This is a genomic window from Microbacterium zouquanmingi, from assembly GCF_052266695.1.
In the GTDB taxonomy this organism is placed as follows: domain Bacteria; phylum Actinomycetota; class Actinomycetes; order Actinomycetales; family Microbacteriaceae; genus Microbacterium.
Genome location: NZ_JBQPQZ010000002.1, coordinates 340161 through 395454, shown reverse-complemented (window position 1 = coordinate 395454; position 55294 = coordinate 340161). Strand labels below are relative to the sequence as shown.

The following is a 55294-nucleotide window of genomic DNA, read 5'->3' as shown; positions in this document are numbered from 1 at the left end:
CGCTCCCACCCAGGAGGGCGGGATCTATTACACCGGGCCAACCGATGATTTCTCCCGTCCAGGTCGGATGTGGTGGTCGGTACCAGAAGGCGTCACCGAGTTCGACACGTGGCGCGAGCTGACGACGGTCTATCACGAAGGTGTCCCTGGACATCATCTGCAGATCGCGCAAGCGGTCTACAACCGCTCGGAGCTGAACTCCTGGCGGCGTCTGCTCGCAGGCACGTCAGGACATGCCGAAGGCTGGGCGCTCTACGCCGAACGGCTCATGCAGCAACTCGGCTACCTCGATGACCCCGCCGATCGCTTGGGCATGCTCGACGGTCAGCGCATGCGCGCCGCCCGTGTCGTGCTCGACATCGGCGTGCATCTCGGCAAGGGCCGTCTGGACGGCACCGGAGTATGGGACGCCGACTATGCGCTGGACTTCATGCGCCAGAACGTCAATATGTCGGACGAGTTCGTGCAGTTCGAGGTCAATCGCTACCTCGGGTGGCCGGGGCAGGCGCCTTCGTACAAGGTGGGTCAACGGATTTGGCAAAACATAAGGGATGATTACGCCGCTCGGCAGGGTGCTGCGTTCTCTGAGAAGGCCTTCCACAAGAAGGCTTTGGACCTCGGAGGCGTCGGGCTGGACACGCTCCAGACCGCCATGCTTGGGACCGCCTAGGACGAAAGCGGAGACTCGCTCGCCGGTGGCCAAGCGCATCCCGTGTGCGGTCGTGTAATCGCAAGAAGGCCCCTGCTTCTCGTCGTCACGATGAGGGGGCGGGGCCTTGGTTTGCTGTTTGAGGTCAGGGGGTGGCAGCGGCCAGCCCGTCGGCGAGGCCCGCGGCGTATGCAGCGCGGGCTGCGGCGTTGGTGTCAGTGCCGTCGGCGGTGAGGGCGGCGGGATATCGTCGGAGCGCCGCCAGCTCGGGGTAATCGACGGTCTCGGATGCGAAGGTGAAAGCGTCGGGCTTCGTGGTCATGATGGTCTCCTTGGCCGGTCGGGGAACCTTGCAGGCTACCGCAGTCGGAGGCGGCGCGGTCAAGCTCGCGTAAATGAGCCGTGAGCTTGTCCGCTAGCATCGCGATTGTGACGACACCTCCTCCTCCCGGTTGGTATCAAGACCCCGAGACCCCTGGCCGCGAACGGTGGTGGACTGGGGTGGCCTGGGGTCCGCAACGTGACGTGACGCCGAACGTCGCGCCAGCAGTCGCGAGCGCCCCGGTGTACCTGGGCGAGCCGTTCACCGGAGCCGCTCCCGCACCACAGAAGAAGCGCGGGTGGTGCGTCGTCGTCGGCATCGTCGTCGTCGTCGTCATCGTGTGGGCCATCGTCGCGGGGGCGAACGCGAGCCGTTCTGAGGCGGAGAAGACTAGCGCCGCGTGTAGGACTGCGGTAGTGACTGCGCTCCAAGAGGAGCGGGCGCTGTATGCGAACCATCCGTTGCACAACACGGAGATACCGGGGCTTGATGCCAGCGCCGATGAGCGGGCGAACTACGATGCCCTGCAAGCTGACGAGGAGGCGCAGTGGACGGCGATTTACGCGCCGATTTACTCGACCTGCGAGAGCCCTGCGGATTGGTGGGCTGCCGCGAAGGAGTACCCCGGCATTGCTGGGGTGACTGACGCGGACGCTCTCACGCCGGAGAGTCTAAAGAACTGGTGCACGGGGAGCGAGACTCAGCCCGCTTGCATCGGGATTGACGAGTGGCTCGCGACCGATCCGAAATAGCCTCACGCGCGCGAGACTTGATCAAGGGCTAGGCCCTAGATCGGTGACGCCGCGGGCGGGTCCGCCTCGGCGGGATTACCCTCATCGAGGTACGCGAGGAACGCGCGGCCTCGGGTCGAGACGCGGCTCTGAAACATCGCGTCCGCGGTGACTGTCGGGCGGAGCACGCGAGGTGAGACATTTGCGAGGTCGAGACGTTCTAAGTCCGAAAGCGCGGCCTCGACGGACCCCGAGAGCGGGATACCCAAACTGCTGAGTGCGTGCTTGAGTGGGCCGTCGGCATTGCCTGAGGCGACGTTCTTATACGTGCTGAGAAGGCCGTGATGATCGAGCCATGCGCGCGGATCGGCGAAGTATGCCAGGAGCCAGATGTGGAGGTCGTCTAGTTCAGTGATTAGGCGGAGGTTGCTTTCGCGCTCGGCGCGAGAGGGGGCATTGGGATCGAGTGCGGATACGGCGGCGCGGGCGAGGCGCTGCCGTTTGGACGTACTGGCGGTTTCGGCGGCCGCGCGACGTGTGCGGGCGAGCGTGGCCAGGAACTCGTCAGAGTTGACCACGTCGGCGACGGTGAGGGTTTCGTCGGCGCGTTGGGCGAGGCGCTGGAGCGCGCCAACGATGGCCGTGTCGAACTCGTTGCGGCGCTCGCGCTCGCGCGTGGCGAGGGCGAGGTCAAGTACGCGTCCGGCAACCGGTCCGATGAGGGGGATGGCGTCCAGTGCCATGCCCCCGACGGTGGCGAGGGTGTCCTCGGCTGGTTCGTGAGGCGGGATGAGCGCGGACAAGTCGGGCATGACCTGAGCGTATCGGGAGGCGGCGCGTCGGACAGTCGCCATCACTCGATAGCATCGGCTCATGTCAAAGGTGCAGGTGCTGTTTGATCCCTGGCAAGGCTCGGGCGACCGCCCCGACGTTGTCCCCGTCGAGGTCACAGGGACGGATGGCGAGGGCTTTCTGGGTGCGCTTCGACGATCGGTCGACGTGCCGTCGGACGGCGCGTTGCTCGTGGTTCTGAACGAGTCAGAACCGGAGCCGGAGTATGAGTGGCGCTCCTTCGCGCTTATCGGCGAGGAGGTGACGCTCGGCGACGTGCGCAAGTTCGCCGCGGGTGAGACCGTGAACATCTCCGTTCGGGCCATCGGCGGCAGCTTCATCATGACCCTGCTGGAGTGGGTTGGTGCCGGTTTGACTGCGAAGGAGGTCCTCGTATGGTCGTTAGACGCGATCAAAGCTCGCGTCTATAGGCGACAGCGAGCAGCGGCTCAGGAGTGGCTCCTCACGGGAAGTGCGGCAAGGCCGCCGATGGAACTCATGCAGGCCGTGAAGACTAATCGGGAGTGGGACCTCACCGAGGCGCGGGCAGTATTTGGCCTAGATGACGGCGACCTCGGGAGACTGTTCCGTTCAGCCGACTACAGCTACACTCCGGGCACCGGATGGGTCGAACAAGCGCACGAGTAACCCGTCAGGCGGGGTCGGCGAGTGGGTAGTAACTCTCAGCGAGCTCTCGGTGTTTAAACCCTGGGACTCGCGCGCACTGTCAGACGCTATGCCCCTCCGGGCGGGGAGACGACGGGGGCGGGGGAGTCACCCCCCAGGGCGGCGAGCGGTCGAGTGTCCGCGCATCCCGCTAACTTTGGGACATGGGTAACGGGTGGTGGAACGTGGAAGGGTGGCCGACGGCGAGCGAGTGGTCAGCGCTGTGGGGTTTGGCTGCTGTAGTTCTTGCTGGACTTGCGGGCTGGGTTGCCGTGAGCCAGCTCGGTGTCGTCGTCGCGGAACGTGAAGAGCGTGACCGCCCGCATCTGGCGATCGACTTTGAGTTTCGAAGCGTGCTGGTCTTGATCGCTCTCCGCAATCTCTCCGGGAAACTCGCGACCAACGTGAGGATGACGGCGTCGCCGCCCATCGTGTCGTCTCACAGCGAGAACTTCACTGGCAAGCTCGGAGCGGTGTTCGGCGGTCAGGAGAAGATTGCGCAGCTCGCGCCTGGTCGCAAGATGGCGTGGTTCTTCGATCGTGCGCCGGATCGACTCAACTCATCGTCGTTGCCGAAGCGGTATGAAATCACCCTGACTTATGACGACCCTTCTGCTCGTGAGTCCGGTTGGTTTGGACTGCTGCGGCTCAAGCCTGTACCGAAGACGTATACGGAGGTGTTCGTCCTCGACCTATCGCAATATGGCGAAGCGGCGGCGGAGCAGGACTACGACAACAAGATGTGGAACGCGGCGACTCGCAATGAGCGCAGGCTTGAGTCGATGAAAGGTTCGTCAGCGACGCTGGCTGGCGGGGTCAGCGAAATCGCCAGTATCTTGCAGACCGCGTTGAGTGGTTCGCAGCCTCTGGGGTCGAACGTCACTGAGGAAACCCCTGTTTTAATGCCGCTCGACGAAAGCGAGGCTGACGACGAGGCCGTTCTTGCTCGTGACGCTGGTATGCGGCGTATGGGCGCGCCGCGGTTGCGCCGGAGTAAGGCGGTTGGTTCGCGTCAGCGATGACGGACAGGGGCTAAGGCCGCCGCCCGTCCAAGGAGACAGAGGCGGGCGGCGGCAGCGAGAGCGTCGTCGCCCTCGGTGTGCACCATGCCGATAAGCCGGTCGGCTGCGCACTCACTCGCGTCGGGACCCAAACCCGGCCAGTGCACTCGCGGAGGTGAAAGGACACAGAAAGCCCTACCGCGAGCTGCTCTGCGTCACTCGGTGGCGTTGTCCGCGAACTGAACGTGTCGCGCGAGGGCGGTCAGCGGGAAGTAGACGGCCATGCCCGCCTCGGCGAGAAGCGCGACGCCAGCGGCGGGGATGTCGTGCGACGCGGCGACCTCGGTGACCCCAGCGAGGTTCCCCAGAACGGCCTCGGCGGCCATGGCGTGCGCGAGAGGGGCGAGGATCGTCGGGTCGGCTGCGGCGAAGAAGCCCAGCGCGTCGGTGTCGTGGATCAGTGTAAGGACGCGCTCAGCGCGCGGGTCAGAGTTGCTCATGGTGGGGCCTTTCGGGCAAGAAATGAAGGGGCCGCTCGGCTGTGTAAACGGGCAGAGCGGTAACGATGGTGAGGGCGGCCCCGGCGTGTAAACGCCAGGGCCGCCCGTTGGGGTGGGGGCTACGCTGCGTCGGCAACGATGCGGACCGCGCCGCCGTGCTCCAGGAGAGTCACGGTGCCGTCCTCGTTGTCCACGGGCAGCGGCATGGCGGCCACGGCGGCGAAGGTGGACACGAGCGAGCGGTCAGCAGCCACGCTGCTGTCGTAGTCGTTGATGACACGGGCAGCGAAGCCAAGGCCGCGCTCGTTCTTGTCGTCCACGGGGGTCACGATGGAAGCGCCGTAGGCAGCGCCCTGGGGGACCATCGGGGCGCGGGCCACGAGCGTGAAGGCGGTCGGGATGAAGCAGACGGCGTCCGTCGCGGCCAGGCGCGTGGACTCGATCACCTCGAAGCCCTTTACCTTGCCGTCGGTGTCGAAGCCCTTGGCCTCGGCGTCCAGGAGGTCGGCGTAGATGTCTGCGCCGACGGCAGCCCGAAGCGGGACCGAGTCGGGAACGCCGTTGAGGCGGAGCTGGCGGCGTGCTGCGGTGAAGGCCTTGGCCGGGGCTGCCGGGTCGTAGGTGATTGACGCGGCGGCGGGTGTCGCGGTCAGGGCAGCGGCAGTCAGCGCCTCCACCTTGGCGGCGATGGCGCGGGCCTGAGGTGCGAGCACGTTCTGGGTGTACTCGCTCAGGTTCAGGCTCAGGTCGCCCTCGCTCAGGATGGCGAGGTTGTACAGGTGGTCCTTGAGCTGAACGTTGATGCTCTGCTCGGTGAGGGTGTCGGACACGAGCGCCGTGGTCGTGTCGTGGATGCCCTTGGTGCGGGTCGCGATTGCCGCGGGGACACGGACGCGGATGGTGTCGCCCGTACCCGGCGCGAAGTCGGCAGCCACGTCCGAGCTGATGAGGCTGGCGAGGTTGAAGTCACGGCCCGCGAGCTTGGCGGCGAGCTTGGCGACATCGGTCATGTCGTGGAGGAAGGCGTTAGCCATGAGTTAGCTCCTATGGAGTTCGGGGTGCGCCCGAAGTCGGCGCGAACGATGGAGGGATGACCGGCGTAGGGCTTTGCCCATGTCGTCGGGGGTGACCACGGTCGGGGCCTTGCCCAGGTGGTCGGCGGAAGCTGTCGGCGCGTCATGGACGCCCTCTGGAGGGCGACGACGGGGCCGCGAGGAGTGGGACATCGGAGGCCCGGAGGACGCCGCGTGGGGTGCGTGCCTTGCACACGACTCAGACGGCGGCGCGGATGCCGGAGCGGTCCGCGGAGGTGTTGCTGGAGAGGGTGACCGTTAGACGGTCGTTGACGCTCGGGAGCGTTAGGGACCCCGGCATGGCTGCCGAGGCCCCTACATATGGAGTAGCTGCCCGAAACGGCTACAAGGCGGCGAGGATGGCCTCGGCGCGTGCCTCGGCGGCCCGCTCCGCGGCGAGGAAGTCGGCGTCCTCCAGGACGAAGACGCCGCGAGCGCGAGCCGAGATGCGGGCTGCGCGCACGGCCTCCTCAAGGCAACCGCGCCGGATGTCGGCGGCCTCGCGCTCGGCCTGGCGGCTGCGGCTTGCGCGGCTGCCGTCGGACTCCCAGACGGTCGCGCGACCGTGGGAGCCATGGGACGGTCCGACCCGAGTCAGGCCGAGGTCGCCAAGGGTGGGCGGGGCTGCGTCGTCGGTCTCCGAGGGGTAGAAGTCGGCGACCGTGGCGAGGCTGCTCTCCAGGTCGGTTCTTCGTGCGGCGCGCTCGGCGTCCCGCCCGCGGAGTCGCTGGCGAGTGCGAGCCGCGTCGGCGGCCAGCTCATCGGCTGCGGTGTGGCGCTCGCCCCCGGTCGGTTGGGGTGTCGCCGGGGTCTCTGCTGCATGTCGGCGAGCGCGGGCGGCTGCTGCTCGGTCGGCGCGTCGGCACGTCGGCGAGCATGTCGCCGGGTGCCGTCCTGGACCGGTGCGTGGGACGGGACTCCCGCATGAGCGACATCTAGCGGGGAAGACAGTGGTGGAGGGCATAGCGAACCTTTCGAGTGTCGGGATGGGAGACCGTCTGAGACGTTGAGTTGCTCAGGCGAGGCGACTAGGAGTGCGCCTGGAGCGCCAGACCTGATCAGGGACGCCGGGGTGCGCTGGACACGGACGCGTCGGAGACACCGAGGGTCGCTGCGGAGACATCGGGCGAGCGGCAGGTGCTGGCCAGCCTGATCGGAGAGGCCAGTCGGGGCCGGATGCCGGGATCATGACGAAGTGACGGAAGTTTCGTCATTTCTATATCCGCTTTAGAGGAGAGAGAGCGCTCGAAGGTGGATAGGGAAATGACGATTTGAGCGTCATATCGTCATGGGGCCGTCCCCGGCGTCACCTCCACCGAGGCGGAGTACGTCGGGCACGAAAAAGGCCCCCAGTGGTGTGCTGAGGGCCAGGCAGGGGATGGCGCTATCGGATCTCGCTCCTGGCGAGAGCGGCCTCCAGGGCGACCACGCCAGCCTCGTCCCCGGCGTCGATCAGGGCTACAGCGGCGGTGATGTCGGCGAGTTGCGCCGGGGTGGTGGCCGGGTTCTCCTCGGCGTAGTGGGCGGAGTCCAGGAGGCCACGGACGTACATGGAGAGGGAGACCACCTCGCCGCGTTCGGTGACGATGTGTCGGAACGCTGCGAGGTCGGTGAGGGCTGTCTCCAGGGCCGCGACCTCCGCGGCCTCGTCGCGCCGGAGGAGGACGACGGCAGCGCGGAGAGCGTCGGCAAGGTGGGAGGGCGTGGAGTGGCGTACTGCGGCGTCCTCGGCGCGGGTGATGAGGGCGGCGGTGGTCATGCGCTCGGTAGTCATGCTGCTGCCTCCTCTGCGTCGGGGATGAGGTCGGGGTTCAGGTGCGTGGCTACCAGGTGCCAGACCTTGATGCGATCAGCGCCGCGTCCGGGCTGGACTTGGACCGCGAGGAGTTGCTGGAGGGCATCCCGCTGCCGGTCGATGTCCATGGCCTCGATGGCCTCCACGACGCGGGGGAGGACCTCGTGGATGACGTGCTTGGGACCCATCGGGACGCCGGAGGACAGGATCAGCTCGCGGGCCATCTCGGCCAGGGCGACGGAGGAGGTCCTGGCCGCCCTGGCAGCGTCCAGGGCGGCCTCAACCTCCATACGCTCGTCACGGAGCGTCAGGAGCCGCGCGCGGGCTGCCTGGGGGCTTACCAGGCCGTCGTCGCGGTCGGCCATGGTGGCAGCCACGGCGGTCTCCAGCTTGTCTAGCTGGGCGATCAGCGGGGCCACGCTCGGGGCGTCGTCGCCGCGGAGCGCTGCGGGGGTCGTCGTGAGGAGCGCCAGGGCCATCTCCTTGCGTAGGCGGTCGTTCAGGATGGAGGCCTTGATGCTGGCGTGAGGCGTGCCGGAGGTGTCGATGAAGCGGCTGTGGTTGTTCAGGGTCTTGACCTGGCAGGTGAAGTATCCGGCGTGGTTGCGGAGGGTGTTGGGGCAGTCCTCCACGCCACAGGCCACGAAGCCGCTGGCCAGGTGCTTGCGCCCGGGGCCGGGGGAGGTGCGGCGCTTCTCGTCCATGAGGATGGCGCGGACCTCGTCGTATAGCTCGCGGGAGACTATGGGGGTGACCTTGTCGGAGGGCAGCGCCTCCTCGCCGACGTGGACGTATCCGGCGTAGGAGGGGTTCAGGAGCATGTAGCGGAGGCGGGAGTTACCCCAGCCCGCGCCAGTGCCCCCCGGGACCTTCTCGCGCTGGAGGTCGGCGACGATGGAGCGGATGGATGCGCCGGAGGCGACGGCCTCGAAGCATCGGCGGACGGTGGCGGCCTCGTCGGGGCGGGGGACCAGGCCTCCCGGCTCGTAGCCGTAGCGGCGGCGTCCGCCGTGAGGTACACCCTCCTCAGCGCGCTGCGCATTGGCTCGGCGGTGACGTGCCCCCTTGCGCTCGATTTCGGAGCGGGCGACCGCGGCCTTAACGCGCGCGAACATCCGCCCGCCGTCGGTCGTCAGGTCGGCCTCGCCGTTGGTGGTGACGATGGCCAGGCCGGTCTCCTGGGCGGCGTCGATCCAGTCCTCTAGCTGCCGGGGCTGGCGCGTGAGGCGGTCCAGGTCGTAACACACGATGGCGTCGAAGTGGCGCGCCTGGTAGTCGGCCACCATGCGGTCGTAAGCTGGACGCCGAACGTTGCGCTTGGAGGCACTGATGGAGTTGTCCTGGTACGGGTCACCCGCTTGGACCCAGCCCCGCTCTCGGATGACGGCGAGGGCGTCCTGGAGCTGGCGGTCCACGCCCTTCTCCTCGCCGGTCTTGTCCTCTGAGATGCGAAGGTAGATAGCGGCCCGTGTTGTCATTTATCTATCGTAAGTTCCGTCAGCGGATCTGGGAGCAGGTCCGCGATGCCTGCCGTGCAGAGCAGGGCGAGGCCTTCGACATCAAGGAGTTCCATAAGCGCGCGCTGGACCTTGGCGGGGTCGGCCTCGACACCCTCCGCTCTGCCCTGGTGAAGTAGGGCGCCATGAATCTTGAATTCGGTCTCGACACCTTCGGCGACATCACCCGCGGCGCCGATGGGGAGCTTCTGACAGCTGCCCAGACGATCCGCAACATCGTCGCGCAAGCAGAACTCGCGGACAGCGTCGGCGTCGATTTCTTCGGCGTGGGGGAGCATCATCGCGTCGAGTTCGCGGTGTCAGCTCCTGAGATGGTGTTGGCCGCGATCGCCGCGCGTACCGAGCGCATCCGCCTCGGCACCGCCGTGACGGTGCTCTCGTCGGATGATCCGGTTCGAGTGTTCGAGCGCTTCTCGACCCTCGATGCGCTCTCATCGGGGCGCGCAGAAGTTGTGCTCGGCCGGGGTTCGTTCACGGAGTCCTTCCCGCTGTTCGGATTCGAGCTGCGTGACTATGAAGCGCTCTTCGAGGAGAAGCTCGAACTCTTCGTCGAGCTCTTGAAGGAGCAGCCGGTGACCTGGTCTGGAACGATGCGGGCAGACCTGGAGAATGCAGACGTCTTCCCCAAGACCGAGGCGGGGCTGCGCACCTGGGTGGGCGTCGGCGGCAGCCCGGAGTCCGTCGTGCGCGTGGCGCGCCACGGTCTGGGTCTGATGCTGGCGATCATCGGCGGACCTGCCGAGCGTTTTGTGCCGCTCGTCGAGCTGTATCACCGTGCGACTTCGACGTTCGGGACACCGCAGCATCAGATCGCCGTTCACTCGCCCGGCCACATCGCACGCACCGACGAAGAGGCGTGGGATGCCGCGTACAGCGGGTTCGAAGCGATGAACAACACCATCGGAAGAGAGCGCGGCTGGCCGACCTACAGCCGCGCACGATTCCAGAACGACGTCGGCCCCGCCGGCGCGATCTACTCCGGCGCTCCCGAACGGGTGGCGAACAAGATCGCCGACACCATCCGCACACTCGGCATCAGCCGATTTGATCTGAAGTACGCCACGGGCACACTCGGTCATGATCAGATGATGCAGAGCATCGAGCTCTACGGCACCGAGGTCATCCCGCGTGTTCGTGCGCTGCTGTCATGACCGGCCCGTTGCCCAGCAGAGCGAATCTCGCTGCTCGCCTCGATGATCTGCCGTTCACTCGGCGGCACGCGCGCCTGCTGACGGGGTCAGGGCTCGGGTGGGCACTGGATGCGATGGATGTCGGTCTCATCTCGTTCATCCTCGCCGCGCTCACCCAGCAGTGGGATATCAGCAAGGCAGAGAGCGGGTGGATCGCGTCCGTGGGATTCATCGGGATGGCGCTCGGCGCCAGTCTCGGCGGCCTGCTCGCGGACCGGTTCGGGCGGCGTCAGGTCTTCGCCATCACCCTTCTGATCTACGGCGCGGCCACCGGCGCAAGTGCCCTGGTCGGCGGGGTGGCGATTCTGCTGGTGCTGAGGTTCTTCGTCGGTCTCGGGCTCGGCGCCGAGCTCCCGGTGGCATCGACGTACGTGAGCGAGTTCGCACCGGCGCGGATCCGCGGACGGCTGATCGTGATCCTTGAGGCCTTCTGGGCAGTCGGCTGGACGGCAGCAGCGCTGATCGGCTACTTCGTCATCCCTCTCTCTGACGACGGGTGGCGCTGGGCGTTCGCGCTCGGCGCGATACCCGCGGTGTACGCTCTCGTGGTTCGCTGGGGTCTGCCGGAGTCGCCGCGTTGGCTCGCATCACGGGGACGGATGGGTGAAGCCGAGCGCATCATCGAGAAGTTCGAAGCGGATGCCGGGGTTGTGACGCCACCCACCAAGATCCCCGACTCGCCGGGGCGGATGCTCGCCATCACGGCGAGTGCTCGGTTGCAAAAGCTCTGGTCGGCTGAGTTCCGCACGCGAACCCTGTGCCTGTGGCTGGTGTGGTTCTGCGTCAACTTCGCCTATTACGGGGCGTTCATCTGGATCCCCAGCATTCTCGTGGATGCGGGGTACGATCTTGTCCGATCCTTCGGCTTCACGTTGGTGATCACGCTCGCTCAGCTGCCAGGCTACGCGGTGGCCGCCTGGCTCATCGAAGTGTGGGGGCGCCGGGCCACGCTCTCGGTCTTCCTCGTCGGCTCCGCTGTCTCGGCGGTGTTCTTCGGCACAGCGAGCGGGGATGCGGCGATCATCGGATCCGGCATGGCGCTGTCCTTCTTCAACCTCGGCGCATGGGGTGCGCTCTACGCGGTCACACCGGAGATCTATCCGACCTCGATGCGCGGCACGGGATCGGGGTGGGCGGCCGGTGTCGGACGGATCGCATCGATCATCGCGCCGTTGCTCGTTCCCGTCGTTCTCGGGCTCGGCGGAGCCCCGATGCTCTTCGTGGTCTTCGCACTCTTCTTCATCGTCGCGGCCGTGGCCGCGTGGGGCCTGGTCGATCGACGCGGCCAGTCTCTCGATGACCGATGACGTGACAGGCCGCACGACGGCAATAGGCTGAGTGAGTGGCTGATGTGAGGTTCGTAGCGATCGGGGACTCGTTCACCGAAGGGGTGGGCGATGAGCTGCCCGATGGACGAGTGCGCGGCTGGGCAGATATCGCAGCGCAGGGCTGGGCGGACGCCGCAGGCCATCCCATCCAGTATGCGAACTTCGCAATCCGCGGCAAGCTCGCCTGGCCCATCATCGAAGAGCAGCTGGAGCCGGCACTCGCACTGAGACCGACACACTTGTCGTTCAACGGCGGCGGCAATGACATGCTCCGCCCACGTACGAACGTGGAGCACATCGCCGATACCTTTTCACGAGTGATGCGGCGCTGTGATGAGCAGGGCGTCCGCGTGATTCTGCTCTCCGGTGCGAACCCCGCGGGCCAGCTTCCGATGGGGTCGCTGATTCAGCGTCGCGGTGACGAGCTCTCGGCCGCAGTGCTGCGCCGAATCGCGGACCGTGATGACGTGGTCCGCGCATTGAACTGGCCCGACCGCGAGCTGTCTGCCGGCGCCTATTGGTCTGAAGACCGGCTGCACATGAACACGAACGGACACCACCGCGTGGCAGCGCGGGTGCTGCATGCGCTGGGCTACGAGCCACCAGCCGAGTGGTGGGCGCCGAGTTCTGCTTCGAATGGCCCAGCGGGTCTCGCGTACTACCGTCAACATGTTGGTCCGTGGATGAGGCGGCGCATCACTCGCACATCGTCGGGAGATGGGCGTGCCGCGAAGTATCCGACGTGGGTGGAACGGGCGCCTCAGTGAGCTCCGTGCGCGGTCGGCGGCTTCCACGCCGGATCGTGCAGCTGCTGATCGGCCTGTTCCTGTACGGGATCGGCATCGCCTTCATGGTGCGCGGTGAGATCGGTGCTGCGCCATGGGATGTGCTTTCCCAGGGGATCGCGTTGCACGTGCCGCTGTCATTCGGCGTCATCACCATTCTGACGAGCGTGGTGGTGCTCATCCTGTGGTTGCCACTGCGTCAGAGATACGGCGTGGGTACGATTCTGAATGCTCTGCTGGTTGGCCCTTCTGCCGACGTCGGGCTCCTGCTCATCCCTGTCAATCAGCCGCTGTGGCTGCGGATCGGGTTCTTCGTCATCGGACTCTTCGTCTTGGCTGCCGCGACGGGGCTGTACATCGGCGCGCGCTTCGGTCCCGGCCCGCGTGATGGACTGATGACAGGTCTCCATGCCCGCACTGGGCGGCCGATCTGGCTCGTACGCACCGGCCTTGAGATCATCGTGGTGGCAATCGGCTGGGCTCTGGGCGGCAACGTCGGGATCGGAACCCTCGCATTCGCGTTGCTCGTCGGTCCGCTCTGTCAGTTCTTCATGCGCATCTTCGACGTGAAACTGCCAGAGGGTGCGAAAGCGCAGGAGGAATGACCGATATCGAGATGGCCCGTCTCCCGGGCGGAAGCGTCACTCTCAGCGACGCACGTCGAAAGACGCGTCGGACTGTCGATCTCGAACCATTCGAGATCGGTGTGTATCCGGTCGCCGAGGAGCAGTTCTCGGAGATCCTCGGGGTCGCCGGCCAGCATCCTCGCAGGCCCGCGACGGGTCTCAGTTGGCTGCGTGCCATCCGTTTCTGCAACGCAGCATCCGAGTGGGAGGGTCTGGATTCGGCCTACTCGTTCGATGGAGAGCAGATCGCCTGGCGTGTCGACAGCGACGGCTATCGCCTGCCGACGGAAGCAGAGTGGGAGTACGCGTGTCGTGCAGGTTCTGTGGGACCCCACTATGGCCCGCTCACCGAAGTCGCGTGGACTGCGGCTGACGGGGTGACCTCCCCACAGAACATCGGAGGGAAGCTCCCGAATCTCCACGGGCTGTTCGACACGCTCGGCAACGTGTGGGAGTGGTGCTGGGATCTTCTGGATCCTGCCCGCTACGACGAGTACCGGGTCTTCCGGGGTGGGGGATACGCCGACGACGCCTGGAGCGTCCGTGCGTCTGTCCGACGCGGGGGAGCGCCCCGGATGCACCATGAGGATGTCGGGATGCGGCTGGCGCGAGGTGGCTTCGACAGCGTGGACGCTGCGCAGGGATGGTCGGCGGCAGCCGATCAAGAGCGAGCGTCGGGCAGCGGTCGGCTGCCGTCAGGGTGGACACCGCGCCGCTGACCGCACAGCAGTGCCGAGTGCCCTGTCATGTCAACCCGTTGCTGAGCATTCGAATTACTGCGATCATCGAGTTCTCGCAGGGTTGCGACCCTGGATGAGTGCCCACCTGCGGCACTGGAAGGGATGACGATGAGCATAGGTACCGGAATCGCCCTGTTCGTGATCGGCGCGATCCTTGCATTCGCAATCAACATCGAGGTGTCCTGGGCAAACCTGGACCTGATCGGATACATCCTGATGGGTGCAGGCGCCGTCGTCTTCATCATCGGTCTGATCCTCGTCGCTCGACGTCGGCAGACGAACTCCGTCACGCGTACCGCCGTCGGCCCCGGGGCTGGCACGCAGACGACTCGCCGGTCGACGAGCGCACCGGACGACACATCGCTCTAGGCGCTCATCTACGTGACCGTGAGCGGCGCACCGGTTCCGGGTCGAGCCCCATCCGGATTCTGGTGCGCTTGCGCTCAATGAGGATGAAGACGACGCCGAGCAGCCAGAGCGGCACCTGCGTGAGGAACGCAAGACGGAACGCCTCACGCGAGTAGGTGTCGGGGGTTCCTGCACCCTGCAGATCGAGCACAAGCCCGATCAGGAATACTGCGGTGAGGGCGGCGATGAAGCCGCCGGCATTCGTCAGCCCTGTTGCCGTGCTCAACCGGTGGGCCGGATTATGCGTGCGTGCGTGATCGAAGGCGATCATAGATGCCGGACCACCTGTGGCGAGAGCTATCGCGAGGACATACAGAAGCCACAGCGGTGCTGGGCCAGGGTAGACGATGACGGCAATCCACGCGAGCATCTGAACGCCGATCGTCGGCAGCACGAGTGCGACGGATCGTTGGTTCGGATTGCGGCGCGAGAGCTCGCCGAGGATGGGGCCGAGACACATTCCGACAGCGACATATACCGAGATCAGTGTTGCCGCCGCAGTGGGGGAGAGGCCCTCACCCGCCGTCAAGAACGGCATTCCCCAAAGGAGGACGAAGGCCGTACCCGCGAACGGTGTTGCGAAATGCGACCAGAACGCGAGGCGCGTGCCAGGGTGCGCCCACGCCGCACGGATGCCCACGCCGGTATCGATCGTCGACGTGACCACGTGCACGACGCCGGTGTCAGTGTTGACCGTCACGTCCTCGTCGATCTCAGGCGGTCGGTTGCGAATAAGGGCGAAGACGAGGATCGCGAACAGGATGCCGAGGCCGGCGATGCTGCCGAACGTGATGGTCCACGTCGTGGCGTGCAAGAGCGCCGCGACCGGGATCAGCGCGATCAGCTGACCGGCCTGACCGATCACCCCGGTCAGTTGCACCATCAGCGGGCCGCGCTGCGCAGGGAACCAGGTCGCGATCAAACGCAGCACCGCGGGAAAGACCATGGCGTCGCCCGCACCGAGCAGGACGCGCGCGAGGATCGCGATCCCGATGCTCGGGGAGATGGCCATGATCAGCTGTCCTGCGGCCATGAGCACCATCCCGAGGGTGATGATCGGTCGCGCACCGTACTTGTCGAGGAATACCCCGATCGGGATCTGCATTCCGCCGTACACCGCGAGCTGCACGACGGCGAAGAGGGAGAGCGTCGCGGCATCCGCATGGAATCTCTCTGCCGCATCCACGCCTACGGCGCCGAGAGAGGTGCGGTTGGCGACCGCGAGCATGTAGGCGGCGACGCCGACGATCCAAATCAGCCATGCCCTCGACCCGACTGTGGAACCAGGGGAGGAGGGAGTGGTGCGCACGCGCCTCAGTTTACGCGCGGGGTGTCGCCGCACCGCCTTGGGCCACGGCACTCACACGCCGCGGGCTGTGACGAGCAGATACTCCCACGCCATTGCACCGTCGTCGAGGTGCTGCTCGGCGAGAGCGCGCATCGCAGTGTCGAGCTCGGCAGTGCGCCCGTTCAGCGCTGCCGCGCGATACGCAGCAGCAGTCGGCCCATACAGATCACGGAAGAAGTCACGGAACTCATCGACTGTCGCGAATCGATCAACGCGCAGCTCACGTCTCTCGAGCGTGAGATCCGTCACCCGGTTCCCGAGCAGTTCGCGAACATAGCCTTCGTCGCCCCACAGCGGTGGCGGTTGCACGCCGGCAGGTGGGGCGGGCACGAAGGCCTTGAGTGTGCGGAACAGCTGACCGATGAATCCTTCCGGCGTCCAGTTGATCAATGCGAGACGCCCGCCCGGGCGCAGAACTCGCGTGAGTTCGCGCGCTGCCTGCGCATGGTGCGGAGCGAACATGACGCCCACGCAGGAGAGCACGACGTCGAAGGATGCGTCCGGGTAGGGGAGCGCCTCGGCATCCGCTCGCTCGAACACCAGCTCGATGCCTTCCGTCTCGGCCTCGCTTCGTCCGACTTCGAGCAGTTCCGGCGTCAAGTCACTTGCGACGACGGATGCGCCGACGCGAGCTGCTTTGAGTGCTGCGTTGCCTGTTCCCGCCGCGATATCGAGCACCTGATCCCCACGAGCGACCCCGGCGGATGCGACGAGCACGTGCCCGAGCTCGGGAATCACTTCTCTGGCGACGGCGGCGTAGTCGCCGAGCGCCCATACCGCCCTGTGCTTCGCTTTCAAGGCGAGGTTGGCGTCGGCTTGAGTCTCTGCGGTTGTGATCTCCATGATGTCCTCCTTGTTGTGATGCTCCTCACGCTACGAAGGCGGTCGTGACCGCTCTAGTATCAGATCTGTACCAGGTCTATCGTTTGTTGCGTGGGCGCGCCGTACTACCAGTTCTGCCCTGTCGCCAAGGCGATGGAGCTGCTGGACGAGCGCTGGACGATGCTGATGCTCCGCGAGTTCCTGCTCGGCGCGACGCATTTCAATGAACTGCGTCGTGGTCTTCCACGGATGTCGCCGACGCTGCTGTCGCACCGACTGGATCAGTTGCAGCACGCAGGTCTGATCGAGCGCGTGCGCGATGGCGCCGACGTGCGGTACGCGCTGACCCGGGCCGGCGAAGAGTTGCATCCCGTCGTCGAGCAGCTCTCCATGTGGGGCATCCGGTGGATCGGGGAGCTGGGCGACGCCGACCTCGACCCGAAGCTTCTCCTCTGGGACATGCACCGCAACCTGGATTGCGCGACCGCCCCTTTGACGCGCACCGTCATCGCACTCCAGTTTCCTGACGCTCGCCCTGGCCAGCGTCAATGGTGGCTGGTGATTCATAACGGAGTGGCGGACGTGTGCGATGCAGACCCCGGATACGAGATCGCGATCGATGTGCGCTGTTCGCTGCGTTCGTTGACGCGATATTGGCGCGGCGACGTCGAATGGACGGCTCTATTGGGCTCGGACGACGCGCGGATACTCGGACCGAGCGACCTGAGCGATGCGCTCCCGTCCTGGTTCATTCGACCAGGATATGCCGCGGTGCCACGCGTCGTCGGATCCGTCGGAGTGATCGGCTCGTGACGTCTGGACTCGAATCGCGGTAGTACCAAGACGAGGCGCATCGCCCGTGAAGGCCCACGCGGCGCCCCGCTGCCACTCGCGACGTCCTGCTGGGCTTCTGTCTGGGCTGATGTCAGTGATTGATGAACGTCGCTGAAGAAACCTGGGCGAGGGCGCCGTCACAGCTCCCGGGTGCGATAGAGCCGCGCGGAGACGATGATCGCGCAGATGATCCCGAGGATGCCGATCAGTGCACCGCCTCCGCCAATCGCCGCGACGGGGACTCGTTCGAAAGCCTCCTGAACGGGAGCGAGTGTGCCTGTCGTCTGCAGAAGCCAAGCGATGCCCGCCACGGCGAACGCCGGGGTGTAAGCCATCAGGCGACCCCGCGTGTAGCCGATACGAAAGAGGACGGGGAGCTGCAGTGCCATCGACAGCCCAACGAACGCCAGCGCGACGGTGTGGGCGATGAGCAGCACTTCAGTGTCGGTCTGCCCACCCCGTACCATCGCGCTTATGACGGTGACCGCTGTTGCCAGCGCTGCTGCCACGAGGTAATAGGCGATGATCGACACTGTGCGTCCGATCACAACGGTGCTGCGAGAAACCGGCAGCACTCCGTAGAGAGTGTCCAAGCGCCCCCGCTCATCGCCGAGGAACGGCGCCGACACCATCAATGATGTGACGAGAGCCGATGCGATGATCGCCATCCCTGGTACGGGAAGCAGCACGCCCACCGCGACGACGAAGAGCAAGGTGAGGGTCGTCTGCGTGCGGGGGAACCAGGAGGACAGGTCCAGTCGAGTGAATGCGGCGATCATGCGGCGACCTCCCGTCGCTGGGACGCGAGGTGGATAACGATGTCGTCGATGCTTGCCGAATCGATGATCACCTCCTGGCCGAATGCTGCAGAGTCAGACAGTCGGATCAGCGCGGACCATTGGTCGCCTGAGCGTTCCAGACTGATGAAGGGAGCCGTGGGCGCGGGGCCGGAACCCCGGGCCATCGCGAACTCCTCAACGGCGTCGAGGAGCGCGCCCTGATAGGCGATGCGACCATCGACGAGGACGACGAGCTCATCGGCGAGGCTGTCGAGCTCTGTCGTGATGTGGGTCGAGAACAACACGGTGTGGGACGGGTCGAGCATGAACTCACGGATGAGGTCCCCGATGATTCGGCGACTGGCTGGATCGAGGCCGCTGGACGGCTCGTCGAGGATCAGCAGCTCAGGCGACTGTGCGAGCGCCACGGCTAACGAGAACTTCACACCTTGCCCTCGCGACAGGTCGCCTACGCGTTGACCCGGAGGCACCGAGAGCCGGTCGAGCAACTGACTGAACCGTTCGCTGTTCCACCGTGGGTAGAACGGTGCGAGACGCCGCCCGAGTGAGTTCACGCGCCACTCCGGGGCAGCGGTCGGATGATCGAGGACGATGCCGGTGCGCTCGAGCGCATGCGGTGCGCCCGCAGGATGCCCGAAGACCTCGACCCCACCCGATTCGGGAATCAACAGGCCGAGCAGGGCGCGAATGACCGTGGTCTTCCCAGCCCCGTTGGGGCCAACGAGGCCGACGACGGTGCCGCGAGAAAGCGTGAGTGAGACGCCGTCGACTTCGAAGGTCGGCCGTCGTACGTGCAGGTCCGTGATCTTCGCCACGTAATCAGTCATCTTTCCTCCAGATCTCATCGAGATGGTTGTGGATGTCGGTCAGACTCAATCGGGCTTGTCGAGCGGCGATGACGATCTCGCGCAGCGTGTCATCCACCCGTGCGCGCAGCGCGGCAGATGCGATATCGGGCGCGACGTCCAAGACCACGAAGCCGCGACCGTGCTGACTGTGCACGAGGCCCTCCGCCACGAGGTCGTTGTATGCGCGGGTAACGGTGATGACGCTCACGCGGAGGTCTGCGGCGAGTTGCCGCAGCGACGGCAGGGTCTGCCCTGGGTGCACCTCGCCCGAAAGGATCGATGAGCGCACCTGCCTTCTGATCTGCTCGTAGATCGGCGTAGCCGAGGCCATCGACACCACAACTCGCATCGCACTCCCCACTGTTCTGGTGATTAAGAACAGTAGACCACCTTTGGCGAGGATGCGAATCATGATCTGCGGATCCCCGGGCACCGCTACGCGGCGTTAGCCGGTGAGCGCCCTGGCTATCCAGGCATTCCTGGGTACCCACTCGGGGTGACCCATACGTGAGCCGTCACGACCTTTCGTCCGCTTTCCTGCGCATTGCGCAGGGATGGGACGTTGTCGGGGTGGATGTGGCCCCACAGCAGATCATTAGGGTTCGCAGGAACCGCCCGGCACAGCCGTTGTAGCGCAGCGATCCCTATCCGCTGTCCACGATGTGCTGAGTCGATCGCGATCTCCTGCATGCAAAAACCAGTGAATCCGTAGGCATCTTCGCGTGCGGCGGCGACGATGCCCGCTGAGGTGCCGTCCACCAAGATGTCGAAGAGGAGACCTTCTTCAGCTGCATCCTCCAGCGCGTCGGCATCGGCTGGCGTGGCCCATTGATCGAGCTGAGGTCGCGACGGGGTGAGCTCTGCGTAGATTGCGGCGACACGTTGCGCTGCTCGTTCAGGGTCACACCTTTCGAGGGTGACATCGTCATGCCGGTGGGCGAGCGACTGAGCAAGCATCTCCACCACTGGTCGCGCGACGATCAGTAGATCCGGTGTCACGCGCCCCGCATCCACGACAGAATCTTCAAGCGCCAGAAATCGTTCGTCAAGGGAAGGCAGATTCACACGGAAGCACAGGGGCGAAAAATCATCGAAGTGCGGCATAACTGCACTGAGCGCCGCGATCCCTTCTGGATTCGGCACCAGAGATGTCGCAAGGACATCAACGAAGGGCTTTTCGATGTCTTGCCCACGGAACCGAATACCTACGATCGCCCAATGGCCATCCGCCAGCTCAACTCGCCTGTTCGCCCACGCCAGCGGATCCTGGATCGGAAGTTGAACCATGTCGCGGAATTGCCCGCCCCATTCGGCATCTCCCACGAGTGCGAGGCCTGGCTCCAACCACTCTGCCAAGTTCTCCCGCCACCTCGGCGACCAGTCCTTGATCTGTGAAGAGGTCCATCTTGCAGCGGCTTCGGTTGTGTCTACAGCAGGCGTCGTCATCGGGGGAGAGCCTATCAACGCCATGGAGCGATGCTCGGGGGCTGGCAGGGGGCGATCGGAGATTCATGTGCCCCTGGAGAACAACGCGCCAGGGCAGATTGGTCTTTACCCATCGACGCGACCGCTACTGACAAGTCGACGAGATGTGGACCACATTTCCGGAGGCTGACAAGACCGATGAGGTAGCTGACATGACTAATGAGACCGGCATCTATCCCTCAGGGAGAGTGGCTTCCAGCTTTAACCTGACATAATGTGCATTATCGGCTAACTCGTTTGTAGCGGTCGTACCAGCTCGAGTAGCTGTTTCTGCTGGTCATTGTGACCGTGCAGGAGATGCTCGGCGAGCTCCCCGCACTCGTGGAAGCGCTCAGCCGGTACCGCTCGCGCGGGTGGCTCCGGAATGGGACGCGACGTCCGCAGAGCGGATCGTGTTCGTCCCATAGAGCAGTCCCTCTCAGCGGCCCACATACTCCGCGAGGTACTCACCCGTCAGCGTCGACTTCGCCGCAACAAGATCGCCCGGAGTGCCTTCGAACACCACGCGACCGCCGTCGTGCCCGGCGCCGGGACCTACGTCGATGATCCAGTCGCCATGGGCCATAACCGCCTGATGGTGCTCGATGACGATGACCGTCTTCCCTGCGTCCACGAGCCGGTCGAGCAGGCCGAGGATCTTGTCGACGTCCGCCAGGTGCAGCCCCGAGGTCGGCTCATCCAGCACGTAGATATCGCCCTGACCCCCCATCTGAATCGCGAGCTTGACGCGCTGACGCTCGCCACCCGACAGGGTCGACAACGGCTGGCCGAGCGAAAGATAGCCGAGCCCGACGTCGTCGAGACGTTCCAGGATCGCGACCGCCGCAGGAATCTTCGAGTCGGGCTGTGCGAAGAACTCGCGGGCCTCGGAGACTGGAAGGTCGAGGACCTCCGTGATGTCCTTACCGCCGATCTTGTACTGGAGCACCGCCGCCTGGAACCGCTTGCCACCGCAGTCCTCGCAGGGCGTCTCAATCGTGTCCATGAACCCGAGTTCGGTGATGATGACGCCCGCTCCCTTGCACGATGGGCAGGCTCCCTCGGAATTCGCGCTGAACAGCGCCGGCTTCACGCCATTTGCCTTGGCAAACGCCTTGCGGATCGGTTCGAGCATTCCGGTGTATGTCGCCGGATTGCTGCGACGCGACCCCTTGATCGCGCTCTGGTCGATCGACACCACGCCCTCGCGCATCGACACCGACCCGTGGATCAGCGAACTCTTTCCTGACCCCGCAACGCCGGTCACAACTGTCAGGACTCCCTTGGGAATGTCGACGTCGACATTCTTGAGATTGTTCGTAGACGCCCCGTGGATCTCGATCGCTCCGTTGTGCGTTCTGAAGGATGCTTTCAGCGACGCCCGATCGTCGAGATGCCGCCCCGTTATCGAGCCACTGGCACGGAGCCCGTCGACCGTGCCTTCAAAGCAGATCTCCCCTCCCCCGCTTCCGGCTGCGGGACCGAGGTCGACCACATGATCGCCGATCTCGATCGTCTCGGGCTTGTGCTCGACCACGAGCACCGTGTTGCCCTTGTCGCGCAGTTTCAGAAGCAGCGAGTTCATCCGCTGGATATCGTGCGGGTGCAGGCCGATCGTCGGCTCGTCGAACACGTAGGTGACATCAGTCAGCGATGAACCGAGATGCCGCAGCATCTTGATCCGTTGCGCCTCTCCCCCGCTCAGGGTTCCTGACGGACGATCCAGACTCAGGTACCCGAGTCCCAACGTCACGAACGCGTCGAGATTGGCCTTGAGCGCGTCGAGGAGCGGCCCGGCCTGCGGGAGGCTGAGGGTGCCCGCCCACGTCGCGAGGTCCGTCACCTGCATCCGGCACGCATCGGCAATGCTGATTCCGTCGATCTTCGACGAGCGTGCGCCCTCTGTCAGCCGCGTTCCGTCGCACTCCGGGCAGGTGGTGAAGGATGCTACGCGCTCCACGAACGCACGGATGTGCGGCTGCAGCGCATCGAGGTCTTTGGACAGCATCGACTTGGTGATCTTAGGGATCAAGCCCTCATAGGTCATATTGATTCCGCTAATCTTGACCTTGGTGACCTCGCCATAGAGGAAGAGATGCCGCTGCTTCTCAGTGAAGTTCTCGATCGGCTTATCTGCAGGATAGAAACCAGACTCCGAGAATCCCTTCACCATCCACCCGTCAGCCGTGTATCCGGGCACCATGATCGCGCCCTCGTTGAGCGACTTCGTTTCGTCGACGACCTGCGCGAGGTCAAGATCCGACACCGTCCCCCGACCCTCGCAACGCGGACACATGCCACCGAGATAGATCGCATCTTTGACGATCTTCTTTTCCCCGCCAGGCCCGGTCATCACCCCGCTGGCCTTCTGCGTCGGGATGTTGAACGAGAACGCGGTGGGTCCACCGATGTAGGGAGTGCCGAGCTTCGAGAACAGAATGCGCAGCATCGCATTGGCATCCGTGACTGTCCCCACGGTCGATCGCGGATTCGCGCCGAGGCGTTCCTGGTCGACGATGATCGCCGTCGTCAACCCCTCGAGGACGTCGACATCAGGTCGCGGGACCGAAGGCATGAACCCTTGAACGAAGGCGCTGTAGGTCTCGTCGATCATGCGTCGCGACTCAGCGGCGATCGTATCGAACACGAGTGAGCTCTTGCCTGAGCCGGAGACCCCCGTGAACACGGTCAACCGCCGCTTGGGAATATCGACATCGACGTTCTTGAGATTGTTCTCTCTGGCTCCCCTCACCTGGATGAGATCGTGTGCATCAGCAGGACGACGCGATTCAGTCATGTGAAGAATCTTGTCACGGGCTTCCGACAACGAACACCCTCCGCGCGCTACTCTGGACTCACCTTTCACAGGCCCCTCACAGAGAGTTGCTTCCCATGCCTGAATCGATCACCGAGGTGAGATCCTTCTTCAAGTCGATCCGCGTCACTTTGGGAGTCTCCGGAGCGATCGCGCTGATCACCGGAATCGTGTTGCTGGTCTGGCCCCTGAAAACCGCAATCATCGTCACGGGCATCATCGCCGCGTACTTGATCATTGCCGGCCTTGTCTATGTCGGGCTCGGAATCTTCTCTGGCAGGAAGAGCGGCTGGGCGCGCGTCGGCTTCATTGCGCTCGGCGTGCTCTACATCGTTGCCGGTGTCGTGGCATTCCTGAATCTTGCTGCCGCCACCATCACCCTTGCGGTCGTCACGGCGATCTTCCTCGGTGTGAGCTGGATCGTCGATGGCATCGTCTCGCTCACCCTCCTGAACAAAGACGGTTCGAAGGCGTGGACGATCATCTACGCGATCCTCAGCATCGCCGCCGGCGTCATCGTGCTGTTCTCGCCGCTGCTCGCCGCCGTCGCTCTGTGGTGGGTCCTCGGCATCACTCTCGTGGTGCTCGGAATCATTCAGATCATCCGTGCAATCACGCTCGGGCGCGATGAGAAGCAGGCCGCGGGCCTCCTCGCTGAAAAGGTCTGACCACCCCACACAAGTGACAGATGCCCCGCCGACCGGCGGGGCATCTGTCATATCCGCTGGTTACTCGGCGACGAATCCGCTCGTGTCGCCGATCAGGCGCGTGTTGTCTTCGGGAACCGGATCGACAGCAGCCTGAGCCACCTCCGCGGCGAACTCCGAAACGTTGTAGAGACGCCCCGCGTCCTCACGACGCGCAGAGATCGCGCCAGGGTTCGCGCGCTCGAGGAGCGTAGCGGTGATCGTGCCCTCGATCATGTCACCCGACACCACGGTGAAGCCGATGCCCTTCGCCTCGAGCGAAGGAATGAGCTCACGCAGCGCGTCTTCACCGGCTCGCTTAGACAGCGCAACGGGCTCGTACTCGGGCATCGTCGGCGTCGTGCGGATGAAGTGCGCCTGGTGGCTCGTGACGAAGACCACGCGGGATCCCTCACCAAGCAGCGGAAGGGCGCTGTTGAGAACGCTGAGCTGCGCGTCACGGTTGAGAGCGAGCGCGTAGTCCTCGGCCATGCCGGCCTCCATGCCACCGGATGCGTTCAGGACCAGGACGTCGAGCTTTCCGTACTCCGCGCGCACCCTTTCGAACATCTCCGAGACGGATGCCGGGTCGGTGAGATCCGCGCCGACGACGAGCGCACGGCCGCCGAGCTCACGCAGCTGTGCGGCGAGCTTCTCGGCGCGTGGCGCCTTATTGCGGAAGTTGATGACGACATCCGCGCCGGCCTCGGCGAAGTAGCGGACGGTGTCGGCACCGATACCGCGAGACGAGCCGGTGACCAGCGCGACCTTTCCAGCGAGGGAACCTGCGGGCAGAACGTCGGTCACGGTGACTCCTTGTCGTGCGGGGGAAACGCCGCGGGATGCGCGGCCTGATCACTTTACCAACGAGGCCGAGCGCACCTTTGAATGAAGGTGTCGCGTGATAGGTTGACGACAAAAGGAGGACGCCATGGATGACGCATCCGTCTTCATCTCGCTCGTTACGGAATGGGCCTGGATCGGCTGGCTCGTCCTCATCGCGGTCTTCCTCGTGATCGAGATGCTCACGCTCGATTTCACCTTCTTGATGCTCGCACTCGGAAGCATCGTCGGACTCGTCGTTGGACTCATCGGCCTGCCGCTGTGGGCACAGCTGATCATCGCAGCAGTCGCCGCGGCTCTCTTCATCCTGTTCATCAGACCTCCCCTGCTGCGCCGATTGCATCGCGGTGAGGATCCGACGAAATCGAACGTGGACGCGCTCATCGGGCTGCGTGGCACCGCACTCGATGACATCACTCAGGTCTCCGGACAAGTCAAGGTCAGCAACGGCGACACCTGGACGGCGCGTGCTGAGACCGCGGCCCTGATTCCGCAGGGAGCGCCGGTGACGATCGCGACGATCGACGGCGCGACCGCCATCGTGCGCCCCGCACACGATTAGCTCGACAGACGAAGCCCCCAACCGACTAGGAGAACTCGTGAACGACTCCTCGTTCATCCCCACCGCGATCGGCTGGATCCTCGCGATCGCCGTCATCATCTTCGTGGTGGTGACCGTTGCTCGATCCATCCGCATCATCCCGCAGGCCACCGCTGGTGTGGTCGAGCGTCTGGGCCGCTATCACAAGACCCTCACCCCCGGTCTGAACATCCTCGTGCCCTTCATCGACCGGCTCCGCCCGTTGATCGACATGCGCGAGCAGGTCGTCTCCTTCCCTCCGCAGCCGGTGATCACCGAAGACAACCTCGTCGTATCGATCGACACCGTCGTCTACTTCCAGGTGACTGACGCCCGCGCCGCGACCTACGAGATCGCGAACTACCTCGGAGCCGTCGAGCAGTTGACGACCACGACACTCCGTAACGTCGTCGGTGGGCTGAACCTCGAAGAGGCGCTCACCAGCCGCGACAATATCAACGGCCAGCTGCGCGTCGTCCTCGACGAAGCGACCGGCAAGTGGGGCATCCGCGTCGGACGCGTCGAGCTCAAGGCGATCGACCCGCCCCTGTCCATCCAGGACTCCATGGAGAAGCAGATGCGCGCGGAGCGCGATCGCCGCGCCGCGATCTTGACTGCAGAGGGAACGAAGCAGTCCGCGATCCTCGAGGCGGAGGGTGCTCGTCAGGCCGAGATCCTTCGCGCTGAGGGAGACAAACAGGCCGCAGTGCTGCGCGCACAGGGTGAAGCAGAAGCCATTCAGAACGTCTTCGCGTCGATCCACCAGGGCGCACCCGACGACAAGCTGCTCGCCTACCAGTACCTGCAGATGCTGCCGAAGATCGCCGACAGCGCATCCAGCAAGCTCTGGATCGTGCCCAGTGAGCTGACCGAAGCCTTGAAGGGCATCGGCACCGCCTTCACGCCGCGCACGGGCTCCGGGCAACCACCGACGGGCACGCCCGGCGCGTGACACACCCCTTTTTCACGAAGGCTGCACGGCCTCGAGTCTTCGCTCACCGCGGTCTCGCTTCAGCATCCGGCGCGGCGCACAGCGTATGGGAGAACACCGCTGCAGCTTTTGCGGCGGCGCACGCGGCAGGCGTCGACTACATCGAGACGGACTGCCGGGTCACCGCAGACGGCGACGTGATCCTCATCCACGATGAGACCCTCAGCCGACTCTTGAATGACGATCGCCGGGTCGACGAAGTGCGCACCGCGGAGCTCCGAGAGCTCTATGCACTGCACGGCGGATTGCTGACCGTCAGCGAGATGCTCGAATCGTTTCCCGAGACGCGTTTCAACATCGATGTGAAGACGGATGCCGCGGCCGCTCCCCTGGGCGCGATGATCGCTCCGCACGCACACAGGGTTCTGCTGACGAGCTTTTCGGATGCCCGGCGCCGCAGAGCCATCCAGGCCACGCTCGACGCGGGAGCGATGACACGGCCCGCGGCATCGGCCGGCCAGACGAGCATGATCGCGATGCGACTGCTTTCTGCACTTCGAACCTCGCCTGCCCGGATGCTTCGCGGTCTCGACGCCCTCCAGATTCCCGAGCGCTTCGGGCGGGTGCGGGTACTCACCCCGGCGCTGCTTCGCGCCGCGCATCGACACGACGTCGAGGTTCATGTGTGGACCGTGAACGAGCGGGCCGACATGGAGCGCCTGATCGCAGCCGGCATCGACGGCATCATCACCGACCGGGCCGATCTGGCTCTAGAGACCCTCTCCTGAGCGCGAATCACACAGGACTGAGATTCGACTGTGAATACCTCCGTGAACTCGGCCGCATTGAGCCTGCACACAGGCGCAAGCGATATACCTGAGGACGACGAGAGGACCACAAAATGGCAGATCGCAGCCTGCGCGGCATCCGACTCGGCGCCCAGAGCCTACAGAGCGAAGAGGGCGTCGTTTTCATGGAACGCCGCGAGACGACTTATAAGTGTGAAACGTGCGACAGCATCACATCGCTGATGTTCGCAGCCGATGCCGAGCCACCGCAGAAGTGGGAGTGCCGCGCCTGCAGTGCTGAAGCTGTGCTGTTTGTGGACGGCCAGACCATCACGCCCGACCCGACGGACGAGAAGGTCGCGCGTACCCACTGGGACATGCTGCTCGAGCGACGCAGCCGCGCAGAGCTCGAAGAGCTCCTCGAGGAGCGCCTCGCGTTCATCCGTGAACGACGCGGAGCGGCTCCGTCACCAGATCAGGCGAAGATCGGGGCTTAACGCCGCTGACGGGAGCGCCACCACCCGAGGAGGAGCGCTCCCAGCCCGCCCCAGAACAGCAGCTGCTGCAACCAGGGGCCGATGAGAACACCAGCTGTGAGGCCGGAGCGAAGTTCGACTTGTTCGAGCATCGCCCCGGCCTCATCTGCGTCAAGGGCTGCCGTGGTTCGGCCGTCGGGGCCGATCATCTGGCTCGCCCCGACGGTAGAGATGTTCACGACGCTCCGACCGGTTTCGATCGCCCGCATACGAGCAAACGCCAGCTGCTGCAGGTTCTCGTCTGTGCCGCGGAAGTCGGCATTGTTCGTCTGGAACACCAGCACCTCGGCACCGCCCATGATCCCTTCACGGATGACGGCGTCGTAGATGACGTCGAAGCAGATCGCGAGACCGACCTTCACGCCGTCGACGTCCACCAGGGGCGGGTTAATGCCGTGCGAGTACTCTCGCCCTATCAGTCCGATGAGGTCGGGAACGATCGCGTAGTAGAACGCTCGATCAGGGACGTACTCGCCGAACGGCACCGGATACCGCTTGTCATGAGACTGCTCGGCGGTCCCGTCCTGTGTCCAGAGCATCGAGGTGTTGAAGTACTCGTCGCCGCGCGCAGTGGCCGCATTCGCAAGCAATGGTGCATCGACGCGGTTCGTGACACGAGTCAGGCGTCGCGCAATCGCGTCGGTCTGGAACGGATCACCGTCGATGCCGCCTTCGGGCCAGACCAGAAGATCCATGTCCTGGCCGAAAAGGGGCTCTGTCGCGTCAGTCTGAGCCTGGATCACCGAGAACGGCTCGCGATGATCGAAGTAGCCGGTCGGCCCATTTCCCTGAACTGCTCCGATGAGCATTGTTCCTGCCGAAGAGGTCGGGAACGCCGGGGTGACCAGGAGGACGAGAATGATCGCGCCAGGGACCGCCAGCCGAAGCGGATGCTGCCACAGGCGAAGACGCGCGCTCTCGATGAGCATCGCGACGATGAACACCATGAGGAAGCTCAGTCCGCTCACTCCCACCCATGACGTCAGAGTCGCCAGTGGGCTCTGCGACTGTGTCATGCCCAGACGGGCCCAGGGGAAGCCCGTATACGGCCACGAACCGAGGAATAGCTCCAGCGCCACCCAGAGCGCCGCCACGGTCGCAGGAAGCGCCACCAGGCGCCCCACGCGCCCGGGAAACGCACGAGGCAGCCAGCGGTACGCAAGAGAGATCAGGATCACGGCGGTCGCCGTCAGCGCCGCTTCCAACAGCGCAAGCGCTGCCCACGGGATGACGCCGAGATAACGTGAAGTCCACGAGACGAGAAGGAAGAAGAACACCGCGCCGTAGACGAAACCAACGAGCAGCGCTCCCCCAGCTCGTCGCCCGATGAGAGTGAGCAGCAGCAGTGCAACCGAGGGAAACGCGAGCCCCCACGCGCTTACGGACGGATAGGCGAGATCCATCAGCCAGCCCGCCAGCGCCGCGCAGACGACGGCGAGCCAGAGCGGGAGGATCGCACGTGGTCGGTGAGGGGAACGAGCCGGCGATGGCTCGGCGGAGGGTGTGGACATCCGTCCCATTCTCACATCGCCGAATAGGCGACGATGCCGCGGCGCACGCCGTCGAGCGCCTGCCGTGCCGTGCGCGCCAGAGTCAGATCCTCAGCCACGATCGAGAGCTGGTCAAGAAGGTCGATCGTCTGCTTCGCCCAACGGACGAAGTCGCCGGCGGCCATGTCGGCATCGATGAGAACGCGATCGAGCAGCGCACCCCGTGCCCAGGCATGCATCGCGCCGGCAAGGCCCGCAGCGAGCGGCTCAGAGCCGGGCAGGTTGTGGTCCTGCTCGAGGTCATCGAGTTCGGACCACAGCGTGGTCGTCTTCTCGTACGCGACCCTAAAGGCACCACGCGGCAATCCGCGCTCTCCCGAGTTCGCTTCGTCCCTGCGCGGTTCGTAGACCAGGCAGCACGCCATCGCCGCCAGCGAGGGAGCATCGAGACCGTTCCACAGTCCCTGTCGCAGCGACTCGGCGACCAGCAGGTCGCGTTCGCCGTAGATCCGGCGCATCGTGCGTCCAGCATCCGTCAGAGCCACATCATCGCCGGTGCCGGTGACGTAGTCCAACGCTGCCAAGACCTCGACGACGTGATCGAACACGCGCGCGACCGTGCCGGTGCGGCTCTCGATCTGCTTGCGCGTGCGGTCAGTCTGACGCTTGAGCTTCCAATAGCGCTCGGCCCAGCGCGCATGTGCTTCACGATCCGGACACCCATGGCAGCCATGCCGCTGCATCCGCATGCGCAAGGACTGGATCTTCTTCATCCGCTTATCGCGTGCGACCCGCGGCGCGTGGGAATCCTGACGATTCTTCTTCTCGAGATCGCTCAGTTCACGACGGATGCCTGCATAGTCGAAGAAGTCGCCGCGCTCACACGTCATCGCCTTGACGTAGCCGTCCAACGATTCTTCGGCCTCGCGCACCTGACGGGCAAGCCCGACGACGGCACGATCGGCCTGGAACTGCGCGAAGGACGACTCGAGAATCTGCCTGGCCCTCGGCCTGCCGAACATGTCGATGAGGTTGACGGCCATGTTGTACGTCGGACGGAAGCTGGAGTTCAGCGGATACGTGCGCCTGGACGCGAGAGCCGCAACAGCCTGAGGATCCATCCCCTCTGTCCACTGCACGACAGCATGGCCTTCGACGTCGATACCGCGACGACCGGCACGACCGGTGAGTTGGGTGTACTCCCCCGATGTGATCGCGACACGCGCTTCGCCGTTGAACTTCTCCATCTTCTCGAGCACCACCGTGCGCGCGGGCATGTTGATGCCGAGTGCAAGCGTCTCCGTGGCGAAGACCACCCTGACGAGCTTGCGACGGAACAGCTCTTCAACGACTTCTTTGAACGCGGGCAGAAGGCCAGCATGATGCGATGCCACACCGCGCTCGAGATTCTCGACCCACTCGAAATATCCGAGGACACCCAGGTCCTCGTCCTGAAGCGTGCGGGTGTGCTCCTCGACGTACTCGCGAATCTCACGGCGCTCTTCTGCGCTCGTGAGTCGGATACCTGAGCGGCGCACCTGTTGCACCGCAGCGTCGCAGCCGATGCGGCTGAAGATGAAGAAGATCGCCGGCAGAAGATTCGTGCGCTCGAGGAGCTGAATGACGTCGGGGCGATCCATCCGTTCGATGCGCTGAGCGTTCGAGGCGCGCACGGGGCGTCTTCCGCCCCGCTCGGGACGAGGACTCTGCCGGCCGGACTGCCGAGCACTGTTGTAGGACTGCGCGCGCCGGTTGCTGTCGTAGCGGGAGCCGGTGAACGAGCGAATCCGCATCAGCTCCTGATTAACTGTCGCTGTGGCGACGCCGGCACGGTCATCGAAGAGCGGCAGCAGATCATCGCGCACGAGGACGTGCTGCTCGAGCGGCACAGGACGGATCTCCGAGACGATGACTTCGGTATCGCCTCGGACTGTGTCGAGCCAGTCGCCGAACTCCTCCGCGTTCGAGACGGTGGCACTCAGCGACACCAGCCGGACACTCGGCGGCAGATGGATGATCACTTCTTCCCACACCGCGCCGCGGAAGCGGTCTGCAAGGTAGTGGACCTCGTCCATCACGACGTAGCGCAGATCATTGAGCGCTGCGGATCCTGCGTAGATCATGTTCCGCAGGACTTCGGTCGTCATGACGACGATCCGGGCGTTGCCATTGATGTTCGTGTCACCAGTGAGCAGACCGACGTTCTCGGCACCGTACACTTCGACGAGTTCGCGGAACTTCTGGTTCGACAGGGCCTTCATCGGCGTCGTGTAGAACGCCTTATCTGAGGGCGTCTGCATCGCGAGGTGAATCGCGAACTCGCCGACGATCGTCTTGCCTGCGCCCGTGGGCGCCGCGACCAAGGCACTGTGTCCTCGTTCGAGCGCGTGGCATCCCTCGACCTGAAATGGATCGAGTTCGAATGCCTGCGTGGCAGCGAACCGCGCGGTCTCAGGGTGGGACGCGGCAACATTCGCTGCCGCGTAACGCTCCGCAGGGGAACTCATATGTCCGCGTCCGGTAACAGCCCATCGGCCTTAAGGCGCTTGTTCTTGCGCCGGTCAAACAGCATGGACAGGCCAGCCGCTGCGAAGAACAGCACGACGAGGATGCCGGCGAGCAACAACATGCTCACGACATCGGCTGCCGGAGTCGCGAGGGCCGCGAACACCGTGGCGATGAGGATGGCCACTCGCCAGCCCTTGAGGATCGCGCGGCCGCTCATGATGCCGGCGACGTTCAACGCGACGAGGAAAACGGGCAGCACGAACGAGACGCCGACGACGAGCATGAGTTTGAGGCTGAAGTCGTAGAACTGCTTGGCCTCGAAGAGGTTGTTCGCGCCCTCCGGTGTGAACGTGGCCATCAGCTCGATCACGTGCGGCACCACGAGCGCGCCGACGTAACAACCTGCGAAGAAGAGCGGCACGGCAGCGGAGACGAAACCGATCGTGTACTTCATCTCTTTTCGTGTGAGCCCGGGCATGATGAACGCCCAGATCTGCCACAGCCAGATCGGGGCTGCGATGAAGATCCCGAGCGAGAACGCGATGCGCATGCGCAGGTCGAAGGGGGAGGTCACCGACGAGAACGTCAGTCCGACCAGGTCGTCGCCGCGCGCTTCGGCGATACGCCGAACCGGCTCGGTTATGAACCAGATCACAGGGTCTGAAAGGAAGAAGCCCAGTATCATCGCGACGACGAGTGCCGCCGCAGAGATCATCAACCGCCGGCGCAACTCCACGAGATGCGCGCCGAGCGACATCCGGCGTTCACTGCGTGGTGTATCACCCGCGGCCGACTGCTTGTCGATCGCGGTCACCGTGGTCAGGCGGTGGTGTTGTTGCTGTTGCTGTTACCGCCATCGATCACGGGCTTGGTGACAGCCTCGGGTGCGGTCGTTGCTTGAGCCGCCTCAGGCGAGGTCTGCGCGGGGGTGCTGTCGTCATCTTTCATGGCCTTCATCTCGCCCTTGAAGACGCGCGCGGACTGGCCCATGCTCTTGGCCAGCGCAGGCAGCTTTGCCGCGCCGAAGAGCAGAAGAATGACGAGAACAAGTACGAGCAGGTGCCAACCGGTCAATCCAGCCATAGTTCCCTCCAGGGATAGAAGTCTCTGTGCAGTCTACCTGCCGAGGCTCGATTCGGGCTGTCGATACAGAGCGAGTCCAGCCTCCGCCCACTCACGCGTTGCGACGCGCGCGGTCCGAGGCTCCTGCACCTCAAGGCATCCGCCGAAGCGACCAGCGACGCGCTTGATCCCGCGCGGGTCCGAAAGCCTGATGCGAACACGCGCGACATCGCCGTCGATCTCGGTGTTCTCTTCGTGCGCGTAGTCGCCCAGCAGGGGCACGAGACGGCGAGGGAGCGTCACCATCACTTCGATGTCCTCATCCACCGAGTCGAAGGTGTCCGTGACAACCGCATCCGCATGGGTGATGGGGATCTTGGTGAGCTCAGGGTCACTGACACGATCGAGATGGAAGGTGCGCATCGCCTCACGCAGATGGCACCAGCCCTGCAGGTACCACTGTCCGTTGGTGATCAGCACCTGCACAGGATCGACGGTGCGCGTCGTCGGCGCGGCATCCGGCGCCTGGTAACGGAACGAGACCGCGACGCTGGCGTGCAACGCGGCTGCGACCACGTCACGCACCTCATCGACAGCGCCGGGGGCGATCACCACGTCGGCCGGGACATCTGCCGAGGCGCGGGACAGCTTCGCCAGCAGGCCCGCTACAAGTCCGGAGTCGGAGACAACGGGCACAGCGGCCACCATCTGCAGCCCCGCGAGTAGCGCAGCGGCTTCACGAGCGGTGAAGCGGGGTACGCGCCTCAGTCCGACATCATTAGTGATCTCGATGATGCCCTCGTCGTCGAGGAGGTCCCAGTTGATATCGAACAGCTCATGGGGCTGCTGCCAGTATCCGCTGTCCCCGGGGAGGCCGATCACGGTGAGTTTCTCGACCATCTCGCGCATCAGAGTGGGGGCAACGTCGAACTCCTCGGCCGCCTCAGCCAGCGAAACCTGTCCGCGCTCAAGAAGATACGGAACGAGCGTGAGATATGCCCGAACCCGGTCGGTCGCCAGCAACGGCTTATTCTTCTCGGCCATCACTCCCCCGCTCCCGCTGCATGGCGCTCGGCGATCGCTGAAAGGCGTTCGATCACAGCATCCCGTAGGGCCGCAGGCTCAACGACACGCACCTCAGGGCCGTAGGACGCGAGCTCGTCCGCGAAGATGTGAACGTCGACGAACGGCACACTGAACCCTTGGCTCTCCTGTTGCGCTCGACGGCCGAGCCGCAGGGCCGCCTCGGTGCCGGGAGTGATCTCCAACAGAGCCGTGTTGCGCTCGGCGACCTCGGTGAGCCCGCGCAGTGCACGCTCACCGGCACCGTCGCGCAGTTCCGGCGCGAAGGCCTGTTTGGTGATGACAACGTTGCCGACGATACGACTGAGCAGGAAGGTGCGTTCGCCATCAGCATCCAGATCGATGCCGTACACGTGCCACCGAGCCTCGAAATCCAGCAGCGCGAGTGGCGTCATGGTGCGCCTGCGCGGAGCCTGCTCGCCAGGCTTGAGGTAATCGAACTTCACCACCCGGCAGTCTTCGATCGCCTTCTGCAAAGGTGCGAAGCTGCTCGTTCTGGTTGTGATGCGAGGTGCGAAGCCGATGATCGGCTCATCACCGTCGATGCCGAGAGCGCGGATCTTTCGCACGCCTGCCTGAGCATCCGCCGACGCAGACTCCGCACTCCAGACGCTTCCCGCGAGCTGAAGCACCGCCAGTTCCGCGGGGCTGAACGAGATATCCGCAGGCAGATCGTATTCAGCCTTCGGGATCCGATATCGCGCCGCGCGGAGATCGTGTGGATCGCTGGGGTCGCCGATCGTCTCGATCGGAACGCCGAGAGCGCGAAGCTCATCCTTGTCACGCTCGAACATCTTCTCGAGCGCATCGACGCGAGCACCGGTCTCGGCTCGCTGGCGATAGCCCGAGACGTTGTCGAGGATCTGCTGTTTGGTGAGCCCGATCTCCGTGGCCATCAACGCCACGACGAGATTCGTCTGACGCTCTTCAGGCGGGATCCGGGCTGCCATCACTGCTGCGCTGACGCCGGAGGATCGATTGCGAGGATGTCGACGACGAACACGAGCGTCGCGTTCGCGGGCACCGAACCGCTACCCTGCTCACCGTAAGCGAGCTCCGGCGGCGCGACGATGAGCACCTGCGAGCCGATGGTCTGTCCGGTCAGTCCCTGGGTGAAGCCCGGGATGACTCCCGCCATGTTGAATGTCGCAGCGCCCCGGTCCCACGAGGAGTCGAAGACCGTGCGGTCGTCCCAGAGCACGCCGGTGTAGTTGACGAGGATCGTGTCGTCCGCGGCGACCTTCTTTCCATCGCCCTTGATGAGCGTCTGGACCTTCAGGTCGGTGGGTGCAGCACTGTCGGGAACGATGATGCCCGGTCGGCCGTCCGCTGCGCGCACGACCGTGGGCATGCCGGCAGCATCGTTGTACTGCAGTGAGCCCTCGGCCCGGTTCGGGAAGACCTTGACGACGTCGAACACTGCGACGACAGGCTCATCGGGATCCAGGCCGAAGCCACTGAGGTTCTGTGCGCCGAAGTCTTCAGGTGCGACGACGCTGAGCACGCGAGAGCCCTCGGTAGCGCATTCCAGTGCGGCGCCGAACGCGGGAACGGTGCCTGCCCAGTACCCGACGCTGGCCAGCTGTGCGGCGGCTTCGTCGTAGGCGGTGCCGGCGATCGGCTTGCCGGTCTTGCCTGAGAACAGCGAGAACTCGAAGACTGCGCTCTGCGTGGAGGAGGTGAGCGTCGGACCATCTCCGACGGTCACGTCGCCGAAGGCGCTCACGGTATCGCCGATCGGGGTGAACAGCTCGACATCGGGTTTGCTGCCGACGTCACCGGTGATGTGCGCGAGGTCTTCGATTCCGCTCGCGGACGATGCTCGTTCGCAGGCTGCGCCGTCGAACGCAGGCGCGGTGGAGCATCCGGTCAGAGCGACGGCGGCAAGAGCGAGAGTGGCCAGAGCGGCTGAGGTTTTACGCACGCGCTCCAGTCTATTGCGCTGATGCGTCCGCGTCGCGCGACGCGGCGGCCTGACGCGCACCCTCTGCGGCCTTGGTGGCCTCACGCACCCGCTTGCGCAGGTTCTTGTCAGTGATCTCACGATCGCCGACGGCCCCCGGCGTCCATACCTCGACGTCTCCGTCACCGTAACTCGACTTCGACGCGCGACGCTTCACCTCCGGGGCGATGGTTCCGGGTGCAAGACGCCGCGCTGTCAGCAGGAATCCCGTGTGCGCGACCATGCGGTGATCGGGGCGCACGGAGAGACCTTCGACGTGCCATCCGCGCACCATCGTCTCGGAGGCATCAGGATCGGTGAAGCACTCCATGCCGCGGATGTACTCGGCCACACGCGAAAGCTGGGTGGCCGTTGCCACGTAGCACAGCACCACTCCCCCTGGCGTCAGAGCGTCGGCCACAGCATCCATGACGTCCCAGGGCGCGAGCATGTCCAGGACCACGCGATCCACCGTCCCCGGCGGCATCGTCTCGGGCAGCGCCTCCTGCAGATCGCCGACGACGATCTCCCACGTCTGTGGTGCGCTTCCGAAGAAGGTCTCGACATTCGCTCTGGCGACGTCGGAGAAGTCCTCTCGTCGCTCGAACGAGACCAGGCGCCCCTCGGGACCCACCGCTCTCAGAAGCGAGAGCGACAGCGCACCCGAACCGACGCCTGCCTCGACGACTGTCGCGCCGGGGAAGATGTCGGCCTGCATCACGATCTGCGCGGCATCCTTCGGGTAGACGATCGCCGCACCACGCGGCATCGACATCGCGAAGTCCCGCAGCAGCGGGCGCAGCGCGAGGTACTCGTGCCCAGAACTGTTGATGACCACCGAGCCGTCCGGGAGCCCGATCAGATCACGGTGGAACAGTACGCCGTGGTGCGTATGCATCTCGCCGCCGGCTTCGAGGGTGACCGTGTGAAGACGGTTCTTCGGGCCCGTCAGCTGAACGCGATCCCCCTCACGGAAAGGGCCGGTCGCCCGGGGTGCGTAAGCGTTCATCGGGATGCTCCTTCTTGCTGTCCTGCGCGCACGGAGCGGAAAGCACTGACGACATCGTCTGCTGTCCGACCGTCAAGGGTGGGCCACAGTTCGTGGGCTCCAGCACCATCGAGCGGGAGCATGTGCGGCACTCCGACGGTGACGGCTCCGGATGCCAGACCGGCACGCAGTCCTGTGACGGAGTCCTCGATGACGAACGCCTCTACGATATCGACGTCCAAAAGCTCCGCGGCCTTCAGATAGGGGTCCGGGTGCGGCTTCGGGTGCTCGACATCATCTCCGGCGACGATGTGCTCGAACGCATCGAAATCGATCAGGTCGACGACACTGCGGGCCATGCGCCGCAGGGACATCGTCACGAGTGCGGAGGGTATGCCGGCGGCCTTCAAGGACCGCAGGAGCTCCTGCGCCCCCGGACGGAACGGCACGCCCTGCGTCGCCAGAGCGGTGCGCACATCGTCAGTGAGGCGGTTGACGATGTCGTCAGCCGGCATCTCGACTCCGGCTGCCTGCAGGATGCGAGCGCTTTCATGAAGGCCGTTGCCGACAAGCTGCATCGCCTGCTCGTGGGTCCATTCGCCGCCGAAGGATGCCACCAGCGCCGTCTCCGCAGCCATCCAATACGGCTCGGTGTCGACAAGTGTTCCATCCATGTCCCAGAGGACCGCGCGGGGCTTTTGACTCACCCGTCCATGCTATCCGGGCGTTGTGCCGCACTGACCCGGTGCGAGACTAACCTTGTAGGACACTTGCGTTCCATCACCGAAAGGAGATCTGGATGGATGCACTGGGAAACCGCATCATCGTGGTCGCCTTCGACGGCTGGAACGATGCCGGTGAAGCGGCCAGCGGGGCGATCGAGATGCTGCGCGAGATGGGTGATTACGAACTTGCGCACTCGGTGGACCCGGAGCTCTACTTCGACTATCAGTACACGCGACCCGCGTCGAAGATGGACGCCACCGGCCGCCGCGAGCTGCGATGGCCAGAAGCCGCCCTGTGGCGTCCGCGCACCCCGCCTGTCGAGGGAACGCCCGAGTTCTGGATGCTCACCGGAGTTGAGCCGGCCCGCACATGGCAGGCGTTCGCGAACGAATTCATCGATGTCGCGCTGCGCGATGACGTCACCGGGATCATCCTGCTCGGCGCGATGCTCTCAGACGTGCCGCACACCAGGCCGATCTCGATCTTCTCCGCGAGTGCGAACGAGGACGTGCGCGAGGCTCTCGAGCTCGAGCGGTCGCTGTACGAAGGCCCTGTCGGCATTCTCAGTGTGATCGAGCACTTCGCTGAAACGGCGGGGATCCCCACTGCCACGCTCTGGGCGAGTGTGCCGCACTACGTCGCATCCGCTGCCCCATCCCCGAAGGCCACCCTGGCGCTGCTGGATCGTCTTGAAGAGCTCACCGGCGTCGATATCCCTCGTGACCGACTGCGCACAGATGCCGCAGCCTGGGAGGCGTCGATCGATGCGGCCGCGGCGGATGACGAAGAGATGACGGACTACATCCACCAGCTCGAGCGCACCCGCGACACGTGGGATTCGCCCGAAGCATCCGGGGATGCGATCGCTCAGGCGTTCGAGCGCTACCTGCGCCGCCGGGGCGATGGCCCCGGCGACCACAAGCGCTAAGCCGCGATCGCTCCGGTTCCGAGCAGGATCAGCAGCGTGACGCCGAGCAGGATCCGGTAGATCACGAACGGCAGGAAGCTCCGCTTGGAGATCCAGCTCATGAAGAACGCGATCACACCGAGCGCCACGACGAACGCGATCCCTGTCGCCGCGACCGTCTCACCCATCGTGAAGTACTGGTCAGGTGCGTCCCAGCTCTTGAACACCTGGTAGAAGCCGCTTCCGAACACCGCAGGGATCGCCAGCAGGAACGCGTAACGCGCCGCAGCGGCACGTTCGTAGCCGAGGAACAGTCCCATCGTGATCGTGCCGCCGGAGCGCGATACCCCGGGGATCAGCGCAAGAGCCTGCGCGAAGCCGAAGAGGATTCCGTGCGGGTAGGTGAGCTGGTCGAGCTTGCGACGCTTCGCCCCCACATAGTCGGCGACTCCGAGCAGAATGCCGAACACGATCAGCATGATCGCGACGATCCACATCGAGCGGAGCACGGTCTCGATCTGATCCTGGAACAGGAGCCCGAGCACCACGATCGGGATGCTGCCGATGATGATCAGCCACCCCATTCGGGCATCAGGGTCATTGCGCGGCAGCTTGCCGGTCAGCGAGCGAAACCAGTGCCCGATTATTCGGGTGATGTCTCGCCAGAAGAACACCACCACTGCGGCCTCGGTGCCGATCTGCGTGATCGCGGTGAAGGCCGCTCCCGGGTCTTCACCGGAACCGGTGAAGGTGCCGACGATGCGCAGGTGCGCACTCGAGGAGATCGGGAGGAACTCGGTCAGTCCCTGGATGATGCCGAGGAACAGCGCTTCGAGCAGATGCATGAAGGGGCCTTCTAATTGTGCGGAGAAGATGTGTCAGTACGAGCGCAGCAAATCGGTCAGAACCTGCTGACCGAAGACAAGCGATTCTACGGGCACGCGCTCGTCCACTCCGTGGAACATTCCTGTGAAGTCGAGATCAGCCGGCAACCGGAGCGGTGCGAAACCGTAACCGGTGATGCCCAGCTTCGAAAGCGCCTTGTTATCAGTGCCGGCGCCGAGCAGGTACGGAATCACGGGTACGCCGGGGTCGTGCCGGCCCAGCGAGGCGACCATCGCGTCGACGAGATCCCCTTCGAAGGGCGTTTCCATGCCGATGTCGCGCACGACGGTCTCGATCGTGATCTCGTCGCCGACGATCTGCTGCAGTTCTGCGAGCACATCGTCTTCAGTTCCGGGAATGACGCGTACGTCGATCAGCGCTTCGGCTCGCTCCGGAATGACGTTGTGCTTGTACCCGGCAGTGAGCATGGTCGGGTTCGTCGTCGTGCGGAACGTGGAGCGCAAGAACGCTTCTGCGGGTCCGGATGCCGCGGCAAGAGCATCCGGGTCGTCCACGGAACGTCCTGTGAGGTCGCTCAAGCCCTGCAGGAGCGCTGTCGTCGTCGGGGTGAGGCGAAGCGGCCAGCGCGTGCGTCCGATCGCTGCGACGGCCTCTGCGAGCTTCACAACGGCATTGTCGTCGTGCAAGCGGCTGCCGTGGCCGGCGCGCCCCTTCGCGACGAGGCGGATCCAGATGAGGGCTTTCTCGCCCACTTGCAGAAGGTACGCACGACGATCATCGACCGTGATCGAGTACCCGCCGACTTCGCTGATCGCTTCGGTGGCGCCGGCGAACCAGTCAGGGCGATTCTCGACGACCAGTGCTGAGCCTTCGACTCCGCCGTTCTCCTCGTCTGCGAAGAAGGCGAGGATCAGGTCGCGCTCCGGCTGCTCCCCCGCCCGGAGGATGTCGGCGACCGACGTGAGAATCATCGCATTCATGTTCTTCATATCGACAGCGCCGCGTCCCCAGAGCATCCCATCGCGCACCTCGCCTGCGAACGGGTCGACGGTCCAGTCCTCGGCCATCGCAGGAACCACATCCAGATGGCCGTGCACGACGAGGGCGGGCTTGCTCTGGTTGCGGCCCTGCACGCGCGCCATGACGTTGGTGCGCCGCGGGATCGGTTCGTAGTACGAGGCACTGAGGCCGAGACTCTCGAGATAGGCGCCGACATACTCAGCGGCCTCGCGTTCGCCGTTCGCCTTGCCCCCACCGAAGTTGGAAGTATCGAAGCGGATGAGGTCTTGTGCGATGCGCACGACTTCCGGATGCTGCGGCTCAGACATGGCTCCAGGCTATCGAAGCGCGGGCGGCACGCCCGGGACGCACTCTGGTTCGAAGGCACTTGGGAAACCTGGTAATGTTTCTCTTCGGTCGGCAACGACCTTCACCACCTGCGCGGGTGGCGGAATGGTAGACGCGCTACGTTGAGGTCGTAGTGCCCGCAAGGGCGTGGGGGTTCAAGTCCCCCTCCGCGCACACAGAGAAAAGGCCCCCAGAGATGGGGGCCTTTTTCGTGCTCCACAACCTTCTCGGGTGGGTTATAGGCGGGTTATTCCGTCGGCGAACACCGCGTGGGAGATCTGGGTGGCGGGGCGCCGGCAGGGCTGAGTCTGCTTGCCGGTCAGCCAAGACACGAACCTGCTCAGCTGCTCTCGGCGCATCACATCCGGACGTCGCCGCACCGCGGATGCTCCGTGGCGACCATTCTTAACCAGCCGTGAACCACATAGCACGCACGTCGTCGCATTCGGGGGAAGGGTCACGACTAAGCATCACGGACCATAGCCCTTTCGGATCGACGCGGCCTCGGATCCACGCTACGCAAGAAGGATTTCCGGGCTCAATAGCGAAGATCACCGGCGAATTCCTTCTCCCATCAGCAGAGTTCATCGCTCACACCGCGCCGACACCGAACGCGAGTCCGAGCACATAGGTAATCGCAGCCGCACCGAAGCCGATCGCCAGCTGCCGGAGACCGCGCCGCAGCGGCGGACCGCCAGAGAGAATGCCCACCATCGCTCCGGTCGCCAACAGCGCGACGCCGACCAGCAGAAGGGCCACGAGAATAGCGGTGAGCCCTTCGAGTCCGAAGATCCACGGCAGCACGGGAATGATCGCTCCGGAAGCAAACAGGAAGAAGCTTGAAAGTGCAGCGGTCCAGTCGCTGCCGACGATGTCGTGATCCGCAGAGTTTGCGTGCGTGCGGAGCGGGCCAGTGACGCTGCGCCGCGCCCCTTCCTGAGCGGCAGCGATAACGCGGCGAGAGCGTGCCAGCGCCTCGGATTGGTCCATGCCGCGAGCCCGATAGACGAGCGCGAGCTCGTTCTCGTCGATATCCAGGTCGCCAGCGGAGATCGCCGCATCCTCATTCGCCTCAGTGGACGCGAGCAGCTCGCGCTGCGATCGCACCGAGACGAACTCCCCCGCTCCCATCGAGAGGGCTCCAGCCAGGAGCCCGGCGATCCCGCTGAACAGAACGAACGCGGGTGCGACGCCAGTTGCGCCGATACCGAGCACGAGGGCGAGGTTGCTCACCAGGCCGTCGTTCGCGCCGAACACCGCGGCACGGAATGAGCCGGAAAGCCGTCGCCTGCCACGTGCTGCAAGGCCGCGGACGACCTCGTAGTGGATCTTCTCGTCGGCGCGCATCGCGGGAGTCGCGTACTTCTCGGTTTCGTACGGCGACCTGGCTTCGGCGCTCTGCGCAAGCACGAGAACGAAGATCGATCCGAAGTGGCCCGCCATCCATCCGAGCAGACGCGAGCGAAACCCTGCGCGAGGAAGCCGTGAAGGCTCTTCACCGAGCAGATCGAGCCAGTGCTGCTCGTGGCGCCGTTCGGCGTCCGCGAGGTTCTGCAGAATCTCCTTCTCCTCACCGCTCTTGCGGGAGGCGAGCTTCTGGTAGACGAGACCCTCTGCGCGCTCCTCAACGAGGTAGCGCGCCCAGCGACGTCGATCTGCTTCGGTCGGCTCTGGGGTGGCCGGCGCGCTCATGAGTCCTCCGGTTCGGGGTGTTTCGGGCGAGTTCAACCGTACTTGCGCATTCGTCGTCGAACGCGCGAAAGCCTCGGATTGTCAGCATTTCGGGGTTCCTAAGGAGCCCCTGCATTCAGGAGCGGACGCGCTTGCGCAGAACTTCGATCCGCGACTGCAGCTGGGTCACCGTGGCCTGAGCAACAGCAGGACCACCGCAGATGCGGCGGAGCTCGGCGTGGACCGCGCCGTGCGGTTCACCTGCCTGGCGTGCGTACAGGCCGACCAGACTGTTCAGCAGCTGACGCTGCTCCCGAAGCGTGCGGTGCAGAGGCTGCGGCAGCGTCGTGACAGCCTCAGGGCCAGCCTGAGCCTCTCGAGCCTCCCGCAGGCGAGACTGACGAGACTGACGCTGCATGAGCAGCTCGTGCACGTGCTCCGGCTCGAGGAGTCCTGGAATGCCGATGAACTCCTCCTCTTCAGGAGTTCCGGGTTCTGCGAGCTGCCCGAATTCCTGCCCTTCGAACACGACACGGTCGAAGTGCGCGAGTGAGGAGATCGCCTGATAGCTGAACTCCTGAGTGAGCGCGTCGGATGCTTCTTCCTCGCGGTTGGCGCTCTCGAGCAGAGAATCCTCGAGCCCGTCATCGTCTTTGGTCTGACGATCCAGCGCATGGTCACGCTGCTTCTCGAGCTCGTTGGCGAGTCCCATCAGCACGGGGACGTTCGGCAGGAACACGCTCGCGGCCTCGCCACGGCGTCTGGCGCGCACGAACCTGCCAATGGCCTGCGCGAAGAACAGCGGTGTCGAGGACGACGTGGCATAGACGCCGACAGCGAGCCGCGGCACGTCGACGCCTTCGGACACCATGCGCACCGCGACCATCCAGCGAGAGTCGTTCTGACTGAACTTCTCGATGCGCTCGGATGCTGCAGCATCATCGGAGAGCACCACGGTGGGCCGCTGCCCCGTGAGGCTGTGCAGGATCTTGGCATATGCACGGGCGACCGTCTGATCGGTGGCGAGCACCAGCCCCCCGGCATCCGGCACGTGATGTCGAATCTCCGTCAGTCGCCTGTCTGCGGCTGACAGCACCGCCGGCATCCACTCGCCCTCAGGATCGAGGGCGGTGCGCCAGGCCTGAGAGGTGACGTCCTTCGTGTTGTCCTGTCCGAGATGCGCTTCCAGCTCGTCTCCGGCGCTGGTGCGCCAGCGCATCTTGCCGGAATACATGTGGAACAGCACGGGACGGACGACACCGTCGGCCAGGGCGCGACCATAGCCGTAGGCGTAGTCGGTCGATGATACGCGGCCGCCCGATTCGTCGGGCGCGTAAGTGACGAACGGGATCGGGGCGGTGTCGCTGCGAAAGGGCGTGCCGGACAGAGACAGACGCCGCTTCGCCGGACCGTAGGCGTCACGGATCGCGTCGCCCCAGCTGAGCGCATCACCACCGTGATGCACCTCATCGAGGATCACCAGCGTCTTCGCATCCTCAGTGAGGTGACGGTGCACCGAGGACTTCGCGGCCACCTGCGCGTAAGTGACCACGACCCCGTGATACTGACGCGATGGCGCCCAGTGACTGTTGCGGAAACGCGGATCCAGACGGATGTGCACACGTGCCGCAGCATCCGCCCACTGCGTCTTCAGGTGCTCGGTCGGCGCCACCACGATGATGCGGTTGACCTCACCCATCCGCAGTAGCTCGACCGCGAGAGTGAGCGCGAACGTCGTCTTGCCTGCACCCGGTGTCGCCGCAACCAGGAAATCTCTCTGATCACGCACGAAATAGAGATCAAGCGCTTCCCGCTGCCATGCGCGAAGCTTGTCTGCCGTCCCCCATGGGGCGCGCTGGGGGAAGGACGGAGAGAGCATCAGTCCAAGGGTAATAGCTCCCGCGCTAGGATCGGTCGATGTCGAAGGAGAGCGTGATGACCGATCAGGAACCGTCCAGGGCCCCATTCGTCTCCAACGAAGGTCCCCATCCGTGGCACCGCTTCGTTGCAGTGGGTGATTCATTCACCGAGGGGATCGGTGACCCCGATCCGAACGCGCCCGGAGGCAACCGCGGCTGGGCGGATCGGGTCGCCGAAGTGCTCGCGACCCAGGTCGACGACTTCGCCTACGCCAACCTCGCCGTACGCGGCAAGCTCATCGCACAGATCGTCGCCGACCAGATCGAGCCCGCCGTCGCGCTTCATCCCGATCTGGTTTCTATCTGCGCTGGTGGCAACGATGTCATCCGCCCCGGCACGGATCCAGACGACATCGCGGCACAACTCGATGATGCCGTGTCTCGTCTCGCGTCCACGGGTGCAGCGATCATCCTGTTCACCGGCATCGACACGGGCTTCACACCCGTGCTCCGCGCATTCCGCGGCAAAGTGGCCATCTACAACGAGAACGTCCGCGCGGTCGCCGAGCGGCACGACTGCATTGTCGCTGACCAGTGGGCGCTGAAGACCGTGCAGGACTCGCGCTTCTTCGATGACGACCGGCTGCACTACAACGCACTCGGACACCACGAAGTCGCCCGCATGGTTTTGCGTGCACTGAACGTCCCCAATGATCTGCAGGCGATGCAGCCCGATCCGCTCCCGGTTCGTACGTGGCGCGAAGCGCGCACCGAAGACTTCGGCTGGGCCAGGGAGCACCTGGTGCCGTGGGTGCTGCGACGCGTGCGTCACCAGTCCTCGGGAGACCTCATCACCGCCAAGCGGCCCGAACCGTCACCTGTGTTCCTCGTCCCTGACGACAAGCGAAGCACCGAGTAGCGCGGTCAACTCGTCAGGGCCCACAGCGCGACCGCGGCGGCGGATGCCACGTTCAGCGAGTCCACTCCCCCGCGCATCGGAATCGTGACGACGACATCAGCGGCCTCCAAGGCCACGGACGAGAGACCGTCGCCCTCGGTGCCGAGCACAAGGGCTACCTTCTCCGGCCGGTTCGCAGCGTAGGCACCGAGCGGCAGTGCGCCTTCGCTCAGTGCGAGCGCAGCGAGCTCGAAGCCGGCCGCGCTCAGTTCGGCAAGCCCCGCCTCGCGATCGGTCATCCGCGTCCACGGCACCTGGAAGACCGTGCCCATGCTCACCTTCACGCTGCGACGGTAGAGCGGGTCAGCGCAGCGGGGGGTGAGCACCACAGCATCCGCCCCCAGCCCGGCAGCGGCACGGAAGGCAGCGCCGACGTTCTGATGCTCGATCAGGTCCTCCAGCACGAGCACGACGCGTGAGCCTTCCAGCACCTCAGAGATGCTCGGAAGCGCGGGGCGATGCATGGATGCCAGTGCTCCACGGTGCACGGCGAAACCGGTGACGTGCTCGGCGACGGTGTCTCGGACGACGTAGACAGGTGTCGCTGAATCGACCAGAAGCCGTTCCAATCCCGGCAGCCATCGCTCTTGCGCGAGCACTGAGCGAGGCGTATGCCCTGCGCCGAGCGCGCGTTCGATGACCTTCGCCGATTCGGCGATGTATAGCCCGCCCGCCGGCTCCTGCACACGACGAAGGGCGGTGTCGGTGAGGTTGCGGTAGTCGGCCAGACGCGGGTCGGATGCGTCGTCGACGCGCTCGATGTGCATACCGACAACTCTGCCATCGCAACGTCCCACGATCGCGCCGCACCGTAGACTCGTCGAGGAGGTTCCGTGACTGCGACGATCAGTACTGCACTGGCTGCCGACATCGCGAAGTCGGCCGAACTTCTGCGCGGGCGCCGCATCGCTCTTCTCACGGGCGCGGGAATCTCCACCGATTCCGGTATTCCCGCCTATCGCGGCGAGGGAGCACGCACCAGGGCCGATCCCATGACAGGGGCCCGTTATCTCGCAGACGAGGCAGCGCGGCGCCGCTACTGGATCGGCGGACACCTCGGCTGGAAGGCATTCGCTTCCGCCCAGCCGAACAGAGCGCACATCGCACTCGCAGATATGGAACGCGATGGTCTGGTCACCGGAGTGATCACGCAGAATGTCGATGGACTGCACCTGCGGGCGGGCAGTTCACGAGTGGTCGAGGTTCATGGCACCATGCGCCGTGTACTCTGCCTGCAGTGCGGGCAGGTCTTCGACCGCCGCGACATCGCTTCTCAGATCGAAGAGCGCAATCCCTGGATCACGGTTCCCGAGAACATCGTGCTGAACCCGGACGGCGATGTCGCGCCGGAGAGCACAGATGACTTCATCGTGCCGTCGTGCACAGTATGCGGCGGAATGCTGAAACCCGATGTCGTGTTCTTCGGCGAGTTCGTCCCCGTTGATCGCTTTCGCGCCGCGGAATCCCTGCTGCGCAGCAGCAATGCTCTGATCGTTGCCGGCTCTTCGCTCGTCGTGAACTCCGGAGTCCGCATCGTCGAGCGGGCCAGGCGCCGCGGCATCCCGCTCGTCATCATCAATCACGAGCCGACCCGCGCCGATCCGTGGGCGGACGTCGTACTCGCCGGAGGCACGGGTAACGTGCTTCCCACTCTCAAGGAGCAGCTCACGTGACCCTCATCACTCTCGTTCGCCACGGCCAGACGGACTGGAACCTCGCGCGTCGCATCCAGGGTTCGACCGATATTCCGCTCAACGAGACCGGGCGCAGCGACGCGCTCGCCGCCGCTGCGCTTCTACGCAGCGAGACGCACCACGTCATGTATGCGAGTCCCCTCATCCGGGCGCACGAGACTGCCCGCATCATCGCATCCGAGCTGGGTCTTACCGACCCCACGATCACGCATGGCATGCGCGAACGCGATTTCGGAGAGGGTGAAGGGCTCCTGGTGCAGGAGTACCTCGAGCGCTTCACCGACTGGCATGGCGCTCCTTCAGGTGCGGAGACGCTCGACACGGTGCGCGATCGTGCGCTCACAGCCCTTGAGACGATTGCTCGTGAGTCACGGCGCCGTTCCGCCCCCGCAGCAGAGTCGGTGATCGTCGTCACGCACGGCGGCGTCATCCGGGCACTGCTCCATCACGCTTCCGGCGGCACCTTGCCCTGTGAAGGTGATGTGCTGCGGAACGGCTCTGCCTACCGCTTCGAGCTGGCACCTGGCCTGCTGCGACTGCTCGAGCCTGTTTCGATCTAGGCTCGCGCGGCTAGGGATCTGGCGTGCCGCAGCAGCGGCTCGTCGATCATTCGCCCTTGGAATCGGAACACGCCGCGCTCACCCTCGGCTGCCTTCAGCACCTCTTGCGCCCAGGCGAGCGTGTCCGCATCAGGCGCGTACGCTGCGCGGATCGTGGACACCTGCCCAGGGTGGATGCACGCTGACGCGTGGAACCCGGATGCCGCAGCATCCTCTGCCTCGGCCGCGAGCCCTTCGACGTCTTCGATCGAGATGTAGACGGCATCGATCGCCGCCTTGCCGTGCGCCCCGGCCTCCATCAGCACACGCGCCCGCGTGTAGCGTGCCGCATCGCGGTAGCGGCCGTTCGCGTGTCTGCTGGAGGTGCCGCCCAGCGAGGCGATGAGATCCTCAGCGCCCCACATGAGCGCGCAGACCCGATCGTGAGCCGCGAGTGCGCCCGCGGCGCTCACGCCTCGAGCGGTCTCGCAGAGGGCGATCACTGAGAACGACGGGTCGAAGACATCCAGCAGTGCCGCGTCCTCGGCTTTCGCGACCATCACCGTGCGGAACGGCGAGTGCTGGAGCATTTCGAGATCCGCAGAGAAGTCCGACGTGTCGGGCGCGTTCACCCGCACGATCACGCGCGTGGGGTCAAGATCGGATGCCGCAACGTGCGCCCGAGCAGCTGTCTTGCTGTCCGGGGCGACGGCGTCCTCAAGATCGAGGATCACGGCATCCGCCCGCTCGGCCGCTTTCGCGAAGCGCTCGGGGCGATCACCGGGGCAGAACAGCAGCGCCGGTCCCAGCGTGAACCCCATCAGCCCTCCTCCGGTCTGCAGTACATGAGCGCGGTGCGCGTGGCCGTAGCGACGACGACGCCGTCCTGGTTGCGTCCGGTGTGTGTGATCGTGACGATCCCCTGACCCGGGCGAGAGTTCGAGAGTCTCTTCTCGGTGATGACGCTCTCGGTGTAGAGCGTGTCACCGGCGAACAGCGGATGGGGAAAAGAGATGTCGTGCAGGCCGAGCTGCGCGACCAGCGTCCCCTGCGTGAGCTGAGCCACCGAGGCACCCACCATCGTCGAAAGAGTCCACATCGAATTGATCAGGCGCTGACCGAACTCGCCCGCTTCTGCGAATGCCGCTTCCAGATGCAGTGCCTGCGTATTCATCGTGAGCGTGGTGAACAGGACGTTGTCGGCCTCTGTGGCCGTGCGCCCAGGACGGTGCAGGTAGCGCGCACCCACCTCGAACTCTTCGAAGTACAGGCCGCGCTGGATGATGTCTGTCATACGAGCCCCAATCCGCGTGCGATCACCAGCAGCTGCACTTCGGTCGTTCCCTCGCCGATCTCGAGGATCTTCGAGTCACGATAGTGGCGGCCGACCGAGAACTCGTTCATGAAGCCGTTTCCGCCGAAGATCTGGGTCGCGTCGCGAGCGTTGTCCATGGCGGCATCTCCCGCTGCGAGCTTGGCGATCGCGGCTGCTTCGGCGAAGGGCCTGCCCGCGTCGCGCAGACGTGCCGCGTGATGCCAGGCGAGGCGCGCGGTGTGCACTCGAGCACGCATGCGCGCGAGCGTGAACTGTGCGTTCTGACGTGTGCTGAGGGCTGCCCCGAATACCGTGCGGCTTTTGGCATACTCGACAGCTGCCTCCAGGCATCCTTCCGCAGCCCCCGTCGAGAGCGCGGCGATGGCGATGCGGCCCTCATCGAGGATGCTGAGGAAGTTCTTGAACCCGCTCCCCCGCTGCCCGACCAGGTTGCCCTCCGGAACGCGGACCTCGTCGAACGTCAGAGGGTGTGTGTCAGAGGCGTGCCAGCCGACCTTGTCGTACGCCGGCTCGACGGTGAATCCGGGGGTGCCGTTGGGCACGATGATCGTGGAGATCTCTTTGCGACCGTCGCTCTCACCGGTGACCGCGGTGACCGTGACGAAGCGCGTGATCGGCGTGCCCGAGTTGGTGATGAACTGCTTCGATCCGTTGATGACCCACTCGCCTGCGTCCAGACGCGCCGTCGTGCGAGTCGCCCCTGCGTCGCTGCCTGCTTCGGGCTCGGTCAGTCCGAAGCCGGCCAGTGCACGACCGGCAAGAAGATCGGGAAGGAGCTCTTCGCGCTGGGCGTCATCGCCGAACCGGAAGACCGGCATCGCACCGAGGCTGACGCCCGCCTCCAGGGTAATGGCGATGGACTGGTCGACGCGGCCGAGCGCTTCGATCGCGAGGCACAGCGCCATGTAGTCACCGCCCTGGCCACCGTGATCCTCAGGGAAGGGCAGCCCGAAGAGTCCGAGCTCACCCATCTGGGCGACGACGTCCATCGACAGCGTGTGCGTGCGGTCGGCCTCGTAGGCCTGCGGCGCGACGACGACATCGGCGAACTCGCGCACCATGGCGCTGAGTTCGGTTTCCTCTTCAGTGAGATCGATGGTCATGCTGCTCCTTCGTCGGTCTGGTCTGCGGTCACGGTCGCGACTGCTTGATCTCGTCGCACCTGGTCACCGACGGCGACCAGCAGGTGCACAGTGCCGTCGTGCGGCGCGAGCACCGGATGCTCCATCTTCATCGCCTCGATCGAGACGAGCGGGTCGCCCTGGGACACGCGTACGCCGTCGGAGACGTGCACCGCGACGACGCTTCCCGGCATCGGCGCACGCGCCTCGGGAGAAGTCGCAGCAGCTTCTGGCTGGCGGCCAGCGAGCTCATGCCGCATGCGGGCGCGCCGATCGAGCGGCCTCAGCCGCACGGAGCTCCCCTCCTCGCTCACCCAGATCGCGCCGTCGGCATCGATCGCGGTGGGAAGCATAGCCGCGGCGCCGCTCGCCGTGGGCTCGCTGCTGGCTGCATCCATCAGCGCTCCAGCATCCACCAGCGCCCCGGCATCCGTCAGGAATGCGACCTCCCGCGCACTCGCATCCGCCAGCGCCGCCCACACCCCGCCCGCGCGAGAACTCGTCTGCGCGGCGAGAATTGCGCTGGCAGCAGCCGTCTCGTCGCGCAACGCGATTCTCGCGGCGTCGACCATCTGCGGCGACGCGACTGCAGCCGGAACAGGAAGCAGCGTGTCGACGAGTCCTGTGTCCAAGTCGCCGGCCCGCACGCGTTCGTTCTGCAACAGCATCCGCAGGAAGGCGATGTTCGTCTCCACACCGAGGATCGTCGTCCGTGCAAGAGCCGCATCGAGCCTCTCGAGCGCAGAATCGCGATCGGGAGCGTAAGCGATCACCTTCGCGATCATCGGGTCATAGAACCCGGTGACTTCGCTTCCGGTCTCCACCGCGGCATCCACCCGCACATCTCCTGGCGCATCGAATCTCAGCACGCGCCCAGTGGACGGAAGGAATCCGCGCTCTGGTGACTCCGCGTAGATTCGGGCTTCGACCGCATGCCCTGTCACCACCGGCGCAGCCGGAAGCCTCTCGCCGGCGGCGACCGACAGTTGCAATGCGACGAGGTCGAGTCCGGTCACCGCTTCAGTCACCGGATGTTCCACCTGCAGTCGCGTGTTCATCTCGATGAAGAAGAAGTCCTGCGGTGAGTCCGCATCGATGAGGAATTCGACAGTCCCCGCACCGACGTAGTCGACGCTCTCGGCCGCACGCACTGCCGCGTCGAACAGCTTCTCTCGTACCCCGTCAGGAAGACCCGCGGAAGGCGCCTCCTCGATCACTTTCTGGTGGCGGCGCTGCAGGGTGCATTCGCGCTCGCCGAGTGCGATGACGGTACCGTGTGCGTCTCCGAAGATCTGCACCTCGATGTGGCGCGGCCTCGTGATGAGGCGCTCGAGCAGCAGCGCGTCGTCGGAGAACGCTGACTTTGCCACGCGCCTGGCAGAAGCGAGTGCATCGTCGAGGTGCGCTTCAGAGGAGACGATCTCCATACCCTTGCCGCCACCACCCGCGCTCGGTTTCACGAGCATCGGGTATCCGACTTCACTCGCCCGCACGGCGATCTGGCCGTCGCTGAGCCCTGCCGCATCGAATCCCGGCACGACCGGAACACCGCGAGAAGCGACCTGCTCCCGGGCCGCGACCTTGTCCCCCATGATCTTCAGCGCCCCGGCGGAAGGCCCGATGAAGACGATCCCGGCCTCGGCGCAGGCCTGGGCGAGGGCGACGCTCTCAGACAGGAAGCCGTACCCGGGGTGGATCGCCTGGGCGCCGGACTCGCGCGCAGCGCTCATGACGGCATCCACATCGAGATAGGACTCGGATGCTGGCGCCGGACCGATCCGTACAGCAGTGTCGGCTTCACGGGCATGCGGAGCATCCGCGTCGGCATCGCTATACACGGCGACGCTCCGGATTGCCTGCTCACGAAGAGTGCGCATGATGCGGCGGGCGATCTCGCCACGATTGGCGACGAGCACGGTCTGAAAGCTCATGGTCACATCCTGAAGACGCCGAAGCGCGGTTCTGGGAGGGGGCTGCGGGCGATGACATCCAGTGCGAGACCGAGCCGGTCGCGTGTCTCGTCGGGGTCGATGATCCCGTCGTCCCATAGTCGTGCGGTGGCGTAGTAGGGCTCTCCCTGGTCTTCGTACTGTGCCCTGATCGGGTCTTCGAAGGCGCTGCGCTCTTCGGGATCCCAGGACTCGCCGCGGGCCGTGAGCTGGTCCTCTTTGACGGTGGCGAGCACAGATGCTGCCTGGTTGCCGCCCATCACCGAGATGCGACTGGCCGGCCACGTCCACAGGAAGCGCGGCGAGTACGCCCGCCCGCACATCGAGTAGTTTCCGGCGCCGAAGGATCCACCGATGATGACGGTCAGCTTCGGCACGCGGGTGGTGGCCACAGCGGTCACCATCTTCGCGCCGTCCTTCGCGATGCCGCCTGCCTCGGCGACCGAGCCGACCATGAAACCCGTGATGTTCTGCAGAAAGAGCAGCGGGATGCCGCGCTGGTCACACAGTTCGATGAAGTGGGCACCCTTGAGCGCGGACTCGCTGAACAGCACCCCGTTGTTGGCGACGATGCCGATCGGGTGACCGTGCAGACGCGCGAAGCCGGTGACGAGGGTCGTGCCGTATTCGGCTTTGAACTCGCGGAAGGAGTCGCCGTCGACAAGCCGACTGATCACCTCGTGCACGTCGTACGCGGCGTTGACGTCGACGGGGACCGCACCGTACAGACTTGACTCGTCTTCGGGGGCGACGGATGCCGCGATCTCCCACGCCGGAGCCGCGGGCGCAGGCAGGGTCTGCACGATGTCTCGAAGGATCTCGAGGGCGTGCTCGTCGTTCTCTGCCAGGTGGTCTACGACGCCGGAGCGGCGGGCATGGAGTTCGCCGCCCCCCAGTTCCTCTGCGGTGACGACTTCGCCGATCGCCGCTTTCACAAGTGGCGGTCCGCCCAGGAAGATCGTGCCCTGATTGCGGACGATGACGGTCTCATCGCTCATCGCCGGGACATAGGCGCCGCCCGCCGTGCACGAACCCAGCACCGCCGCGAGCTGCGGAATGCGCTCAGCGCTCATCCGCGCCTGATTGAAGAAGATGCGCCCGAAGTGGTCGCGGTCAGGAAAGACTTCATCCTGCTTCGGAAGGAAGGCTCCCCCGGAATCGACCAGGTACAGACAGGGAAGACGGTTCTCCAATGCGATCTCCTGCGCACGCAGATGCTTCTTGACCGTCATCGGCAAGTAGCTGCCGCCCTTGACTGTCGCGTCGTTGCAGATGACCATGACGTGGCGGCCGTGCACCAGTCCGATTCCTGCGATCACGCCTGCGGCCGGCACCTCGCTTCCGTACAGGCCTTCTGCCGCGAGGGGGGCGATCTCGAGAAAGGGGCTTCCCTCGTCGAGGAGTCTCGTGATGCGCTCACGAGGCAGCAGCTTGCCTCTGGCGACGTGACGCTCCCGCGCACGCTCAGGGCCGCCTGCGGCCGCACGATCGAGTCGTTCGCGCAATTGTGCTGCGAGCGACTGCTGTGTCACTGTCATCGTGACGTCCTCCTCGACTCACGTAGTGGCATCCACCGTGCATTTACGGTTAGTGTTCACTAACCCGACAATTTTAGGTTAGCGAGCGTTAACTGAAATGACAAGCCCTCTCACCTCTCGTGACCGCGCGAAAGCCGAACGTGCCGACGCACTTCTGCACGAAGCCGCCCGCCTTTTCGCCGCACGAGGCTATTCGGGCGTGAGCTTGGAAGACATCGGCGCTGCTGTCGGCGTATCGGGCCCTGCCGTCTACCGTCATTTCAATGGCAAGCAGGCGCTCCTGGGCGCTGTCCTGGTGAAAGTCAGCGAAGACCTCGTCGTCGGCGGCACGGCAGTGGCTGAGGAAGCCGCGGGCACCTCCGAGAGAATGCGCGCATTGATCGCGTTCCACGTCGACTTCGCGCTCGGCAACGCCGACATCATCCTGGTTCAGGATCGCGATCTCGCACACCTCTGCGACGAGGATCGCGCCGCCGTGCGCACGCTGCAGCGCGCCTACATCGGACTGTGGATGTCGACGCTTGTGCCCCTTCTCGACGCATCCACAGACGAGCTGAGACTGCGGGTGCAGGCGTGCTTCGGTCTGATCAACTCGACACCGCACAGCACCCGCAGCGCCTCACGATCCACGAGAGCCACCGCCGCCGTGCTCAGAGAGATGGCGTACGCAGCATTGCTCGCACCCGTCGGCTGAGGCCGGGGTGACAGCCCGGTCAGCGCAGGAGCATCGCGCGACCCGGCTGCTCGAGAATGTCCGCGACATCCTTCACGAATCGGGCCCCCTCTGCGCCGTCGACGATGCGATGATCGAAGGACAGACTCAGTGTCATCACCTGCCGAAGCGCGATCTCGCCCTGGTGCTCCCACGGCATGCGGCGAACAGCTCCGACCGCGAGAATCCCCGACTGGCCAGGAGGCAGGATCGGAGTGCCGGCATCGATGCCGAACACACCGATATTCGTGATCGAGAATGTGCCGCCGGCGAGTTCTGCCGGCGTCGTCTTTCCCGATCGCGCTGTCTGAGCCAGCGCGGTCAGCGCGTCCGCGAGTTGCGGCAGCGTCATGCTGTCTGCGGCACGGATGTTCGGCACGATGAGCCCACGCTCCGTCGCCGCGGCGATTCCGAGATCGACGTAGTGGTGCTGCACAATCTCGCCGGCCTCTTCGTCCCACCGCGAGTTCAGTCCGGGTGTGCGGCTCAGAGCCAGGCACGCGGCCTTTGCCACGACGACGAGTGGACCGATCTTGTGCGCGGTCAGTTCGCGATCTTCACGCAGTGTCGCGATGAGCTCCATGGTGGCGGTCACATCCACCGTGTGGAAAGTCGTCACGTGCGGTGCGGTGAATGCACTCTGCACCATCGCCGCAGCGGTGTGCTTGCGCACACCCCTGATCGGGATGCGAGTTTCGCGCGCGTCGGTCGTACCTAGAACGCTGATGGCCGGATGCTGAGGTGCTGGCGCATCCGTTCTCGCACCGACACGCTCGGCGTAGGCATCGATGTCTTCACGAGTGATCACGCGATCGCCGACTTCAGCGGCGACCAGGACGATGTCGACGCCAAGTCGCTTGGCATGTGCGCGCACCGGGGGCGTCGAGCGCGGCCGTTCGCCGACCCTCACGGTCGCCGGCGCTTCATCAGGAAGCACATCGTGCGGTGCCGCCTCCAGCACGGCGGTGTCCGCGGGAACCGTGCTCCCCATGACACGACGCACACGGCGCATCGGACGCTTCTTGCTCGATGGGGCAGCACCATATCCGACGAGGTTCGGTGGCGTCGCCTCCGTGTCGTCAGCATCTGCGTTCTCAGTCTGCGCGGTGCTCTCCTCGCTGCCAGGCTCGGGCTCGGAAGCGTCGTCGCCGGGGACGTCGAAGGCGATGAGCGGAGCGCCCACCGCGACGGTCTCTCCCGCTTCGGCGTGCAGCGTTGAGACCGTGCCCTCGAAGGGAGACGGAAGCTCGACGACGGCCTTTGCCGTCTCGACCTCGGCGAGCGTCTGGTTCAACGTCACGGTATCGCCGGGGGCCACGAGCCACTGGACGACTTCGGCGTCGGTAAGCCCCTCGCCGAGGTCGGGAAGATGGAATTCCTGAATCATGACTCGGCTCCCGCAAGGCTGTTCGGTCGATCGAGTACGCGGTCGACGGCATCCAGAATCCGATCGAGGTCCGGAAGATGGAACTTCTCCAGCTTCGCGGGCGGATAGGGCACATCGTGGCCGGTGACGCGCACAGGCGCCGACTCGAGGTACTCGAAGCACCGCTCGGTGATG

The 55294-nt window shown here is 65.0% G+C and carries 57 protein-coding genes, 1 tRNA gene and 1 pseudogene (2 of these 59 only partly in view); 23 read left to right on the top strand and 36 right to left on the bottom strand.

Features of this window, described 5'->3' with window-relative positions:
- Window positions 1–670, top strand: partial view of a DUF885 domain-containing protein gene (locus ACTU6U_RS06095; RefSeq protein ID WP_443468268.1) — the 3' end only. It extends 1010 nt beyond the left edge of the window; 670 of the gene's 1680 nt are visible here — the last part of the coding sequence; its start codon lies beyond the left edge, outside the window; the stop codon is at window positions 668–670.
- 124 nt (window positions 671–794) lie between these two features.
- Here ACTU6U_RS06095 and ACTU6U_RS06090 read toward each other — a convergent pair whose 3' ends face one another.
- On the bottom strand, window positions 795–971 hold the full coding sequence (locus tag ACTU6U_RS06090) for a hypothetical protein (RefSeq protein WP_443468267.1): 177 nt from the start codon (window positions 969–971) through the stop codon (window positions 795–797).
- Between the two features lie 107 nt (window positions 972–1078).
- Here ACTU6U_RS06090 and ACTU6U_RS06085 point away from each other — a divergent pair, with 107 nt between their 5' ends.
- Window positions 1079–1723 carry a DUF2510 domain-containing protein gene (locus ACTU6U_RS06085; RefSeq protein WP_443468266.1) on the top strand — a complete coding sequence of 215 codons (645 nt, stop codon included), beginning with the start codon at window positions 1079–1081 and terminating at the stop codon, window positions 1721–1723.
- Window positions 1724–1758: 35 nt separating this feature from the next.
- Here ACTU6U_RS06085 and ACTU6U_RS06080 read toward each other — a convergent pair whose 3' ends face one another.
- On the bottom strand, window positions 1759–2514 hold the full coding sequence (locus ACTU6U_RS06080) for a hypothetical protein (protein WP_443468265.1): 756 nt from the start codon (window positions 2512–2514) through the stop codon (window positions 1759–1761).
- A gap of 61 nt (window positions 2515–2575) precedes the next feature.
- On the opposite strand from ACTU6U_RS06080, the gene ACTU6U_RS06075 reads away from it, so the two are divergent.
- The gene (locus ACTU6U_RS06075) at window positions 2576–3181 is read left to right on the top strand and encodes a hypothetical protein (RefSeq protein ID WP_443468264.1); all 606 of its coding nucleotides are present in this window, start codon (window positions 2576–2578) and stop codon (window positions 3179–3181) included.
- Window positions 3182–3363: 182 nt separating this feature from the next.
- Entirely contained in the window at window positions 3364–4221 is an 858-nt protein-coding gene (locus ACTU6U_RS06070; RefSeq protein ID WP_443468263.1) for a DUF8453 domain-containing protein, read from the top strand.
- A 194-nt stretch (window positions 4222–4415) separates the two neighbouring features.
- Here the strand turns inward: ACTU6U_RS06070 and ACTU6U_RS06065 are convergent, their stop codons facing one another.
- From ACTU6U_RS06065 to ACTU6U_RS06045, 5 genes are all read right to left on the bottom strand, one after another.
- On the bottom strand, window positions 4416–4700 hold the full coding sequence (locus ACTU6U_RS06065) for a hypothetical protein (protein WP_443468262.1): 285 nt from the start codon (window positions 4698–4700) through the stop codon (window positions 4416–4418).
- Between the two features lie 119 nt (window positions 4701–4819).
- Window positions 4820–5734, bottom strand: a complete 915-nt coding sequence (locus ACTU6U_RS06060) for a hypothetical protein (RefSeq protein WP_443468261.1) — start codon at window positions 5732–5734, stop codon at window positions 4820–4822.
- 382 nt (window positions 5735–6116) lie between these two features.
- Window positions 6117–6737: a hypothetical protein gene (locus ACTU6U_RS06055; RefSeq protein WP_443468260.1), complete on the bottom strand. Its 621-nt coding sequence runs from the start codon at window positions 6735–6737 to the stop codon at window positions 6117–6119.
- A 420-nt stretch (window positions 6738–7157) separates the two neighbouring features.
- Window positions 7158–7547, bottom strand: coding sequence for a hypothetical protein (locus ACTU6U_RS06050; protein ID WP_443468259.1), 390 nt, complete (start codon window positions 7545–7547; stop codon window positions 7158–7160).
- On the bottom strand, window positions 7544–9046 hold the full coding sequence (locus ACTU6U_RS06045) for a recombinase family protein (protein ID WP_443468258.1): 1503 nt from the start codon (window positions 9044–9046) through the stop codon (window positions 7544–7546). The genes ACTU6U_RS06050 and ACTU6U_RS06045 overlap by 4 nt, the downstream gene beginning before the upstream one ends.
- 11 nt (window positions 9047–9057) lie before the next feature.
- Between ACTU6U_RS06045 and ACTU6U_RS06040 the strand changes: the two are divergent.
- The 7 genes and pseudogenes from ACTU6U_RS06040 to ACTU6U_RS06010 all read left to right on the top strand — a co-directional run.
- Window positions 9058–9204 (top strand): annotated as a pseudogene (locus ACTU6U_RS06040) (DUF885 family protein); the annotation flags it as partial.
- Window positions 9205–9210: 6 nt separating this feature from the next.
- The gene (locus ACTU6U_RS06035) at window positions 9211–10236 is read left to right on the top strand and encodes an LLM class flavin-dependent oxidoreductase (protein WP_443468257.1); all 1026 of its coding nucleotides are present in this window, start codon (window positions 9211–9213) and stop codon (window positions 10234–10236) included.
- Window positions 10233–11582, top strand: a complete 1350-nt coding sequence (locus ACTU6U_RS06030) for an MFS transporter (protein WP_443468256.1) — start codon at window positions 10233–10235, stop codon at window positions 11580–11582. Before ACTU6U_RS06035 ends, ACTU6U_RS06030 begins: the two co-directional genes overlap by 4 nt.
- A 35-nt stretch (window positions 11583–11617) precedes the next feature.
- Window positions 11618–12370: an SGNH/GDSL hydrolase family protein gene (locus ACTU6U_RS06025; RefSeq protein ID WP_443468255.1), complete on the top strand. Its 753-nt coding sequence runs from the start codon at window positions 11618–11620 to the stop codon at window positions 12368–12370.
- Window positions 12367–12993, top strand: a complete 627-nt coding sequence (gene yczE, locus ACTU6U_RS06020; RefSeq protein ID WP_443468254.1) for a membrane protein YczE — start codon at window positions 12367–12369, stop codon at window positions 12991–12993. Before ACTU6U_RS06025 ends, yczE begins: the two co-directional genes overlap by 4 nt.
- Window positions 12990–13733: a formylglycine-generating enzyme family protein gene (locus ACTU6U_RS06015; RefSeq protein ID WP_443468253.1), complete on the top strand. Its 744-nt coding sequence runs from the start codon at window positions 12990–12992 to the stop codon at window positions 13731–13733. The genes yczE and ACTU6U_RS06015 overlap by 4 nt, the downstream gene beginning before the upstream one ends.
- 129 nt (window positions 13734–13862) lie before the next feature.
- Complete coding sequence (locus ACTU6U_RS06010; protein WP_443468252.1) at window positions 13863–14123, top strand: DUF6458 family protein; 261 nt, start codon at window positions 13863–13865, stop codon at window positions 14121–14123.
- 4 nt (window positions 14124–14127) lie between these two features.
- On the opposite strand, the gene ACTU6U_RS06005 is transcribed toward ACTU6U_RS06010, so the two are convergent.
- Window positions 14128–15390, bottom strand: a complete 1263-nt coding sequence (locus ACTU6U_RS06005; protein ID WP_443468433.1) for an MFS transporter — start codon at window positions 15388–15390, stop codon at window positions 14128–14130.
- A gap of 132 nt (window positions 15391–15522) precedes the next feature.
- Window positions 15523–16353, bottom strand: coding sequence for a class I SAM-dependent methyltransferase (locus ACTU6U_RS06000; protein ID WP_443468251.1), 831 nt, complete (start codon window positions 16351–16353; stop codon window positions 15523–15525).
- A gap of 90 nt (window positions 16354–16443) precedes the next feature.
- Here ACTU6U_RS06000 and ACTU6U_RS05995 point away from each other — a divergent pair, with 90 nt between their 5' ends.
- Window positions 16444–17145, top strand: a complete 702-nt coding sequence (locus ACTU6U_RS05995; RefSeq protein ID WP_443468250.1) for a winged helix-turn-helix transcriptional regulator — start codon at window positions 16444–16446, stop codon at window positions 17143–17145.
- 158 nt (window positions 17146–17303) lie between these two features.
- On the opposite strand, the gene ACTU6U_RS05990 is transcribed toward ACTU6U_RS05995, so the two are convergent.
- From ACTU6U_RS05990 to ACTU6U_RS05970, 5 genes are all read right to left on the bottom strand, one after another.
- Window positions 17304–17945: an ABC-2 transporter permease gene (locus tag ACTU6U_RS05990; RefSeq protein ID WP_443468249.1), complete on the bottom strand. Its 642-nt coding sequence runs from the start codon at window positions 17943–17945 to the stop codon at window positions 17304–17306.
- On the bottom strand, window positions 17942–18793 hold the full coding sequence (locus ACTU6U_RS05985; RefSeq protein ID WP_443468248.1) for an ABC transporter ATP-binding protein: 852 nt from the start codon (window positions 18791–18793) through the stop codon (window positions 17942–17944). The genes ACTU6U_RS05990 and ACTU6U_RS05985 overlap by 4 nt, the downstream gene beginning before the upstream one ends.
- Window positions 18786–19226: a GntR family transcriptional regulator gene (locus ACTU6U_RS05980; RefSeq protein ID WP_443468247.1), complete on the bottom strand. Its 441-nt coding sequence runs from the start codon at window positions 19224–19226 to the stop codon at window positions 18786–18788. The genes ACTU6U_RS05985 and ACTU6U_RS05980 overlap by 8 nt, the downstream gene beginning before the upstream one ends.
- A gap of 53 nt (window positions 19227–19279) precedes the next feature.
- Window positions 19280–20260 (bottom strand): GNAT family N-acetyltransferase, encoded by a 981-nt coding sequence (locus ACTU6U_RS05975; RefSeq protein WP_443468246.1) that lies wholly within the window; start codon window positions 20258–20260, stop codon window positions 19280–19282.
- Window positions 20261–20717: 457 nt separating this feature from the next.
- On the bottom strand, window positions 20718–23075 hold the full coding sequence (locus ACTU6U_RS05970; protein WP_443468245.1) for an ATP-binding cassette domain-containing protein: 2358 nt from the start codon (window positions 23073–23075) through the stop codon (window positions 20718–20720).
- A 95-nt stretch (window positions 23076–23170) separates the two neighbouring features.
- On the opposite strand from ACTU6U_RS05970, the gene ACTU6U_RS05965 reads away from it, so the two are divergent.
- Window positions 23171–23761 (top strand): HdeD family acid-resistance protein, encoded by a 591-nt coding sequence (locus ACTU6U_RS05965; RefSeq protein ID WP_443468244.1) that lies wholly within the window; start codon window positions 23171–23173, stop codon window positions 23759–23761.
- 60 nt (window positions 23762–23821) lie between these two features.
- On the opposite strand, the gene ACTU6U_RS05960 is transcribed toward ACTU6U_RS05965, so the two are convergent.
- Window positions 23822–24586 (bottom strand): SDR family oxidoreductase, encoded by a 765-nt coding sequence (locus tag ACTU6U_RS05960; protein ID WP_443468243.1) that lies wholly within the window; start codon window positions 24584–24586, stop codon window positions 23822–23824.
- 124 nt (window positions 24587–24710) lie between these two features.
- Here ACTU6U_RS05960 and ACTU6U_RS05955 point away from each other — a divergent pair, with 124 nt between their 5' ends.
- The 4 genes from ACTU6U_RS05955 (at window position 24711) to ACTU6U_RS05940 (ending at window position 27418) form a co-directional block, all read left to right on the top strand.
- On the top strand, window positions 24711–25184 hold the full coding sequence (locus ACTU6U_RS05955) for an NfeD family protein (RefSeq protein ID WP_443468242.1): 474 nt from the start codon (window positions 24711–24713) through the stop codon (window positions 25182–25184).
- A gap of 37 nt (window positions 25185–25221) precedes the next feature.
- Window positions 25222–26154 (top strand): SPFH domain-containing protein, encoded by a 933-nt coding sequence (locus tag ACTU6U_RS05950; protein WP_417511835.1) that lies wholly within the window; start codon window positions 25222–25224, stop codon window positions 26152–26154.
- Window positions 26151–26921 carry a glycerophosphodiester phosphodiesterase family protein gene (locus tag ACTU6U_RS05945; protein ID WP_443468241.1) on the top strand — a complete coding sequence of 257 codons (771 nt, stop codon included), beginning with the start codon at window positions 26151–26153 and terminating at the stop codon, window positions 26919–26921. Before ACTU6U_RS05950 ends, ACTU6U_RS05945 begins: the two co-directional genes overlap by 4 nt.
- 113 nt (window positions 26922–27034) lie before the next feature.
- Window positions 27035–27418, top strand: coding sequence for an RNA polymerase-binding protein RbpA (locus tag ACTU6U_RS05940; RefSeq protein WP_443468240.1), 384 nt, complete (start codon window positions 27035–27037; stop codon window positions 27416–27418).
- On the opposite strand, the gene lnt is transcribed toward ACTU6U_RS05940, so the two are convergent.
- The 9 genes from lnt to ACTU6U_RS05895 all read right to left on the bottom strand — a co-directional run bounded on the left by lnt (window position 27415) and on the right by ACTU6U_RS05895 (window position 37237).
- Window positions 27415–28968, bottom strand: coding sequence for an apolipoprotein N-acyltransferase (lnt, locus tag ACTU6U_RS05935; protein WP_443468239.1), 1554 nt, complete (start codon window positions 28966–28968; stop codon window positions 27415–27417). The genes ACTU6U_RS05940 and lnt overlap by 4 nt on opposite strands.
- Window positions 28969–28979: 11 nt before the next feature.
- Entirely contained in the window at window positions 28980–31454 is a 2475-nt protein-coding gene (locus ACTU6U_RS05930) for a DEAD/DEAH box helicase (protein WP_443468238.1), read from the bottom strand.
- A complete protein-coding gene (gene tatC / locus ACTU6U_RS05925; RefSeq protein ID WP_443468432.1) occupies window positions 31451–32212 on the bottom strand; it encodes a twin-arginine translocase subunit TatC in 762 nt (253 codons plus the stop codon). The genes ACTU6U_RS05930 and tatC overlap by 4 nt, the downstream gene beginning before the upstream one ends.
- Window positions 32213–32274: 62 nt before the next feature.
- The gene (gene tatA, locus ACTU6U_RS05920; RefSeq protein WP_443468237.1) at window positions 32275–32538 is read right to left on the bottom strand and encodes a Sec-independent protein translocase subunit TatA; all 264 of its coding nucleotides are present in this window, start codon (window positions 32536–32538) and stop codon (window positions 32275–32277) included.
- A 33-nt stretch (window positions 32539–32571) separates the two neighbouring features.
- Window positions 32572–33561, bottom strand: a complete 990-nt coding sequence (locus ACTU6U_RS05915) for a helix-turn-helix transcriptional regulator (RefSeq protein WP_443468236.1) — start codon at window positions 33559–33561, stop codon at window positions 32572–32574.
- Window positions 33561–34550 (bottom strand): helix-turn-helix transcriptional regulator, encoded by a 990-nt coding sequence (locus ACTU6U_RS05910; RefSeq protein ID WP_443468235.1) that lies wholly within the window; start codon window positions 34548–34550, stop codon window positions 33561–33563. The genes ACTU6U_RS05915 and ACTU6U_RS05910 overlap by 1 nt, the downstream gene beginning before the upstream one ends.
- Window positions 34550–35524, bottom strand: a complete 975-nt coding sequence (locus ACTU6U_RS05905) for an FKBP-type peptidyl-prolyl cis-trans isomerase (RefSeq protein ID WP_443468234.1) — start codon at window positions 35522–35524, stop codon at window positions 34550–34552. Before ACTU6U_RS05905 ends, ACTU6U_RS05910 begins: the two co-directional genes overlap by 1 nt.
- 10 nt (window positions 35525–35534) lie before the next feature.
- Window positions 35535–36551 carry a tRNA (adenine-N1)-methyltransferase gene (locus ACTU6U_RS05900; protein WP_443468233.1) on the bottom strand — a complete coding sequence of 339 codons (1017 nt, stop codon included), beginning with the start codon at window positions 36549–36551 and terminating at the stop codon, window positions 35535–35537.
- On the bottom strand, window positions 36548–37237 hold the full coding sequence (locus ACTU6U_RS05895; RefSeq protein ID WP_443468232.1) for an HAD family hydrolase: 690 nt from the start codon (window positions 37235–37237) through the stop codon (window positions 36548–36550). The genes ACTU6U_RS05900 and ACTU6U_RS05895 overlap by 4 nt, the downstream gene beginning before the upstream one ends.
- 92 nt (window positions 37238–37329) lie before the next feature.
- On the opposite strand from ACTU6U_RS05895, the gene ACTU6U_RS05890 reads away from it, so the two are divergent.
- Complete coding sequence (locus ACTU6U_RS05890; protein WP_443468231.1) at window positions 37330–38184, top strand: PAC2 family protein; 855 nt, start codon at window positions 37330–37332, stop codon at window positions 38182–38184.
- Here the strand turns inward: ACTU6U_RS05890 and ACTU6U_RS05885 are convergent.
- Both ACTU6U_RS05885 and ACTU6U_RS05880 read right to left on the bottom strand, forming a co-directional pair.
- Window positions 38181–39008 (bottom strand): undecaprenyl-diphosphate phosphatase, encoded by an 828-nt coding sequence (locus ACTU6U_RS05885; protein ID WP_443468230.1) that lies wholly within the window; start codon window positions 39006–39008, stop codon window positions 38181–38183. The genes ACTU6U_RS05890 and ACTU6U_RS05885 overlap by 4 nt on opposite strands.
- Window positions 39009–39041: 33 nt before the next feature.
- Window positions 39042–40337, bottom strand: coding sequence for a M20/M25/M40 family metallo-hydrolase (locus ACTU6U_RS05880; RefSeq protein ID WP_443468229.1), 1296 nt, complete (start codon window positions 40335–40337; stop codon window positions 39042–39044).
- 110 nt (window positions 40338–40447) lie between these two features.
- Here ACTU6U_RS05880 and ACTU6U_RS05875 point away from each other — a divergent pair.
- Window positions 40448–40530 (top strand) — tRNA-Leu (locus ACTU6U_RS05875).
- 417 nt (window positions 40531–40947) lie between these two features.
- Here ACTU6U_RS05875 and ACTU6U_RS05870 read toward each other — a convergent pair.
- Both ACTU6U_RS05870 and ACTU6U_RS05865 read right to left on the bottom strand, forming a co-directional pair.
- Complete coding sequence (locus ACTU6U_RS05870) at window positions 40948–42048, bottom strand: VIT1/CCC1 transporter family protein (RefSeq protein ID WP_443468228.1); 1101 nt, start codon at window positions 42046–42048, stop codon at window positions 40948–40950.
- Between the two features lie 115 nt (window positions 42049–42163).
- The gene (locus tag ACTU6U_RS05865) at window positions 42164–43906 is read right to left on the bottom strand and encodes a DEAD/DEAH box helicase (protein ID WP_443468227.1); all 1743 of its coding nucleotides are present in this window, start codon (window positions 43904–43906) and stop codon (window positions 42164–42166) included.
- A gap of 56 nt (window positions 43907–43962) precedes the next feature.
- Here ACTU6U_RS05865 and ACTU6U_RS05860 point away from each other — a divergent pair, with 56 nt between their 5' ends.
- The gene (locus ACTU6U_RS05860; RefSeq protein ID WP_443468226.1) at window positions 43963–44805 is read left to right on the top strand and encodes an SGNH/GDSL hydrolase family protein; all 843 of its coding nucleotides are present in this window, start codon (window positions 43963–43965) and stop codon (window positions 44803–44805) included.
- A gap of 5 nt (window positions 44806–44810) precedes the next feature.
- On the opposite strand, the gene ACTU6U_RS05855 is transcribed toward ACTU6U_RS05860, so the two are convergent.
- Entirely contained in the window at window positions 44811–45611 is an 801-nt protein-coding gene (locus ACTU6U_RS05855; protein WP_443468225.1) for a TrmH family RNA methyltransferase, read from the bottom strand.
- Window positions 45612–45677: 66 nt separating this feature from the next.
- Here ACTU6U_RS05855 and ACTU6U_RS05850 point away from each other — a divergent pair, with 66 nt between their 5' ends.
- Window positions 45678–46517 (top strand): Sir2 family NAD-dependent protein deacetylase, encoded by an 840-nt coding sequence (locus ACTU6U_RS05850; protein ID WP_443468224.1) that lies wholly within the window; start codon window positions 45678–45680, stop codon window positions 46515–46517.
- Window positions 46514–47098, top strand: a complete 585-nt coding sequence (locus ACTU6U_RS05845; protein WP_443468223.1) for a histidine phosphatase family protein — start codon at window positions 46514–46516, stop codon at window positions 47096–47098. The genes ACTU6U_RS05850 and ACTU6U_RS05845 overlap by 4 nt, the downstream gene beginning before the upstream one ends.
- On the opposite strand, the gene ACTU6U_RS05840 is transcribed toward ACTU6U_RS05845, so the two are convergent.
- From ACTU6U_RS05840 to ACTU6U_RS05820, 5 genes are read right to left on the bottom strand one after another with little or no spacing between them, the layout of a single operon-like run.
- Window positions 47095–47898, bottom strand: coding sequence for an HpcH/HpaI aldolase/citrate lyase family protein (locus ACTU6U_RS05840; protein ID WP_443468222.1), 804 nt, complete (start codon window positions 47896–47898; stop codon window positions 47095–47097). The genes ACTU6U_RS05845 and ACTU6U_RS05840 overlap by 4 nt on opposite strands.
- A complete protein-coding gene (locus ACTU6U_RS05835) occupies window positions 47898–48371 on the bottom strand; it encodes a MaoC family dehydratase (RefSeq protein ID WP_443468221.1) in 474 nt (157 codons plus the stop codon). Before ACTU6U_RS05835 ends, ACTU6U_RS05840 begins: the two co-directional genes overlap by 1 nt.
- Entirely contained in the window at window positions 48368–49516 is a 1149-nt protein-coding gene (locus tag ACTU6U_RS05830) for an acyl-CoA dehydrogenase family protein (protein WP_443468220.1), read from the bottom strand. The genes ACTU6U_RS05835 and ACTU6U_RS05830 overlap by 4 nt, the downstream gene beginning before the upstream one ends.
- The gene (locus ACTU6U_RS05825; protein ID WP_443468219.1) at window positions 49513–51465 is read right to left on the bottom strand and encodes an acetyl/propionyl/methylcrotonyl-CoA carboxylase subunit alpha; all 1953 of its coding nucleotides are present in this window, start codon (window positions 51463–51465) and stop codon (window positions 49513–49515) included. The genes ACTU6U_RS05830 and ACTU6U_RS05825 overlap by 4 nt, the downstream gene beginning before the upstream one ends.
- Window positions 51466–51467: 2 nt before the next feature.
- On the bottom strand, window positions 51468–53021 hold the full coding sequence (locus ACTU6U_RS05820) for a carboxyl transferase domain-containing protein (protein ID WP_443468218.1): 1554 nt from the start codon (window positions 53019–53021) through the stop codon (window positions 51468–51470).
- A 97-nt stretch (window positions 53022–53118) separates the two neighbouring features.
- On the opposite strand from ACTU6U_RS05820, the gene ACTU6U_RS05815 reads away from it, so the two are divergent.
- Window positions 53119–53715, top strand: a complete 597-nt coding sequence (locus ACTU6U_RS05815; protein WP_443468217.1) for a TetR/AcrR family transcriptional regulator — start codon at window positions 53119–53121, stop codon at window positions 53713–53715.
- A gap of 19 nt (window positions 53716–53734) precedes the next feature.
- On the opposite strand, the gene ACTU6U_RS05810 is transcribed toward ACTU6U_RS05815, so the two are convergent.
- Together ACTU6U_RS05810 and ACTU6U_RS05805 are read right to left on the bottom strand one after the other, a co-directional pair.
- Window positions 53735–55120, bottom strand: coding sequence for a dihydrolipoamide acetyltransferase family protein (locus tag ACTU6U_RS05810; RefSeq protein WP_443468216.1), 1386 nt, complete (start codon window positions 55118–55120; stop codon window positions 53735–53737).
- Window positions 55117–55294: the end of an alpha-ketoacid dehydrogenase subunit beta gene (locus tag ACTU6U_RS05805; RefSeq protein WP_443468215.1), read on the bottom strand. Its footprint extends 833 nt past the window's final position; only the last 178 of its 1011 coding nucleotides appear in the window; the start codon falls outside the window, past its right edge — the gene reads right to left on this strand; it ends in the stop codon at window positions 55117–55119. The genes ACTU6U_RS05810 and ACTU6U_RS05805 overlap by 4 nt, the downstream gene beginning before the upstream one ends.

Excerpts from the sequence above, each read along its gene's own strand:
- ACTU6U_RS06090 (WP_443468267.1), bottom strand. The coding sequence starts at position 971 with ATGACCACGAAGCCCGACGCTTTCACCTTCGCATCCGAGACCGTCGAT.
- ACTU6U_RS06080 (WP_443468265.1), bottom strand. The coding sequence starts at position 2,514 with ATGCCCGACTTGTCCGCGCTCATCCCGCCTCACGAACCAGCCGAGGAC.
- ACTU6U_RS06075 (WP_443468264.1), top strand. The coding sequence starts at position 2,576 with ATGTCAAAGGTGCAGGTGCTGTTTGATCCCTGGCAAGGCTCGGGCGAC.
- ACTU6U_RS06070 (WP_443468263.1), top strand. The coding sequence starts at position 3,364 with ATGGGTAACGGGTGGTGGAACGTGGAAGGGTGGCCGACGGCGAGCGAG.
- ACTU6U_RS06065 (WP_443468262.1), bottom strand. The coding sequence starts at position 4,700 with ATGAGCAACTCTGACCCGCGCGCTGAGCGCGTCCTTACACTGATCCAC.
- ACTU6U_RS06060 (WP_443468261.1), bottom strand. The coding sequence starts at position 5,734 with ATGGCTAACGCCTTCCTCCACGACATGACCGATGTCGCCAAGCTCGCC.
- ACTU6U_RS06055 (WP_443468260.1), bottom strand. The coding sequence starts at position 6,737 with ATGCCCTCCACCACTGTCTTCCCCGCTAGATGTCGCTCATGCGGGAGT.
- ACTU6U_RS06050 (WP_443468259.1), bottom strand. The coding sequence starts at position 7,547 with ATGACTACCGAGCGCATGACCACCGCCGCCCTCATCACCCGCGCCGAG.
- ACTU6U_RS06045 (WP_443468258.1), bottom strand. The coding sequence starts at position 9,046 with ATGACAACACGGGCCGCTATCTACCTTCGCATCTCAGAGGACAAGACC.
- ACTU6U_RS06035 (WP_443468257.1), top strand. The coding sequence starts at position 9,211 with ATGAATCTTGAATTCGGTCTCGACACCTTCGGCGACATCACCCGCGGC.
- ACTU6U_RS06030 (WP_443468256.1), top strand. The coding sequence starts at position 10,233 with ATGACCGGCCCGTTGCCCAGCAGAGCGAATCTCGCTGCTCGCCTCGAT.
- ACTU6U_RS06015 (WP_443468253.1), top strand. The coding sequence starts at position 12,990 with ATGACCGATATCGAGATGGCCCGTCTCCCGGGCGGAAGCGTCACTCTC.
- ACTU6U_RS06010 (WP_443468252.1), top strand. The coding sequence starts at position 13,863 with ATGAGCATAGGTACCGGAATCGCCCTGTTCGTGATCGGCGCGATCCTT.
- ACTU6U_RS06005 (WP_443468433.1), bottom strand. The coding sequence starts at position 15,390 with ATGCTCGCGGTCGCCAACCGCACCTCTCTCGGCGCCGTAGGCGTGGAT.
- ACTU6U_RS06000 (WP_443468251.1), bottom strand. The coding sequence starts at position 16,353 with ATGGAGATCACAACCGCAGAGACTCAAGCCGACGCCAACCTCGCCTTG.
- ACTU6U_RS05990 (WP_443468249.1), bottom strand. The coding sequence starts at position 17,945 with ATGATCGCCGCATTCACTCGACTGGACCTGTCCTCCTGGTTCCCCCGC.
- ACTU6U_RS05985 (WP_443468248.1), bottom strand. The coding sequence starts at position 18,793 with ATGACTGATTACGTGGCGAAGATCACGGACCTGCACGTACGACGGCCG.
- ACTU6U_RS05980 (WP_443468247.1), bottom strand. The coding sequence starts at position 19,226 with ATGATTCGCATCCTCGCCAAAGGTGGTCTACTGTTCTTAATCACCAGA.
- ACTU6U_RS05975 (WP_443468246.1), bottom strand. The coding sequence starts at position 20,260 with ATGACGACGCCTGCTGTAGACACAACCGAAGCCGCTGCAAGATGGACC.
- ACTU6U_RS05970 (WP_443468245.1), bottom strand. The coding sequence starts at position 23,075 with ATGACTGAATCGCGTCGTCCTGCTGATGCACACGATCTCATCCAGGTG.
- ACTU6U_RS05965 (WP_443468244.1), top strand. The coding sequence starts at position 23,171 with ATGCCTGAATCGATCACCGAGGTGAGATCCTTCTTCAAGTCGATCCGC.
- ACTU6U_RS05955 (WP_443468242.1), top strand. The coding sequence starts at position 24,711 with ATGGATGACGCATCCGTCTTCATCTCGCTCGTTACGGAATGGGCCTGG.
- ACTU6U_RS05940 (WP_443468240.1), top strand. The coding sequence starts at position 27,035 with ATGGCAGATCGCAGCCTGCGCGGCATCCGACTCGGCGCCCAGAGCCTA.
- lnt (WP_443468239.1), bottom strand. The coding sequence starts at position 28,968 with ATGTCCACACCCTCCGCCGAGCCATCGCCGGCTCGTTCCCCTCACCGA.
- ACTU6U_RS05930 (WP_443468238.1), bottom strand. The coding sequence starts at position 31,454 with ATGAGTTCCCCTGCGGAGCGTTACGCGGCAGCGAATGTTGCCGCGTCC.
- tatC (WP_443468432.1), bottom strand. The coding sequence starts at position 32,212 with ATGTCGCTCGGCGCGCATCTCGTGGAGTTGCGCCGGCGGTTGATGATC.
- tatA (WP_443468237.1), bottom strand. The coding sequence starts at position 32,538 with ATGGCTGGATTGACCGGTTGGCACCTGCTCGTACTTGTTCTCGTCATT.
- ACTU6U_RS05915 (WP_443468236.1), bottom strand. The coding sequence starts at position 33,561 with ATGGCCGAGAAGAATAAGCCGTTGCTGGCGACCGACCGGGTTCGGGCA.
- ACTU6U_RS05910 (WP_443468235.1), bottom strand. The coding sequence starts at position 34,550 with ATGGCAGCCCGGATCCCGCCTGAAGAGCGTCAGACGAATCTCGTCGTG.
- ACTU6U_RS05900 (WP_443468233.1), bottom strand. The coding sequence starts at position 36,551 with ATGAACGCTTACGCACCCCGGGCGACCGGCCCTTTCCGTGAGGGGGAT.
- ACTU6U_RS05890 (WP_443468231.1), top strand. The coding sequence starts at position 37,330 with ATGGATGCACTGGGAAACCGCATCATCGTGGTCGCCTTCGACGGCTGG.
- ACTU6U_RS05885 (WP_443468230.1), bottom strand. The coding sequence starts at position 39,008 with ATGCATCTGCTCGAAGCGCTGTTCCTCGGCATCATCCAGGGACTGACC.
- ACTU6U_RS05880 (WP_443468229.1), bottom strand. The coding sequence starts at position 40,337 with ATGTCTGAGCCGCAGCATCCGGAAGTCGTGCGCATCGCACAAGACCTC.
- ACTU6U_RS05870 (WP_443468228.1), bottom strand. The coding sequence starts at position 42,048 with ATGAGCGCGCCGGCCACCCCAGAGCCGACCGAAGCAGATCGACGTCGC.
- ACTU6U_RS05865 (WP_443468227.1), bottom strand. The coding sequence starts at position 43,906 with ATGCTCTCTCCGTCCTTCCCCCAGCGCGCCCCATGGGGGACGGCAGAC.
- ACTU6U_RS05860 (WP_443468226.1), top strand. The coding sequence starts at position 43,963 with ATGACCGATCAGGAACCGTCCAGGGCCCCATTCGTCTCCAACGAAGGT.
- ACTU6U_RS05855 (WP_443468225.1), bottom strand. The coding sequence starts at position 45,611 with ATGCACATCGAGCGCGTCGACGACGCATCCGACCCGCGTCTGGCCGAC.
- ACTU6U_RS05840 (WP_443468222.1), bottom strand. The coding sequence starts at position 47,898 with ATGGGGTTCACGCTGGGACCGGCGCTGCTGTTCTGCCCCGGTGATCGC.
- ACTU6U_RS05835 (WP_443468221.1), bottom strand. The coding sequence starts at position 48,371 with ATGACAGACATCATCCAGCGCGGCCTGTACTTCGAAGAGTTCGAGGTG.
- ACTU6U_RS05830 (WP_443468220.1), bottom strand. The coding sequence starts at position 49,516 with ATGACCATCGATCTCACTGAAGAGGAAACCGAACTCAGCGCCATGGTG.
- ACTU6U_RS05825 (WP_443468219.1), bottom strand. The coding sequence starts at position 51,465 with ATGAGCTTTCAGACCGTGCTCGTCGCCAATCGTGGCGAGATCGCCCGC.
- ACTU6U_RS05820 (WP_443468218.1), bottom strand. The coding sequence starts at position 53,021 with ATGACAGTGACACAGCAGTCGCTCGCAGCACAATTGCGCGAACGACTC.
- ACTU6U_RS05815 (WP_443468217.1), top strand. The coding sequence starts at position 53,119 with ATGACAAGCCCTCTCACCTCTCGTGACCGCGCGAAAGCCGAACGTGCC.
- ACTU6U_RS05810 (WP_443468216.1), bottom strand. The coding sequence starts at position 55,120 with ATGATTCAGGAATTCCATCTTCCCGACCTCGGCGAGGGGCTTACCGAC.